The following is a 57671-nucleotide window of genomic DNA, read 5'->3' as shown; positions in this document are numbered from 1 at the left end:
ACGACCGTGCAGGAAAGTTATCAGCATGAAACCCAGTCACACTTGCTGGTTATGCACTGGCAGGATCAGGCGTTGCTCGCCGCCGTCACACCCTGACCACGTTTCAGGCCACCGGGAAACCGCCCCGATAGAAACACACCCGCTATAGCCGCATTTGGTGTCGCTGCATTATTGTACAGTTGCATTACCCTCACAAAATGATACTTTATAACATATCATTCATGCCGCAAGCATGGGTGACTGCCAATCCTTTCATCTTTGTTTGCAATGCAATTGAATTGCCATGCTGCTGATTTCAGCCAATACCAGGGTTTTAGCGGGAGCGCGCCTTCTGACCCATCAGAGGGCGCGCCGCCTGACTTGCAGTCTCCCACCCTGTCCTCCATCATGCCTGCAGCAGGTCGTGTGCCTCCGGGAAGAAATAACAAGTACCATCCGATTGTTTATCATGATATTTCATTAAATCGCCCAAACGTTTTTAGGCATGAGTACGGCAAAGGCCTGCCCTTGATATGCGAAGCTAACAGGCTGACCTGCGTTCAAAAGTAACTGTCGTTTTAGTCAGACAATCGCCTCAATCAGCCGGAGTGAACTGATGAAACCTGAAGTCATCCTCTACAAAAAGATCCCTGACGATTTACGCCAAAAACTGGAGCAACACGCTAGCGTTTCGGTTTTTGATGGCCTGCCTCCCATCGACCACCCGTTACTGGCGCGTGCTGAAGGGTTGATTGGCGCTGGGCACACCGTCAGCCGGGAATACCTGTCCCACCTGCCAAAACTACGGGCGGTGTCTACCGTGTCAGTGGGTTACGACAACATTGACGTTGCTGCGTTAAATGACAAAAAAGCGTTGCTGATGCATACGCCGACCGTCCTGACAGAAACGGTGGCAGATACCGTCATGACCTTGATGCTAATGACGGCTCGCCGGGCGTTGGAATCCGCCGAGCGCGTGAAAGCCGGGGAATGGACACGCAACATCGGTGAAGATTGGTACGGTATTGATGTTCACCATAAAACCATTGGTATTCTGGGCATGGGGCGTATCGGTCTGGCGGTAGCTCAGCGGGCGCACTTCGGTTTTAGCATGCCGGTGCTCTATAACGCCCGTCGCCGTCATGATGCGGCAGAAACCCGCTTCAACGCCCGTCACTGCGACCTCGACACCCTGCTGGCGGAATCTGATTTTCTGTGTATTACCCTGCCGCTGACGCCGGAAACCCACCATGTGATTGGCAAGGCACAACTGGCGAAAATGAAATCCAGCGCCATTCTGATCAACATTGGCCGCGGCCCGGTGGTGGATGAACAGGCGCTGATTGAGGCACTGACCGATGGCACCCTGCACGCCGCTGGTCTGGATGTGTTCGAGAAAGAACCGCTATCGGTAGACTCACCGCTGCTGAAGCTGCCTAATGTGGTGGCACTGCCGCACATCGGCTCCGCCACCCATGAAACCCGCTACAACATGGCGGCCTGCGCGGTAGATAACCTGATCGCCGCGCTCAGTGGCGACGTTAAAGAGAACTGCGTCAATCCGGACGTGCTGAAGTAGTTCAGCACGCCGATTGAGGAGCCCTCCTTCCCGACGTCGGGAAGGAGGATTTTCACACGAAGAGCGATGTGATTACTCCACCGCGATCGGTTTCTCCGTCAAGGTTGTGGTGCGGTCGCCCTGAATGGCTTTCACTTTCTGTTCGGTTTGTTGTACTGCCGCCGGGCTGCTCAACAAGCTGTAAGTCAGCTCGAAGGTGGTGCTTTGGCCGGGTTGCAGTTTCTTCACCCGCCCTTGCTGGCGTTCAATCGTGACCGGATACGCATAGCTGGTGCCGGGCTCGATACCGGTGACATAGCCTTGTTTCAGGGTGTCAGTGTTTTTCCACATCGTCAGCAACGGCAACTGATGGGTATCAAACGCGATGGACACCCCTTTATCACCTGCACGATTGACCAGTGCGGCCAGTGTTTTGCCCTCTTTATCCGCATAAGGCGTCATGTTGAACACCATTTCGTCGAAGCCTTTAGTCGGGCCTTTATACGTCTGCCAGCTTTTCAGACCGGCCTTGGCGTAGTCATTAAACGGCGAAATCTCTTTCACGGGTGCCAGGAAACGTGCCCCTTCTTCCAGAATCGGGGTACCGAAATTGCTGTGATAGATAATCTGGTAATCACGCGCGTAATCTGACTTATTGGTCAGCACGTCATGAATGGTAAACGACTCGCTCCCCGGCACGTAACGCAGTTCAGTCCAGGTTTCGAGGTTGGATTTCTTAAAGCTGTTTTCCTTGAGCAAGCCACGCACCGTGATGGTGTAAGGCGCTTTGTCGCTCACATCCACCAGCACTTTCGATGCGGGTGTATTACCGGCACGGCCGTGCAGGGTGTAAATCATGCCGTCACTGGTGACCGGATGTCCGGTCCACTCATAGCCGCAGCGCACCATCATCTCATTGAAACCTTCCAGCCAGCCCAGTCCATTGCGGCTTTCCAGGGTGATCGTATTCGGGTTGACCACTTCATCCACCGGAGAATCCCAGCCCAGCCGGATATTTTTGCCGGTGACATGCAGTAAATCCATGCCGCGGGTCGGACTCAGGGTAATTTGCAGCCCGTTGGGGCTGGTGATAGTCAGAATCTTGCTGCCTTCCTGACGTCCGCCATGCAGTACCTTTTGCTCGATGCTGAAGTGTTGATCCTTAATCTTCAGCGCATCGCTGCTGATCTGCCAGTTTCCCTTTTCCGTGCTGCTTTCAACGTCTGTCAGCACAAAGGTTTGGGCCGATGCCTGCCAGGAAACCAGTGCCAAAGCGATACTCATTGCCAGTACATTTTTCATTCCATACATCCTTTTAGCTGAATTGATTAAGCCCGTAGAGCTAAAAGACTACAAATCCAGCTGGCAGGAGAATGTGATTGCTATCACCAGATGATTAACTGCTCTTTTTTCACAACATATTTGCAAAATAAATCACACTTTAATTAAGAATACCTAATTAAATTGCATGAAAAACGAGATCATGATCAGCTAAAAGCTGACGCGTGTTCAGCATTTAGTGTCCAACCGGTGTGAGTAGGCTGAAGCAGAAAACAGATTCAGCAGATGAATGCACTGCCATAACAAAAATATATGGATAAAAACAGGGTGATGATATTTCCACCATGATTGCACCACCCCGAGGCACGCGCTAAGGTGTCGGTTTACCTGTGCTTCACCCTTTATTGACAAATTATGAACTTTTCCCGTTTCGGCAACAAATTTACCCGCCATGCTGGTATTACCCAACTGATGGATGACCTCAACGAGGGGTTACGCACCCCAGGTGCCATCATGCTCGGCGGCGGCAATCCGGCCCATATCCCGGCAATGGACGACTATTTTCAGCAATTGTGTCGCGATCTGTTGGATCAAGGAAAATTGACCGATGCGCTGTGCAACTACGATGGCCCGCAGGGCAAAGATGTGTTGCTGCATTCGCTCTCCAGCCTGCTGCGTGAACAGTTTGGCTGGGAGATTGGACCACAGAATATTGCACTGACTAATGGCAGCCAGAGCGCATTTTTCTACCTGTTCAATCTGTTTGCCGGTCGTACTGATGAGGGGCAACATCGCCGGGTGCTGTTTCCACTGGCACCGGAGTACATCGGTTACGCTGATTCCGGGCTGGATGAGGACATGTTTGTCTCTGTTCGCCCGCAGATTGAGCTGTTACCGGAAGGGCAGTTCAAATACCACGTTGACTTCGAGCAACTGCACATCACCGATGACATCGGCATGATTTGCGTTTCCCGGCCGACCAACCCCACCGGCAATGTGCTGACCGACGACGAAGTACAGCATCTGGATGCGCTGGCCCGTGAACACCAGATTCCGCTGGTGATCGACAACGCTTACGGTGTGCCGTTCCCCGGCATTATCTTTAGCGATGCCACGCCGCTGTGGAATCCGAACATTATTCTGTGTATGAGCCTGTCCAAGCTCGGCTTGCCCGGTTCCCGCTGCGGTATCGTTATCGGTTCTGAGCAGGTGATCGAAGCACTCGGCAACATGAACGGTATCGTCAGTCTGGCACCCGGCTCCATCGGCCCGGCACTGGCACACGAGATGATCCAGCGGGGCGACCTGCTGCGGCTGTCCAACGATGTGGTCAGGCCGTTCTACCGCCAGCGGGTGGAGCAGACCATCGCCATTATTCGTCGTTACCTGCCGCCAGAAGTGTGCCTGATCCACAAACCAGAAGGCGCGATTTTCCTGTGGCTGTGGTTCAAAGACTTGCCCATCACCACCGAGGTGCTGTACCAACGGCTGAAGCAACGCGGCGTACTGATGGTGCCGGGTCATTATTTCTTCCCCGGTCTGGAACAGGAATGGCCGCATGCTCACCAGTGCCTGCGCATGAACTACGTGCCAGAGCCGGAAAAAATCGAGCAAGGCGTCGCTATTCTGGCCGAAGAGGTGGAGCGGGCGCGGAGAGAAGACTGCGCTCGCTAAACACAACGGCCCTGCTCGCTACGAGCGGGCAATGGCCGCCGTCAAATATTGGCTGATGTCCCTCACCAGAATAACCATGAATCATGATTAACCTACAGGGCAGCTACCGCTGCCCTGTCACAAAGTGCATTTCAACACACGTCAGCGTCAGCACCTGACAGACTCAGACAGCTCACTGCACTCGCGCTGCCACACCGCCTCGCCTTGTTGCACGCTGCGCTATCTTTGCGCTTAAGGTCGGTAAGTCGAAGAAACGACTGTGAGGCAGGCGGAAAAACATGCGCAATGATAAGTATTTTTATTAATTGGGCACAATGAACGGAATAAGAGTTATTATTATTTTCACGCTTTTATTTATTATGATGAAAATGTGGAGAAATCTGCACTTTTCCCTATTTCACCTCCACAATGTTACAATTTGAAATACTCCTCTCAGAGGCAGCATAATCAAATACACAACTTTACGGATATCGCTATAGCCTTCTCTTTCTTCAAAATTTATATTTAATAAACCATGAATATCCTATAGCTAATATATTTTCCAACCGATTTATTTTCCTGAAAATAAAAATACATCCATACATTATTCAGAGATTTTTCATCATGAAATTCATTACCGTGTCACTGCTGGCATGTCTTGCCATCTGGGTATTAAGTTTACCGGATATTGCCACCTTACCCGCCTTTATCTATTGGCGAAATATGCTGGTTCAATTGACGGGTTTTATCGCCGTACTCTGTATCACTGGATTGCTTATCATGGCACTCCATCCGGCATTTCTGGAGAAATGGCTGGGGGGCATGGATAAACTGTATCTGTACCACAAATCGCTGGGCATCGGCGCAGGGGTTGCTACCCTGCAGCACTGGTTCTTTGCCAAATTGCCGAAAATAGCCGCCGCGCTGGAGTGGATAGCACCAGGACGCCGCCAGCCACACCCGATTGACCCCTTGCGTGGCATTATGAATGAACTGGGAGAAATATCCTTTTATTGCATGATACTTTTTATTGCTATCAGCCTGATAAAATGGATTTCCTATAAAAACTTCCGTGTCATTCACAAAGTGGGAGCGGTTATCGCGCTGCTGGGCATTCTTCATTCATTTTATATGATTAACAGCGATATGCGCTGGACGGCATTTGGCATCGCCTGCATGGTGTTATGTTTTATTTCTTCGTTAATTATTATTTATTCGCTGGCCGGACGTATTGGTAGAAAAAATCATTTTCCGGCAAAAATAACCGCCGTCAGCAAAATAAACGAGTCAACGCTAGAATTAACCCTCAGTACTCCGGCATCTTTTTCTCAACGCTATCAGGCTGGCAAATTTGTTTTTCTGACCACCGATCCGAAAGAAGGCAAACACCCGTTTACCGTCAGCCGGTACGATGCGGACAACCATACGCTGGCACTCACCATCAAAGCTCTGGGAGACTACACTACGTCACTGGTGAACCACCCAAATCTAGTGGGAACATCCGTGGTGATGGAAGGCCCTTATGGTGAATTCACCCTGCCGGAGCACCCCGATAAAAAAACCTACTGGGTCGCTGGGGGCATTGGCATTACACCGTTCCTGTCCTGGCTGCATCAGCTACGCACCAGCCATCAACAGCAGCGCAACACCACGCTCTTTTATTGCGTTAATCGTGAAAGCGACCTTATCCACCAAGATACGCTGGAAACACTGGCACGCGAGGCAGACATCGATCTGCGCATCCTGGTACGCGACCGTGATGGGTTACTCGACCCCGCGCCGATGAACAGCGACAACTGCGCCGGGGTCTGGTTCTGTGGGCCCATTGGCATGCGGCGCTACCTGCAACAACACCTTGATCAGACCGCGTTGCATTTCGAGCAGTTCAATTTCCGCTAACAGCCAGCTGATGCAACAGCCCGGCCCGCACAGGCAAAACGCGCGATTGAGCACATGGCGGATAGCGCGCTAACCTGCGAGCTCATACAAGCGGTATCACGCACGTAAAAAAAACCGCACCTTACTGAGTTGGGTATCCAACTTTTGGGGTGCAGTTCATAAAGGCGGCTCTCGTTACGCGTGATATCGGTCTGATATCTCTCGTTATTAGTTGTACAGCTCAGCGACGCCTTGCAACTGGTTATCGCTGCTGGTGGCAGAGATGATGCGGAACGATTTAGCACCGGCGGCATCCGCTTTTTCAGACAGCTTAGCCTGCAGGCCGTCCAGCGTATTCGCCGTGGCGCTGACAGAACCGACAGACTGACTGACAGACTGCTGTACTTCAGTCGCCGCGAAAGAGCCGAAAGAAACGGTAGCCAGTGCGATAACTACAGCAATATTTTTGATAGCGTTCATGGTTATATCCTTCACAGTGTATTCGGTTAGTGTTCTTTACTGGAGGCGTTATCGCCTTCGATGAAAGTGATAATAGACCTGTTATCAGCTCGTTAAAAACGGGTTTATTTGCAGATATCTTTCAAATTTTATGAAATAAAAAACGTCGTGTTCGCCCTTCACCTGCCCGCCTTGACTTACCCCAAAAGCAGATATTTATTGCCGGTTTTGTACTTTGTGGTTTTGCCATGCCTGTGGAAGTATCCCTTTTGTATGACAGCCTTTTTCCGGCCCTGACGTCACCTGCACAGTGGCTGGCATCACTCTGATAACTAAAAGGAAAAAACCATGTCTGGTTTCTTGAACGCTCAACAGAAGCGGGGAATGGGTCTGCTTGTTTCATTCGCACTACTGGGAAATGGCGTACAGGCGATGGCGGCCGACGTTGCGCCAAAAACTGGCGGCACCTTGATCTATCTGGAACAACAACCACACACCAATTTGTATCCGCCCGCAGGCGGTTTTTATCCTAATGGCGGTATCCTCAACCAAATCACCGATAAGCTGACGTATCAGAACCCGGAAACGTTGGACATCGAACCCTGGATTGCAGAATCCTGGACCATTAACGCCGACAGCACCGAATACACATTCCGGTTACGCCCTGGCGTCACTTTCTCTGACGGCACACCGCTGGATGCCAACGCCGTCGCTAAAAATTTCGACACCTATGGGCTGGGCAACAAAGAACTCAACCAGCCGATTTCCGAAGTCATCAACAACTACCAGCGCAGCGAAGTGATCGACCCGCTGACGGTGAAGTTCTACTTCAAAAAACCGTCGCCCGGTTTCCTGCAAGGCACCTCCGCTATCGGTTCAGGTCTGGTGTCGCTGAGTACGCTAGCCCGTAATTTCAACCAGCTAGGCGATGCGACCCACATCATCGGCTCCGGCCCATTTGTGGTCAGCAGCGAAAAACCGGGGCGCGAACTGAAACTGGTGGCCCGTAAGGATTACCACTGGGCACCGGTGAATTTTGCCCATCAGGGCCGCCCTTATCTGGATGGCATCACCTATCTGGTGACGCCGGAAGACAGTGTGCGCATTGGTGCACTGGTCTCCGGTCAGGCGGATTTTATCCGTCAGATCCAGGCCTATGACGAACAACGGGTGCAGAGTGAGGGGATTCGGATCTACGCCGCCCCGACCCGCGGGGTGAATAACAGTATCAACTTCCGCCCGGATAACCCGCTGGTGGCGGATATCCGCGTGCGTCAGGCACTGAGTGACGCCACCAACCCCAAAGAAATCATCCAGACGCTGTATTCCAATAATTACCCACAAGCCACCTCGGTACTGGCGAAAACCGCCGCCGGTTACATCAACCTGTCCGATAAGCTGACGTTCGACCCAGCCGCCGCCGCCCGTCTGCTGGACGACGCGGGCTGGAAAATCGGTGCGCAGGGCGTCCGACAGAAAGACGGCCAATCGCTGGTGTTGACCGCCTACGAATCGCCGCCACAGCCGCAGAACAAAGAGATGTTGCAGTTGGTGGCGCAGCAGTGGGCCAAAGTGGGCGTGAAATTGAACGTACTGGCAGGCGATGCGGGCACCAAAACCGTCGATAGTCTCGACCCGCTGAAAACCGGCGTATCGCCGGGCATGGTGGGCCGGGCGGACCCGGATGTGCTGAAAAGCCAGTATTACCCCACCTTGCGCAATGTGCTGCTGCAAAAAGGCGGAGCCAGCGACAAGGTACAAACCTTTGAAGACACCCACCTTAATACCCTGTTGGATGGCATCGCCTCCGCGACCGACCGCAACAAACGGCTGGAGCTGGTCGGCGAAGTACAGAACTACCTGATCGATAAGGCATACGTGATTCCGATTTTTGAAGAGCCGCAGGTGTTCGCCGGTCGCGCCAGCACGAAAGGCATAGGCTTTGAGGCGGTGGGACGCCCCAGTTTCTACAACACCTGGCTGGATAAGTAACCGGGCATCGGCGACGGAGGGCAAAACATGCGCATAGCCTATCTGGCGACACGCCTCGGACATGCACTGCTGGTGCTGTGGGCGGCATTTACCTTGTCGTTCATGCTGCTGCAGGCACTGCCGGGTGACGCGGTGCTGATCAAATTCATGAACCCGGAGCTGGGACTCAGCGCCAGCCAAATCGCGCAATTGCGACAGGCCTACGGTGCCGACGTGCCGTTGCTGACCCAGTATGCAGCGTCACTGTCACGCCTGCTGCACGGCGACTTCGGGCTGTCATTGCAGGCCGGGTTGCCCGTCAGCGAGTTACTGGCAACCAACCTGCCCCCCACCTTGCTGCTGGCGGTGCTGGGGTTCGGTGCGGCGTTGCTGCTGGCGATCACGCTGGCGTTTCTCTCGGCGCTGGCCCCATTCGCCTGGCTGCGCCAGCTCTTTCAGTCCGTACCGTCGCTGCTGATATCCATCCCCACGTTTTGGCTCGGCATCGTATTGATCCAGGTGTTTTCCTTCCGGCTGGGCTGGATTTCGGTGATCAATCCCGGCGAATGGGAAGGACTAGTTTTGCCAGTCCTGACACTCTCCGTACCGATTGCCGCCCCGATTGCTCAGGTATTGATGCGCAGCATCGATCAGGTACTGGCACAACCGTTCGTGGCGGTGGCGCGCGCCAAAGGCCTGAGTCGTCAGAGTGTGTTATGGCGTCATGTGGCGCGCAACGCCGTACTGCCTGCACTGACGCTGGCAGGTCTGCTACTGGGCGAATTAATCGCTGGTGCACTCATCACTGAAACCGTGTTTGGCCGCAGCGGACTGGGGCAGTTAACGCAGGAAGCGGTCAACACGCAGGACGCCAGCGTGTTGCAGGCCATCGTGCTGATTTCCGCCACCGCTTTTGTGGTCGTCAACCTGCTGGTCGACCTGCTCTACCCGTTGCTTGATCCGCGGCTGAAAACCGCATTGGAGGTGTGATATGGCGAGCATTCAACTGGAAAAAATCACCTTTCCGCTGCTGCGCAAAACACCGCGTCTGCGCCGTTATGCCGCGCAACCCGGTCTGGTGCTCGCCTGGCTGGTGCTAATGACAGTGTCGCTGTGGGCGCTGTTCCCCAGCCTGTTTACCCATGTGTCACCGATTGAGGGTGTGCCGGGCGCACAACGGCTGGCACCGGGTGGGACGTACCTGCTAGGCACCGACCAACTGGGGCGAGACCTCTACACCCGTATCGTCTATGGCTCGGCGCACTCACTCTCTGGCGCGGTGGTGGCCGTCTCGCTGGGTTTGGTACTCGGTAGCCTGCTGGGGCTGCTGGCAGGTGCGGTGGGTGGAAAGCTGGATACGGTGGTGATGCGCAGCGTCGATGTGCTACTGGCTATTCCCGGCTTGTTGCTGGCGCTGAGCGTCATCATCCTGCTGGGGTTTGGCAATCTGCATGCGGCTATCGCGGTGGGCGTGACGTCGGTGGCGAATTTTACCCGGCTGGTACGTGCGGAAGTGCTGCGCGTACGCCGCAGCGATTATGTTGAAGCGGCGTTTGGCAGCGGTGGCACCTTCTTGGGCGTGCTGTGGCGTCACATTCTGCCTAACTCCCTCACCAGCGTACTGGCATTCGCCGCGTTGCAATTCGGCAGCGCGATTCTGGCACTCGCCACGCTGAGTTTTCTCGGCTATGGCGCACCACCACCGACGCCGGAATGGGGATTGCTTATCGCCGAAGGCCGTAATTATCTGGCCACCGCCTGGTGGCTGACCACCTTCCCCGGCCTGCTGGTGGTCGCGGTGGTGCTGGCGACCAATCGCATCAGCCAGTCTATTCGGAGGCCAACGCGATGAGCCTGCCGCTGAGTTTACAACACAGCCCGGCCACACCGGTGCTGGAGCTGGAAGATGTCGCCATCGCCTACCGTGACGACGACGGTGAACGCACGGTGGTGGAAGGGGTGTCCTTCGTCATTCAGTCCGGCGAAGTGGTGGCGCTGGTAGGAGAGTCCGGTTCCGGCAAAACTACCACCGCACAGGCGGTGATCGGCCTGCTGGCGCACAACGGCCGCCTGACGCGTGGAGCCATTCGCCTTAACGGCACCGAGATTAGCCGATGGTCGCCATCACGACTGGACAGCATTCGTGGCCGGGTGGTCAGCCTGGTGCCGCAAGACCCCGGCAATTCGCTCAACCCGGTGAAAACCATCGGCGAGCAGGTGGAGGAGATTTTACGGCTACACCCAAAAAGCGATCGTCGTAGCCTGCGCCAGCAAACGCTGACACTGTTAACGCGCGTCGGGCTGAGCAGACCGGAGCTGCGCGCCAGCCAGTACCCGCACGAGCTCTCCGGTGGCATGAAACAGCGGGTGCTGATCGCTATCGCCATCGCCTTGAAACCGGCATTGATCATCGCCGACGAACCCACCAGCGCGCTGGATGTCACGGTGCAAAAACGCATTCTCGACCTGTTGGACGAACTGCGCCGGGAGAACAACACCGCCATTTTGTTCGTCACCCACGATCTCCGGGTGGCGGCCGAGCGCGCCGACCGCCTGCTGGTGTTCCAGAAAGGTTATATTCAGGAGCAGGGGCCAGCCCGACAGGTGCTGAGTGCGCCGCAAAGCCAGTACGCCCGCACCCTGCTGGCCAACATCCCCTCGCTGACTCACCGCCCATCACGTGTAGCGCTGAACCGGCCTGCCACCGGTCAGCCGATGGTACAGGTGGAACAGTTAGTACAGGAATTCCCACTGGCGGGCGACCATAAGCAGCGATTTAGGGCGGTGGATACGGTGTCGTTTAGCGTGGCTCCCGGCACCACACACGCCATTGTCGGCGAGTCCGGCTCCGGCAAGACCACTACCGCGCGCCTGATTCTTGGCTTCCAGCGCCCAACGGCCGGCCGCATTCTGATCGACGGCACCGACATGACGCCACTGCGCGGCGAAGCGCTACGTCAATTCCGCCAGACCATTCAGCTGGTTTATCAAAATCCGTTTAGCTCACTCGACCCGTCACAGCGCTTGTTCGATATCGTGGAAGAACCGCTGCGCAACTTTAACCGCCACTCCCGCACAGAACGGGCCAGCCGGGTTCATGAGATGTTCGAACGGGTGGCGCTGCCTGCCTCGCTACTGCAACGCCGTCCGGCAGAACTGTCCGGCGGCCAGCGTCAGCGGGTCGCCATCGCTCGCGCGCTGGTGCTGGAGCCGAAAGTGCTGGTGCTGGACGAAGCGGTCTCCGCGCTGGATGTCACCGTACAAGCGCAAATCCTGCGCCTGTTGGACGAGTTACAAGCCTCGCTGGGGCTGACCTACCTGTTTATTTCCCACGACCTCGCCGTGGTACGGCAGATAGCCGATACCGTTTCCGTGCTGTACCACGGCAAACAGGTGGAGTCCGGGCCGGTCGAGCGCATTTTTGCCCAACCGGCTGAACGTTATACCCAGGAACTGATCGAGGCGATTCCCGGTCAGCACCACCTCTCTTAAGGGACATAAACCAAGGATTTAATCATGACTCAAAAACGTCTGGGGTTTTTCACCCGCTTGCTGGATGACGTGCCCGCCGGGCAACGTTACCGCTTAGCCGCCGAACAAATCATCAACGCTGAGCAACTGGGCTTCGACAGTGCCTGGGTGGCCCAGCATCACTTTCACGCCGATGAAGGCGGCCTGCCGTCACCGTTGGTGTTTCTGGCGCAAGTCGCCGCGCAGACCCAACGTATTCGGCTTGGTACTGGGGTGATTACCCTGCCGATGGAACACCCGTTGCGGGTGGCAGAAGATACCGCCGTACTTGACCTGCTCAGCAACGGTCGGCTGGAAGTCGGTATCGGCTCCGGCGGCACGCCGTCATCGTTCGCCGCGTTCGGCCATAACAGCGAACAGCGCGGCGAGATTCTGGGCCGCTATCTGGCACAGGTACGCGCCGCCTGGGCGGGCGAACCGCTGAGCGCTGACGGCAATCAGCTTTATCCGGCCGCTGCGCACCTCAATCGCCGCGTATGGCAGGCCACGTTTTCCGTGGAAGGCGCTATCCGTGCCGGTCGCGCGGGCGATGGGCTGATGCTGTCCCGTACCCAGCCGCGCCCGGAGGCTTTCCCGGATGCCACGCTGGCCGACCTGCAAAACCCGATGATCGACGCCTATCTGGAGGCGCTGCCGTCCGGCGTCACACCGCGCATCATGGGTTCGCGCAGTGTGTTCGTCGCCGATGACTGGGCGCTGGCGCTGCAACTGGCGCAAACCGGGCTGCAACGTTCCGCTGCCCGGCTGGCGCAGTTGGGCCGTCCGGCACGTAACGGCTCGGTAGAGGAACTGATCGCCTCATTCGACAGCCACGTTGGCACACCGGAAGACGTCATCGCCTCACTACAGGCGGACAGCTCGCTGGCGCGGACCACTGATCTGGCGTTTCAGGTACATTCTATCGACCCGCCACACGCCCATATTCTGCGCTCGCTGGAGTTGATTGCCACCCGGGTTGCCCCCGCACTGGGCTGGTCGCCGGTAAAAGACAAACACACCCGCCCGGTCGGGCAGGAGGTCGCATGACACAGTCAACATTCGATATACAGTCAACATTCGATATAGTGGATACGCTTTCGGAAATTGCCCCGGATTCGCCGCTGGCGCAGGCCAGAGCGACGCGTGATGCTGCCACCCGGCATACGCAAGGTAGCTACGACGCGCTGTTCAGCCAGACGACAAGCGACACGTTACCGCTGGCATTGCGCTTTTTTATCGCCGAAAAGGTCAGCGGCTGGCATCAGAACGCCCGTTTACAGCACTTTTATGCCCAACGGCTGGCAGATTTTCCGCCCCCGGCGCCCGGCGCAGCGCTGGACCTGGCGCTGGAACATGCCGAACGTCTGGCATTACAGCCCATCTCCGCACAACCGGAATCCTTGCAGGCACTGCAACAAGCGGGTTGGGCAGTAGACGATATCGTCACCCTGTCGCAACTGGTCGCGTTTGTCAGTTTTCAAAGCCGCTTGCTGTACGGCTATCGACTACTGGCCGGTCACGCCGAAGAACGGGCACCCGTTGTTCCCGCCGCTGTCGCTGGTCTCTGGCATACCCAGGCACTGACCAACAGCGGCAAAACCGCTCCGAATGCGTTTACACAGGGTGAACTCGGCTGGGAACCGTGGCTCCCGGCCAAACCGCTGGCGGAATTTACCCCAGATGAACAAGCGATTCTGGCGCGTTTCGGTCATACCGATTCCGACTACTTCCGCTTGCTGGGCCGCAACCTGCCGGTGCTGGAGCAACGCACCCTCACCGACAAGGGCATCTTCTATACGTCCGGCGGACTGCCGCGTCAGGACCGGGAACTGGCTGCCGCCGCCGTCAGCAAGGTAAACGGCTGTATTTATTGCGCCTCGGTACACGCCCGCAAGGCCAGCCAACTGTCGAAGCAGCATGACGCCGTACAGCGCCTGCTTGACGTACCACCGGGGGAAGATCTTGCCGCCGGACAGCACCCACGCTGGCAGGCGATTATCACCTTCACCGCCCGGCTCTCCACCACGCCATCGCAGGCCAACGCACAGGATCTGGCGCGCCTGCGTGAACAAGGGCTGGACACACTGGAGATTCTCGACCTGATTCAGTCCACCGCGTTTTTTGCCTGGGCCAACCGGTTGATGCTGACGCTGGGCGAGCCGTTCTGGCCGGGAAACCGGGGCTGACAACATCAGCCGTACCGTCCACAGCAATACCGTCCACAAGAATACCGTTCACCATGCCTGGCCTTGTTTGCTCCGAATTATTCCTAAGAGCAAACAAGGCGCATTGCGTGCGTTTTTCGCTTTCGGCTCATCCTTCCCGCACAAATGGCGTCATTCCCCACACATCAGATCATCAATACTCCGTACTCACCACATAATCAGGAGAGGTCACGATGTCTGTCTTTCAGTTAAGAACCTACACATTGAAAACGGCGGCAGCGGCCAGCCAGTACGCTGAAATCTGGTATCGCCACATTGAGAGCCTGAAACTGTTTCACATCGAAACGCACGGTGTTTTTCGCCCGCAGGAGAATGACCGCCAGGTGGTGGCGCTGGTGAGTTATGCCGACGGCGTGGACATTCAGGCAACGACACTCGCTTACATGTCCAGCGATGCATTTCATGCCGATATGGCGGGATTTGAGATGGCGATGATCGAAAATGTAGAGGAAACGCAACTCGTTGCTTTACCCGCCTCACCGCTGCAATAACGCTACCCCCATTCTGGGGAATACCTGCCGTCAGGCAACCTGTGGGTTACCTGACGGCGTGACCACCAGACGGAAGGTGGCAGGTGGATAACGCGGGTTACAGCGTCTGCCCCAGTGCCTGACGCAGGTAGGCACCAGCACCCAGTAGCCCCGGCTGCGGGTGCGTTATCATAAACACCGGAATATCGGCCAGATAATCGCGAAAACGCCCTTTGTCTTCAAAAGCGCCGCGAAAACCGGAGTTACGGAAGAACTCAAGAAAACGTGGCACAATGCCGCCTGCAATATAGACGCCGCCAAACGTGCCGAGATTCAGCGCCAGATTGCCGCCAAAACGCCCCATCAGCACGCAAAATAACGACAACGCCCGCAAACAGTCGACATCGCTGTGCGCCAGCGCGCGTTCAGACACGATCTGCGGTGTCAGCGCTTCCGGCACCCGATCATCCGCTTTAACGATCGCGCGGTAAATATTCATCAGGCCCGGCCCGGACAGCACACGCTCCGCGGAAACATGCCCCAACTCCTGACGCAGCACCTGCAACAGGATGTCCTCTTCTTCGCTATTTGGCGCGAAATCGACGTGGCCGCCTTCACCCGGCAGGCTCAGCCATTTCCCGTCAACCGGTAACAGATGCGCCACACCCAGCCCGGTCCCGGCACCGTATACCGCCACCGGCTTACCTGCCACGGGCGCTTCGCCCCCCAGCTGAATCACATCTTCTGGCGTCAGCACCGGCACCGCCATGCTGACGGCGGTGAAATCGTTGATCACGGCCAGGCGATCAAACCCCAGGTTCTGCTGCATCGCCGAAATGGAAAACGCCCAATGGTGATTGGTCATCGACACCCAGTCGCCGGTCACCGGGCAGGCGATAGCGATACAGGCCGCTTTGATGGTGAGATCCGCGTGTTCGGTCAAAAACAAACGAATCGCCGCTTCCAGACTGTCGTGTTCCTGAACCGCATATTGTTTGCTGTGCGACAGATGCCCATTTGCCAGTTCACACAAGGCGAGACGGGCGTTGGTGCCACCGACATCGCCTACCAGCGCATACTGATGCATAAATTACGTTCTCCCATTGAAATGTCACCATGCGTGCCTGGGCACACAAAGAAAGCTGTACGCCGCTACGCGAATAGCAAGGCTACGCGAATAGCCAGCACACCGAATCTCGCTCATCTTCACTGGTCATCCATGTCATCGGGGAAACGTAACGCGATAAATCAGGCCGTTTCCCCCCGTTTCAGCCGCAGCATAAAATCCCGAAAAGCAGGGATCAGGTCACGAAACAGCGGCTCTTTGCGGTGGACCATCATCACTTCGCCAAATAGCTTTAGACCTGTGCAAAACGCGGCGACGTCCGAGTCCGGTAAGATCCCTTTTGACCGAACTTTCTCAATAATTTCCAGAATATCGTCATGATTGGTGGCGTCAAACGTCAGTGAACGATTTTGCGGCTTATCGTCGCGATTATCGGTGAGATTTTCCAGCGTGATACGATAGTGATAAGGCATGGTTTTATCCTTGCGGCGACATGATGTGATGAAATGGGCGGCGGTCTCCGCCACATGGTTGATAATGTCAACCATATAACCGAATAGTTGATAAGGTCAACAAATTAATGCATGACACTCTTGATACCCAGACGTTTGAGTTGCTGGGCGAAGTGATCCACGGTGTTAAACAGCGGCTACAGGAGAGCGACGCACTCACGCAAACGGGACTCGCCCCGTTTCAGGCGCGTACATTAGGATTGATTGCCCGCCACCCAGGTCAAAGCCAGCATTTTCTGGTGCAGTACATGGGTAGGGATAAGGCGCAGATTGCCCGCCTGCTGAAAGAGCTGGAAACGCTGGGGTTGATCACCCGAGAGCCTTCCCCCACCGATCGCCGGGCACAGGTGGTATTACTCACGAAAAAAGGTGAAGACACCCATCGTCTTTTTGCGCAGGCGCGCACCGAGCTGCTGCAACGTGCCTTTGTCGACGTAACAGCGGAAGAACGCCGCCAGTTCGCGCGGGTATTGCAGAAGATGAAGGCGAATCTGGTCGCGCCGGACTAATACCGAAACCCGATCGCGCCCCGGAACTCAGGGTATCGGAACGTTACGCACCCGGCTGGTAGATATCCTTGCGAACAAACGTCCAGGCATAGTCCTGACGATTGATAGGCTCGTATCCGATTTTCTGGTACAGCCACGGCGCGGTGGACGTCAGCAGCAACTGACGACGCAAGCGTTGCAACCGCGGGTGCCGGATGGTGCACTCCACCAGAAAACGCCCTAACCCAGCGCCCTGATGTGCAGGTAAGACAAAGACATCACACAGATAACCGAACGTGGCGAAGTCCGTCACCATGCGGGCAAAACCAATCTGACGCGCCTGGTGGTACAACCCAAAACACAAGCTGTTGGCGACAGACAGCGCGACCGTTTCCCGGTCGATACCCGCGGCCCAACTGGAGGTGGTGAGATAACCATGAATGATGTCCAGGTCAAGCCGCCGCGGATCCGTCGAAACCTGATAGCTCTCTTGTTCCCATTGTGCTGACACTGCTTATTCCTTCTGGCTGTGATGAGAATTCATCATCTCACCAGAGCGTCTTGCTGCACAACGCCGACCATAGCGGTCGCAACCACTGGGCGACAACGCCCTGAATAGCGTGAAACTGCCTGAAGCCTGATACCGTCTCTGATATTGGCGCAATGAAATGAATAGGGTAAACCGTTCCTTGATAAGGTTCAGCGCTGTCGGTGCACCGTGCATTTTTATGGCCACTCAACCAGCACATGCCCGATGACAAGACAGGCTGCCTGTCCGTACGTCACATCCATCATCAATCTGTTTTTTTCATTATTGTATAACAATCTACCATTAATACTGACTAACATGGGTAAAGCGGGTTAACAGGCTACGCCTGACACAGTGTCTGAACCAACGTCCAGACGGCGGTTGCGGCGGTAGACAGCGAGCGATTGCGGCGACGTACCAATTGCAGCCGTCGGTTCTCCATCGGCCATAACTGGCGCACGGCCAGGCCTGCGCATTCAAGGGAAGACAACGCCAGTTGTGGGATAACCGACACCCCAATCCCCGACTGTAAAATACGAAAAATGGTGGTGACATGCCCAAGCTCCTGAATGACATGTGGCGTAACACCATGACGAATCAATGCGTTATCGATTAAAGGGCGGCTACCTGAAGCATAATCCAGCAACACCAGCTCCTGATTTTGCAAATCACGCCATGTCACTCGGTTTAGCCGTGCAATCGGGTGGCTCTCGGGCAACACCAGACAGAACGGTTCCTCCATAAACGTTTCGGTATACAGATCAGTGGGTACGGAAGATTCGATAACCACACCGAAATCCACCTCGCCATCCACCACCATCTGCATCGCCTGCTGCTGTACCCGATCATGGATAATCAGATTGACCTGCGGATAATTCTCAGCAATCTGCGCGATACAGTCAGGCATAATCCCTGCCGAAATCGTCGGACTGGTGGCGACGTGAACTAACCCTCGTCGTCGCTCCGCCCGGCTTTGAGTGTTACACAGTGTCGTTTCCAGTTCCCCCAGCACCCGACGGAGTGCCTCAGACAACTCAGCCCCTTCTTGCGTTAACAATACCTCTCGGGTCGTACGTTCAAATAACCGGATCCCCAACTCATTTTCCAGGTCACCAATACTGTGACTCATCGCAGATTGCGTCAGGGAAATCATGTTGCCTGCACGGCTAAAGCCATGATGCTCGGCAACGGCTAAAAAAATGCGTAACTGTCTTAACGATATATTTGAAATATTCATGATTTTAAGTCATCGATAGATTAAAAAAAACATTTCCACAGCCGACGGCTTGTGGTTATTAATAAATACCAGAAAAAGAACGAAGCGCAATTTTATTATGACGACGACAAACTCGTTATCAAAATGGCCACAAATACCGGTACAACACTATTAAAGAGGCTGTATTCAATGCAAAAAAAGACGATTAGTTATTAACTGGTAACGACAATGTTTCACCTTGCTTTATCGTCGATAACATTGAATGGCGCAGGTGACCTATTCATGATGAGTGGTATAAGCATTTCCTTAATCACTCTTGATATTAAAACCGTCACCATCAGCATCCAGAAAAATACGGTGATTTAACACACTATCCGGTTTCATGTAGCCAGGGGAAATAATTAAAAACTGAATCAATTAGCCGGGTAAACAATAACTCATCCGACACACAGGTTGTCATCGCGTAAAGTCATATCGTAGGAATAAGTAAAAAATGGAGGAAAGCAAGACAATCAACACACCTGCAAATAAAAGAAATCATAAATAGATAAACCAAGTAAACACGTTGTGAATAAGTGGCCATGGTGATGGCCACATTATTCCCTTCCTGTTTCGCCCTAACGCTTACTTTCAGATTCTCTAAATCAGGAGAGTGTATTATGAGTGAATTAATAACTATGCAAAAGCGAACGGATAAGGACATACTCGGTTTCAACCGATGGTGGCTTTTTGTATTAGCCTTTCTGGCGATGTCGGTTATTAGCCCTTATGAATATGCCTGGTCGGTTATTGCACCGCACTTTGCAAAAACATATGGCTGGGAGCCAACAAAAATATCGCTTATGTTCAGTATGTTCGTTATTTTCCAGGCCTTCGGTACCCTGCCAGGCGGCATCTTTCGGGACAAGTTTGGGCCGAAAATGGTGTCCGTCGTGGCGGGGATTTTTTCAGGCATCGGCCTGCTGGTATGCGCATTCGGGCAGACGCTGTCGTATAACATCGTGCTCACCGTCTGGTGTATCGGCTGTTTCTTCTGCGGATTTGTCTACAACGCGGCAATCACCACCTGTAACAAGTGGTTCCCCGACTACAGGAACATCACCATCGGCCTTATCTCCGCGGCGTTCTCCTGGGGAGCATTGCCTTTTATTTTCCCTATTCGAAACATTCCGGAAGATGCCCCAGACAGTGTCTTTTTCAATGTTATTTTTATTATGGCGGCGGTTATCTCCGGTGTGATTATTATTACCGGGTTGCTCATGAAAGACCCGCCGAAAGGCTGGAGTCATGTCACCTCCTCATCAGCAAAAAAACATCCCGTAGCAAAACGCCCTTGTGAAAAACAATACAGTATGGGAGAAGCAATGCATACCTGGCAGTTCTGGGTGTTAATTGCTTCTTTCGTTTTAGTCTCTGCATCCGGTTTAACGTTTATTTCAAACAGCATTAAATTTGCGTCTGCGTTTCATTTCAGCCTGACGGCCGGTACCGTCATCACCGTCGGAATGGCAATGACAAGCGGTCTTAGCCGGGTGGTTGGCGGCTGGATTGCAGATAAAATCGGCATCGATAAAACCATGACTATCTTTTATATCCTGTGCGGGCTTTTTTCGCTTATCGCGCTGTTTCTGGCGCAAGCAGGCAGTGCGACAGGATTTATCAGCAGCTGCATTATATCGATATTCTTCTGGGGTGCATTATATTCACTGTTTGCGTCAATCGTGGGGTATTACTACGGTGAAGTCGCTTCCGGCTCCAACTACGGCATGCTGTATGCCTCTGCTAAAGGGATAGGCGGAATTTATGGCGGCGTACTCTCCGCCTATTTAATTACTACCTATGGCCACCCCTTCACCATTATTGCGTCCTCCATTATGGCGTTACTTTCCGGGCTCATTCTTATTCCGCTTTGGAAACATCCTCCCGTCTGGAAAGAAACGGATGGAATGCTCATCACCACGCACTAACAACGCAAACCTATTACAGAAATTCATGATATTGGAAATGAAAAGCGAGGTCTTATGTCTGCTATTACCGAAATCGATACTGCTAATGCGGCAGCATCAGAAAAAACAACATTGATTGATGGATTTCACCTCTTTCTGGAGGCACTCAAACTCAACAATATCGATACCCTGTTCGGCTTACCCGGTATCCCGATTACCGATCTGCTGCGTATGGCCCAGGCAGAAGGGCTGCGAGTGATTTCGTTCCGTCATGAACAGCACGCCGGTAACGCGGCGGCGGCGGCAGGTTTTCTTACCGGTAAACCCGGCATTTGTATGACGGTGTCCGCACCGGGCTTTCTGAACGGCCTGACCGCGCTGGCTAACGCGACGACCAACTGTTTCCCGATGATCCTGATCAGTGGCTCCAGCGAGCGTGAAATCGTCGACTTACAACAAGGCGATTACGAAGAAATGGATCAACTGGCTATCGCTAAACCCCTGTGTAAAGCCGCCTTCCGAGTGTTACGGGCTGAAGACATCGGCGTCGGTATCGCCCGCGCCATCCGTGCCGCCGTCTCCGGACGCCCCGGCGGGGTTTATCTGGATTTGCCTGCCAAATTGTTCTCGCAAACCATGCCGCGAGATACCGGACGCCGGTCACTCATCAAGGTTGTCGACCCAGCGCCTCGCCAGCTCCCGGCCCCGGATTCGGTTGCCCGTGCGCTTACGTTGCTCAAAAACGCCAAAAAACCGCTCATTTTGCTGGGCAAAGGCGCGGCCTATGCGCGAGCTGACGCCGAGATTCGCACCCTGGTCGAAAAAACCGGTATTCCCTACCTGCCGATGTCGATGGCCAAAGGTTTACTGCCGGATACGCATGAACTATCGGCCGCCGCCACACGCTCCTATGTCTTGAAGGAAGCGGATGTGGTGGTGCTGATCGGCGCACGCCTAAACTGGTTGCTCTCACACGGTAAAGGCAAAACCTGGGGGCAGGAAAACGGGCCGAAGCACTTTATTCAGATTGATATCGCGCCGACTGAAATCGACAGCAATGTCGCCATCGATGCGCCGCTTATCGGTGATATCGGCTCTTGCGTCACTGCGTTGCTAAACGGCATCGGCAATGACTGGGCTAAGCCGTCGAATGACTGGACCGGCGTTATCGCCGAACGCAGGGCCAAAAACATCAACAAGATGGCCGACATGCTGGCCGCCCGTCCATCACCGATGAATTTCCATAGTGCATTAAGCGTGGTGAAAGCGGTCGTGAAGGATAACCCGGAAGCGATTGTCGTCAGCGAAGGGGCCAACACACTGGATTTTGGCCGCAGCATCGTCGACATGTACCTGCCGCGCAAACGTCTGGATGTCGGCACCTGGGGGGTGATGGGCATCGGCATGGGCTTTGCTGTCGCCGGCGCGGTGGTCACGGGTAAACCCGTTATCGCCATTGAAGGCGATTCCGCCTTCGGTTTTAGCGGCATGGAAGTGGAAACGATCTGCCGTTACCACCTGCCCGTCTGCATTGTCGTGTTCAACAACAACGGCATCTACAAAGGGACCGACACCAACGCCTCTGGTGGCGATGACATGGCACCCACCGTGTTCGTCAAAGACGCGCGCTACGAAATGATGATGCAGGCGTTTGGCGGCGTCGGCGCGCATGTCACCACCACGGATGAATTGCATCGCGCCATGAACGAGGCCATTGCCTCCGGTAAGCCAACACTTATCAACGCGGTTATCGACGAGACGGTCGGCACCGAAAGTGGCCGCATCACCAACCTGAACCCAGCCAAAGCCATCAAAAAATAATCGCTTTGGTCATTCGTACATAAACTGGAGATAGTGCTATGAATAACAACAAAGATCTGCCGTTGGCTGGCGTCAAAATCATCGACTTCACCCACGTACAGGCAGGCCCGGCCTGCACACAAATGCTGGCGTGGTTCGGTGCCGATGTCATCAAAATCGAACGTCCGGGTTCAGGCGATATCACCCGTAACCAATTACGCGACATCCCGGATGCAGACGCGCTGTATTTCACCATGCTCAACAGCAACAAGCGCTCACTGACCCTGGATACCAAAAAGCCCGAGGGCAAGGAAGTGCTGACCCGGCTTATCAAAGAATCCGACGTGATGGTGGAAAACTTCGGCCCCGGCGCGCTGGACCGCATGGGGTTTACCTGGGAGCACATTCAGGAACTGAACCCTCGCATGATCCTGGCGTCTGTCAAAGGCTTCAGCGAAGGCCACCACTACGAGCACCTGCGAGCCTATGAAAACGTGGCGCAATGCGCCGGTGGGGCCGCATCCACCACTGGCTGGTGGAAGGGGGACAATGCTGTACCGACCATTTCAGCCGCGGCGCTGGGCGACAGCAATACCGGTATGCATTTGGCCATCGGTATTCTGACCGCGTATATCGGCCGCCAAAAAACCGGCAAGGGGCAGAAAGTAGCCTGCGCCATGCAGGACGCCGTGCTCAACCTCTGCCGCGTCAAAATGCGCGACCAGTTGCGTCTGGATAAGGTCGGCTATCTGGAAGAGTACCCGCAATATCCGCATGAACCGTTCTCCGATGTGGTACCGCGTGGCGGTAACGCCGGTGGCGGCGGCCAGCCCGGTTGGATCCTCAAGTGCAAAGGCTGGGAGACCGACCCTAACGCCTACATCTACTTCACGGTACAAGACCTGGTCTGGACGCCAATTTGCGATGCGATAGAACGCCCGGAATGGCGCGACAACCCGGCCTATACCACGCCCAAAGCCCGCCAGCCGCACATCATGGATATTTTCGGTGCCATCGAGAGTTTCATTCTGAGAACCGACAAAAACAAATTCGACGCGGTGGAATACTTCGGTAAGTTCGGCATCCCCTGTGCGCCGGTGATGTCGATGAAAGAGCTGCTGCACGACGAGTCGCTGCGTAAGAGCGGTTCTATCGTCGAAGTACCGCACAAAGTACGTGGCAGCTACTGGACCGTCGGCTGCCCTATCAAGTTCTCGTTGCTCAAACCGGAGATTACCGCCTCACCGCTGCTCGGCGAACACACCGACGATGTACTGGTGGAACTGGGCTACTCGCCAGAGCAGATTGCGCTGATTCATGCAGCCAAAGCGGTGTGAGCACGATGGCACTCACACCCATGACGCTCACATTACAGCAGCCCACACTACAGCAGTTCCTGACTGTGTTGGGAGATGCCGTGGTTATTTGCGATGCCGACGGTCTTATCACCGCCTGGAACCCTGCAGCCGAACGTCTGTTCGGCTACACCCAGAGCGAGGCACTAGGTGCCTCGCTCGACATCATCATTCCTGAACGCCAACGCCAGCGGCACTGGTCCGGCTATCACCAGACCATGCAAAGCGGCCTCACCCGGTACGGCACCTCGCTGCTTCGCGTACCGGCCCTGACACGCGATGGCAAGACCATTTCCATCGCCTTCACCGTAGCCCTGTTACCCGCGCAAGGCGGGCAGCCTGTCTCCATCGTCGCCATCATCCGCGACGATACGGCACGCTTTAATGAAGAACGCGCCTGGCGCCAACGCCTGGCTGAGGCAGAACAACGGGCTACGCCACCGTCCTCATCAGACGGCTAATGACACGCCCTGACCGTCACCACAGAGGTTCAGGGCACACCGCCCCAAAGAACAGTGACAGAGGTGAAGAAAACCAAGGAGAATTTTCATGAGCAAAGCACTCGACGGGATCAAAATTATCGATTTTACCCATGTGCAATCTGGCCCAAGCTGTACCCAATTGCTGGCCTGGATGGGCGCAGACGTTATCAAGATAGAGCGTGTCGGCGAGGGTGATGCAACACGCAAGCAATTACGCGACATTCCCGGCGTCGACAGTTTGTATTTCACCATGCTAAATCACAATAAACGCGCCGTGACACTCAACACCAAAACACCCGAAGGCCTGCAAATCGTCGATAGCCTGATCCAACGCTGTGACGTACTGGTGGAGAATTTTGCACCCGGCGCGCTGGATCGCATGGGTCTGACCTGGGAGCACATCCATGCCGTCAATCCGCGGCTGATTCTCGCCTCGGTCAAAGGCTTCGGCCCTGGCCGTTACGAGGACTGCAAATCCTACGAGAATGTGGCGCAATGTGTTGGCGGTGCCGCATCAACCACCGGTTTCGATAATGGTCTGCCGATTGTGACCGGCGCACAGATAGGCGACTCAGGTTCCGGTTTGCACCTGGCATTGGGGATTGTCAGCGCGCTTTTCCAGCGTCACACCACCGGTCGCGGGCAAAAAGTCTCGGTATCGATGCAAGACGCGGTGCTCAATCTGTGCCGGGTCAAACTGCGTGACCAGCAAAGGCTGGAGCGCACCGGCGTGCTGGAAGAGTACCCGCAATTCCCGGATGGTCACTTTGGTGAAGCCGTACCACGCGCCGGTAACGCGTCAGGCGGCGGCCAGCCGGGGTCGATCCTCAAATGCAAGGGGTGGGAAACCGACCCTAACGCCTACCTGTATTTCATCGCCCAGGCGGCGGTCTGGCCGGCGATATGTAACCTGATCGGTGAGCCCGGCTGGATAGCGGACACGCGTTTCAATACTCCCGCAGCCCGCCTGCCACGACTCAACGCCATCTTCCAGCGCATCGAACAGTGGACGATGACCCGAAACAAATTTGAGGTGATGGAAATCCTCAACCACTATGACATTCCGTGCGGCCCGGTGCTTTCAATGCAGGAGATAGCCAGAGATGACGCCCTGCGTGCCAGCGGAACCATCGTCGATGTTGATCACCCAACGCGTGGCAGGTACACCACCGTCGGCATGCCGATAAAAATGTCCGACAGCCCGGTGGATATTACCCGCTCGCCGTTACACGGCGAGCATACCGACGAGGTGCTGAGCGAGCTGGGGTATGACCGCGAGGCGTTAGCCGCCCTGCGCGACAGGCAGGTCATTTGATAGCGCCTCTTAGGGATACCGTCGGTGACACGACATGGCGTCTGTCACCGGCCCTGCTCCCATTACGCATCGCGTTGTTTCGCCACATCACCGCCGTTGGCAAGCCGAGTACGCTGACCATAGCGGTAGACCCAAACTTGCACCACCAGCAACATGGTCAGCGGCAAACCGTGGAACAGCACAATTACCGCCGCAGGCGTCCACCAGACATAGAATGGTGCCACCAGCAGCATGCCGATACCGAACCCGGTCATCTGCATCAACGTCAGCAGGCTGAATATAGGTAACCGCAGGGATTCCGGCTCGCTTTGCGCACGGGAAATCAGGCTAACTTCCGCCACGCCGTCGCCAATACCCGCCCACACCACAAACACCAACAGCCACGCCAGCCCGGTTTGCTGAAAGGTCAGAATAAAACCGGTGGACATCAACGCTACCCCGATAAAAAAGGCCCGTTCCATTGTCCGCTGCTGCCCTTGCCGGAGCAAAACGCCGCTCCCCCGCGCCCCTGCGAATTTACCCACCGCCCACAATGCCAGCATCAGGCCCATGGTCTTACTGGCACTGTCGGGCGAGATCAACGCGGACAAGACCGGAAAGCCCACGTTATGCGCCGCACTGCCAAGCGTATCCGCCATACTGACGATCAGCATGCCTGCCAGCATCGGTGCGCCACGCAACCCTTCACGCAGTTGCCGCCATTCGCTGAACCGATCGCGCTGGCTCGCCCGGGGCTGTGGTTTTTCAACCATGCGCAACGGCAGAATCAACAGCGCGGCGGCCAGATAAGTGGCGACATTCAGCATAAAGACCACCGGGTAGCCGAAACCGGCGACCAACAGGCCCGACACCAGACTGCCTAATACCGCGCCACTGGCTGCCACCGAGGTCAGCCAGGCATTGGTGGTCAGCCGCAGGCTGGGTTCCACCCAGTAGGGCAACTGGCTGTTCAGCCCAATCGCAAACATGGCATTCCCCACCCCGACCCCGAGCGCGATCACCGGTAATAACGGCAATTGCCACGCGGGCGGCAACACCAGCAATAGCGAAAGCAACGCCGCTCGCAGCAGGTCAAACCCCACCAGCGACGAACGCCCCTGAAAACGCCGGAAAAACGGCGTACCCACAAGACTTGCCAATAATCCACCGGCCACCCGACAAGCCAGAAAAATGCTGACGTTTACCACACTGTTGCTCAGCAGATACACGTAGGTGGACAACGCCACCATGTTCAGAAAGGCACCAAAGTCGGAAATAAAACGCGCCGCGATGATCAACCCGGCGTTACGCCGGGATTGCCCGATGTCACTCTCATGATGCTCAGCCATGACGGATTACCCTTTGTTTTCCCTGTGATGTTCCCTGTTGTACTGTCTGTTTTATTGCCTGCTGTATTACCTGCTGTATCGTCCGCTAGCCTTCCTGCATCGGCCGAAACGTCACCAGCAACAAATCCCGGTAAGCGGACGTCGCCTCTGCGACCGGGCAAACCGGTCCGGCACGGTGATATAACTTTTTATCATCCACAATCAGGGTCTCCAGGAACTGGCTCATTGCCGTTGCCAGCAATGGCGGATCATGGTCCTCGGCGGAGGTGAAAATTTCGGACACCACCGGCTGCGTCCCTTCACTCTGGATAAAGTGCATACAGATCCACGCCATCCCATCCTGATGGATGCCGGACGTGGTCGGGCTGCTGTTGCCTTTTTCCGCCCTGACCCGGAACTGATGGATGTCGATAGCATACGACCGTTCGGCGGCCATCCACGGGCGTATCATCGCCATATCCGTCACCACGATGCGTTGTAGTAACGGATGGCGGATAAACCCGTCTTCGGCATACTGCAGGCGGTTTGGCCCCGGTTTGTAATCAATGTTGTAAGTCACCGTAGAGCAATAATCCGCATCGGCGTTTAGTTGCAGCGAGCGGTCAGGATGGCAGAAAAACCGCAGGATTCGTCGTTCGCGGCGGGTATAACTTTTAAAATTTTCATCCTCGACCAAATTATCCCAGTAGGCTTTGAAGCTCTGTTCTTCCTCCAGATCTACGGCAATCCACTCCTGGCTGGCGTGAAGATGACAATACCCCTGCCGCTTGAGTTGCTCGGTAATGCCATCTGCATTAAACCTGTTTGTATTCATGGTGGGTTTCCTGATTTAGCGCACAGCGTCGATGGCAGAGGACACGCCGCTGTCGATGTCACTCGGTGTTGGGCCTATCATCGGACGAAGATGATGTTGCAGCGTCTCGTACAACGCCTGCGCATCCTGTGCTGATGCAACCCGAGCCCACCCTTTGAACAGGTAATGTTCTTCGATATCCGCATCCACGTAATGCCCCACCGGATAATGGCCAAACGCCAGCACCGCCGGGTGACGCTCCACCCACGACAGGCCGTGAAAACCGTTGAAATAGCCGCTGGTGGGAGGATAAATCGCAAACATGGAATAGTGCTGTGCGTTGCTGGAAACCCGCTCACAGGCCATCTGTAGCGATGTCTCTATCCCGTTATCCGCCAGTAATAAAGACAGATACAGATCGTACGGGTCCAGCCCGGCGATATCCTGAAACGCCGCGTTCACGTACAGCCCACCCAGACGCGGGTTGACCTCGATAACCACCGGCCCTGACGCCGTCATCCGGAATTCGACGTGCGCCACCGCGTAGGTCAGCCCCAACGCCTGCAAACAGGCAATGGCATAGTCCCGAATCAGCTGTTGCTGACGTTCAGAGAAAGCCACCGGCGGTGTAATCAGTAGATTTTCCAGCACGGTCGTGCCCTGCGTGGTCAGTAACAGTTTTTCGTTGATCAGCACCGGGAAAACCGCCTGCGATGTCGCCACGCACTCCACACTCCCTTCAATGCCGTCAATATAGGATTCCAGCAGCACGGAACGGCCTGGCACATAGTGGTGTGAATGTCCGTCAAGGTCGGTAAAACGGCACGATTCACCGTAAAAACTGGCTACCGAGGCCCGATCATACTGTTCGATAAACTGGTGGTAGTACGCCTGCAACTGCGGCCAGTCGACGCATTTACGAATAAACGCAGAAGCCGCCCCGTAGGGCGGTTTCGCAATCAGCGGGTAGCCCACCCGCTCGGCTTCACGCTGTAATTCCGCTTCATCGTGGCACAGCGCGTACGCCACCGACCGGACACCAGCCCGCTCCAGCGCCTGTCGCATCAGGAACTTGTTATTACACTGCTCCACCGCTTGTGCCGTGCTGTAAACCAGGCCATGACGCTGGCACAGCTCCGCCACCAGACACCCCATCTGCCCAAGCGGCGAGGCGTGCCCGGCATGGCACAAGACTGCCCGCACCTGATAACGCTCCGCCAGTTGTTGCAGCAGCGCATCCAGCGAAGCCACCGACAGCGTCGGCAGCCAGAACACGTCATCGCTGTCTGCTTCCAGCCGCTGTCGCTGCCGGTGGCCGGTCCATGCCGCCGTCAGGCACAACAGCCCCCGACGGCGCGCTGCCGCAAAGTGCGGCTCACGGTAGGTATAGACCGGCACCGCGGTATCATTCACATCCACAAATAAGATGGCTTCGGGTTTCATACCTTTTTCTCCTTGTGTCGCCACGTGTGCCGTTTAACTGTCCTGCCAGCGACAAACATCGCCCTGCCAGTTGGTGAAACGGTAAAAGCGCTCGCCATCGATGTCTTCAAACTGCGGCATGTCTTGCGCACTGTTCAGCAATGGGACGGTGAACTTCCCTTTCGCATGGGGCAGCACATATTCCGGCAAGGCAATATTGGATACCCGACGTTTCAACCGGTTCATGATGGCAATCGCGTCGCGGATCGATGCTTTATATTCCGAGGCACCCGGAGAAAAAGGCATGAAATGATATAAATAATAGGGCTTCACCCCCATACGATATAATTCAATAAACAACTGCCTGAGCGTGTCTTCGTTGTCATTGACGCCACGCAGTAGCGGCATATTGGAAAACACAATCGGTACAACCTGCTGAATACGTTTTACCGCATCACGAAAGGCATCGCTTAATTCCAGCGGATGGCACACATGTACCCCAAAGGCATTGACGCGATGACGACGCAGAATATCCAGTAACGTGTCGGTAATACGATAAGGATTAAAGGTCAACGAGCGGGAATGAATACGGATTAACAGAGAATCACGGATATTACGGATTGCCCCCAGGCATTCATCCAGTTTCGCGTCCGTCAGCATCATCGGATCGCCGCCACTGAGAATGACCTCTTCTACGCCTGGCGTATCGCGGATATAATTCAGTGAATCCTGAAAGGCTTTTCTTCCGGCATTTTCTTTTTCCGAATCGACCTTTAACGTCCGCAGTGCTTCAAAGCAGAACTGGCAGTAGGAATTACAGGTGTTGACCATCCGCAGAATGACCCGATTGTCATATTTATGCTGACAAATCGGCGTTTTCATTTCATGCGACAGCTCCCAGTTTTCTGATTCACCGTCATAACCGGTCGCGCCATCATCGAGCCAAAACGGCACTACCTGGCGCCACAGCGGATTGTCGATAATATTCTTATACCCGGCTTCTTTTATCAGGTTGGCATAATACGGCGTGATCTGCATCTTACGGCTGGCAAGATTATGGGTAATACGCTGCGCGATCTCATCACTCCAGCCGCCACACGCTGCCCGTAATGCGGGTTCATCACGAATGGCATTTTTCTGCTGCCAACGCCAGTCTGTCCACCCGGAACGCCCTTCTGCCGGGAATAACGCCAGTTCGGTTACCGATATATCCATATTGCCTCCGTGTTTACCGTATTTATAGAGATACAACACCACATCAGGCTGCGAACCATTATTTCCATCACAGAGAAGACTAACCTGGGAATAACTGCATCATGTCAGCCAGCAATAAACATTCGACTAACATGAAAAGATAAACGCCTCTTCTCATAAAAAGAAATAACGATATCAGACAGATGATACATCACCTTGATATTCCTTTTCCCTGTTGTACTCGTCACCGAAGAAAACACCTGAGGTAACAGGCAGTAAAAAATAAAACACCTCTTTGCAGAGGATAATTCTCAACAGATGTGTCACGAAAATCATCATCCGGAATTAATTCAGTTTGAAATAATTTATTCTTTTGGAAAATCTATTTTTGAAAAAACTAATGCCATGACGGGTGATAAACACCATCATCGCGACCTTTTCTCTGAAATAATCCTATTGTTATTATTCTTATAACAAAATGCGTTTTTTGCAAACCGTTAATTAACATTTTAATATCATTTTTCCCTATCACCACGGTTTTCACCGCTGGCATGGCGGCGAGGACGACAACACCATCAGGCTAAAATAGTCATACCGCTTTTCTCCCCATCCCGCGTATTCTGATGAAAACAGCATCATGAGAACCTGATAAAACCTGAGGAGAAACGCGTGGCGATAACCCTTCCTGAAGCCCTGATTCCGGTGGATCCCCGTTTTGGCTGCGGCCCATCACTGATCCAGCTTGATGACCTGACGCGCCTGAAAGATAAAGGGCCACATTTGCTGGGCACCAGCCATCGCAAAGAACCGGTGCGCGCACTGTGCCGCGAGATTCAGCAAGGCCTGCGGGATTACCTGTCGGTACCGGATGACTACAGCATCGTGCTGGGTAACGGTGGGGCCACCGCACTATTCGATATGGTGGGCCTCGGGCTGGTCAGAAAACGCATCGTCCACCACACCTGCGGTGAATTCTCGGAGAAGTGGTTTAAAGCCTCGCGCCGCATCCCGTGGATTCAGGCGGACAACGTCGCGGTGGCATACGGTCAGGCGAATTCCACCTTCGTGACACAAGACGCTGATGTGGTGGCCTGTACGCTGAATGAAACCTCCACCGGGGTGATGAACACCGTGTTACCCGAAGTAGGGGAAGACTGTCTGCTGGCGATAGACGCCACCAGTGGTGCCGGGCAAATCGCCTGTGATCTCTCCCGTGTGGATGTCTTTTTCTTCTCGCCGCAAAAAGTATTCGCCAGTGAAGGCGGGCTATTCGTGGCAATTCTGTCGCCGAAAGCCAAAGCGCGGATCGCCGAGGTAGCCGCTGACCCCAGCCGTTATATCCCGGCGTTCGCCGACTGGCGGCTGGCGCTGAGCAACAGCGAGCAGCAGCAGACTTACAACACGCCGGCGGTGGTGACCTTGTTCCTGTTCGCTGAACAGGTGAAGCGCATGAACACGCTGGGCTTTGCCGAAGTAGAGCGTCAGGCGGCGGAGAAAGCCGAACTGCTGTACCAGTGGGCCGCCGAACGGGATTATCTGTCCGCCTATGTGGCCGACCCGGCAGCCCGCTCCACCACCGTTGCGACCATCGACCTGGCCGATACGATTTCAGCAGACAAGCTGACCCGTTATCTGGACGAGCAAGGGCTGGCGCACGGTATCGAAGGTTATCGGGCGCTGGGGCGCAACCAGTTACGCATCGCGTTGTTCCACAACATCGCCTTTGACGACCTGAAAACACTGACCGCGCTGATCGATTTTCTGGTCGCCAGCGGCGAATTCGCCGCCTGATATCATACCGTCGCTTTAACCGGCAACGCGGTTTTATGAATCAGCCGCCGCAACGAAAATGAGGACTGCACATCACGCAGTCCTTCGATTTTGATCAGTTTCTTTTGCAGGAATTTCTCAAAATCTGACAGGCTGGCAGCCACTACCCGCAGCATAAAATCGTGGCTGCCGGACATCAAATGACACTCCATCACCTCGTCAAAGGTGGCGATTTGCTGCTCAAACTTGCGAAAGGTCGCTTCCGCCTTGGGCTCCAGCGTCAATGAAATGTACGCATTCACCGGAAACCCGGCTTTTTCCTGATCCAGCAGCGTGACATACCGGTCGATCATCCCGGCGTCTTCCAGCTGTTTGAGTCGCCGGGTACAGGGTGTAGCCGACAAACATACCCGTTCAGCTAACTCCGTGGTTTTTAGCCGAGCATCCTGCTGTAGCTCATTCAATATCTGCGCATCGATACGGTCGATCTTCATGAGTGATAATCTCTCTTCCTGCCGTGCTTATGAGTGATAATCCCTAATCTAATCGATAAATGACTTTTCTTTTAGTTAAAAGTCACTCCACGATCAATGTTAATTTGAGCGCTAATACTGAATTTTCAGTCATTAAATACGAAGATATATGCATTTCTTATGGCTAAATTGGACGACATGATGTTAATGAGGGTGATACCGTGCTGAAAGACTCTGTTGCGCTACCCAAGACAGCGGATACCGGACAGGCACCGGTGCTGGCTCATACCCTGAAAGACGATGTGTACGGCCTGATTCTGGGGGTGATGTTTATTGCGATCGGGCTGAATCTGCTGAAACTGTCAGGCATGATCACCGGCGGGATTGCCGGTATTACCCTACTGATTTCCTACCTGGTTCCGCTGTCGATCGGCACGCTGTTTATCCTGACCAACATCCCGTTCATGATTTTCTGCTACTTCAGTATGGGGCGCGCGTTCACGCTAAAGACGTTGGCGGTCAACATTGCCCTGAGCCTCGCCACCCAGGCGGTACCCAACCTGCTGACCATCAACTATGTGCATCCGCTGTTTTCCGCACTGGTGGGCGGTACCTTCCTCGGTATGGGGATTCTGTCACTGGCTCGCCACAACGCCTCGGTCGGCGGTACTGGCGTGGTCACGCTCTGGCTTTATAAACGCTTCAATATCAATGCCGGTAAAAGCCAGATGCTACTGGATCTGCTGGTGTTCGCGATATCCTCGTTCACCATGCCTATTCCTTTGCTGCTGTGGTCCGCGCTCAGCGCACTGGCAATGAACGCTATGCTGATGAACTGGCATAAACCGGGGCGTTATCAGGGTGGGTAAACACAACATCCCCGACTTCACCCCTCGTTTGATGTTGCCCGTGGCCACATTAATAAACACAGCCTGCTCCCCCGCGTATTTCACGGCTGGCGCAAAACTATTATGCATCACGGCGTAACATACCTACGGTATCAATTTATAAACCCGGATCAGTACGGCGGCTCGCTGGGGCTTAAGGCTGGTCAGCGTGCCGATATACACATTTTTATTAATCCAGTCATACTTTCCCTCTGGGGCAATCAGCTCAATCTGTGAAAAAGCGTTTTCGCCTGGTTTTCTGGTTAATGGCGTCAACACACGATTGGTAATACTAATCACCACACCGTCATCGGTTTTCAATTCATAGGTGGCATGCAGGAGTTTATAACCATCCTGCCGTATTTGCTGGCGATCGGCCCCGCCCGGCAACAAGGTTCCCTGAATATTATTACCCGTAAAGGTACCAGAGAGAATAGCAACTATCGCTCGCTCCCCCAACGGGCCTTTTCCCAAATTGACGGGAGGAGCAATATCCGCGGTAATTTCCATCACCAGTTCAGTTTTTGGTGGTGCTTCTTTTGCTACGTTGACCTTTTCGTCAGCCATTACCGAAGAACTGAAAAGACCAATCATTGAAAACACCGTAAACAGCTTGCTGATGGCTTTCATTTTTACCTCACGTAATCAATACATTATTTATATTAATGGTATATAAAATCGGATAAAAACATCCCTGTAATACTTCAAACTGCAGATGCGCTAATTTTATTATTTAGCCCATCCAAAACCTCATCCCTTCGGGCCACAGCAAACCGCTTTCAATTCTGCTCATCACAGAACTGAGGGATATCTGGTTTTTTTTGGAATAGTGTCAATCAACACGAGTGTATTACACTACAACTCGAATTGTTTGGGATATAGGTCTATTTTCAGTCATCAAATAGCCGTATTAACCACAACAAATAATATAAAAATAGCTATTACTGTTATTGTGATTTGTTATTAATTACAAATAAATCTGGCTGATCACATCTATTTACACTCACCCTATACTCATAGAGGCATCTTTGTGAAAAAGTAAAACCAGATATTTCATATGAAAATAAAAAGGGACAACCATGTTATTCAAAAAAATCGTACTGGCAGGCGCAATCATAATGGGGATGACCACTACGACAATCTATGCTGCAACCCCCGATTTACCTGGTTACACCGACGGTGCTCTGGTTATTCAGGTAAAGAAGACCAGCGAACAAATTGATGCCATGAGCGGTATTATTTATTCTCAGGTAAAAAGCACGCGTGCGATACGGCAACTACAGATGTCGTTATTAATTCCTCGCACACAGGATCGTAAACCAGCGATTGTGTATTTCCCCGGTGGGGGCTTTACGTCAGCCGACTATGAAAAATTCTCCGAAATGCGTATGGCGCTGGCAGAAGCCGGTTTTGTCGTCGCCGCGGCGGAGTACCGCGTCGTGCCCGACACCTTTCCAGCCCCCGTGCAGGATGGCAAATCCGCCGTGCGTTTTCTGAGGGAACATGCGGCCGAGTATGGTATTGATCCGAACCGCATCGGCGTGCTGGGCGATTCAGCTGGCGGATATCTGGCCCAGATGCTGGGTACGACCAATGGTGACAAACAGTTTGAACAGGGACAGTTCCTGAATCAATCTTCCGACGTTCAGGCGGTCGTCACCTTGTACGGTCTCTCCAATCTGCTGAATATCGGCGAAGGTTTCCCAGAAAATGTCCAGAAAGTTCATCAATCGCCTGCCGTCACCGAAGCGCTATTAGTTAACGGCACCGCCTTCCGTGACTGGCCGGGCGCAACTATCAGCAGCGATCCGAAAAAAGCGCTGAACGCCAGCCCAATGGGGCATATCAAAGGCAAAAAACCGCCCTTCCTGATTATGCATGGCAGCAAGGACACCCTGGTATCACCGCTGCAAAGTGCCCAGTTATTCAAGGCGCTGAAAGCTGAGGGTAACCGCGTCGACTATGTGCTGGTCGAAGGAGCCAACCATGGCGATATCACCTGGTTCCAAAAACCGATTATTGAACGCGTCGTCAACTGGTTTAAACAGACGCTGGGCGAACCCACAAAATCCGCCGCCAGCAGCACTAAAGCCAGTGCCAACGCGAATCTGTAACACCGGCGCGTCTTATTGAGGAATAAAACAGAACCGGCATCGGCGAATGCCGATCGCTAAGCCTGTTGGATGGGGAAATGCTGGGGTATTACTGACTTGACTGAATCAGGGTGAGGAATAATGTCCTCACCCTGTGGTCACCGTGATGTGGGTACATCACGGCTTCGGTGACCCTGACCCAAAATCATGCTCCATTCAGAAACAGAATTCCGGTATTTCATGCCACCCAGTTTCAAGTTTTTGTTAGCACACGCCTATTTTTTAGGTAATCCTTGATAGGTGTTTTGAATCCACATATCGAATTTTATGCCTTTTTCGTACTGCATGACATCAAACATTTCTGGATCAATTAACAAAAATTTATTTTTGAATTTTTCAAGTTGAAAATCATCCGTTCCAAGTTCGTGTTTTATTCTTTTAAATTTCTTTGTGAAATAACTTGGTTTATAGCCGATATCTTTTTTCCCTAGAGATATTGGTTTGCCATTTTTTGTTAACCCTAAAGACTGAGCAACTCTAAATGCTTCTTCTTTAATTTTAAAAACCTTATCGTGGAATGCCAATCTAATAACAACATCATTTCTTTCTTGACAGTCATATGTTTTGATTTCATTTAAAGCGTCTAGTCGTTGTTTTCACGAAGTTTTACAATTCGCTTTTTTCACCAATTCTTTTATTTTTTTCTTGTGACATCAATGAACTCCTTGACAATTTAAAATTGTGTCTGCGCTTGTTATATTCAACTATTTTAACTTCTCGTCCAAATAGTGAAGCACACTACTTACTATATTAATTACGAACTTTGCTTCAGCTTCACCTATAAGAGTATCGTTTGCGTGAGCAACACTTGCTCTATTTCTAATCGGATTCAACGCATCTAAAATAGAAGTTAGTGAACGCAACATTTTATTCATGTCTTCTGACCGCTCACCAAGCTCTCTAATTTCTCGAACATTTTCCCGAATGCATTTATATAGTTCCGTAATACCTGCATCTGCCCGATAATCTATGTTTTTTTGATCAAGCTGATGTTTCAAATACCCATGCAGCGCCGTATGCACCCGATCAATTGCACTTACAGGACCATTATTAATTATAAGAGCTTGAGCATCTTCCAGTGCCTTATCAACAATTTCACTAGGGGATAGATTTCTTTGTTTAAAGCTAGGTACGTAAGTGTTGTCGAAGTATTCCTTATAGATATCCGGTTTATTGGACTTGATCCATCTTTCGACTTTTGAGTTCCCTAGTAACTTCTCAATATTTTTATCACCCGAATCATAGATGTGCTCTACAACATCGAAAACACAGCCTTCATAATCCTCATCCCCCCACTGCAAGCTCCTTAAGAGCCGAGGATGATTTTGAATAAAATATTCATTTTTAGTTGCATACCCAATAGATTTCCAATCACCTATATCGAATGTTTTAGATATAGCTTCAGAAATTACTGGGATCAGTTTTCTTCTTTGTTCCATAAATAATCTCATAAGAAATGTAGCACCCCAGCGAGCAACGCAAGTGCCTTGAGAGGTTTGTTAGCAACCGCCCTGAATTACAATAATGCATCAAGATATATTTCTTGAATTGGAAAATGGCTTTCAGGTTTGACGATAATCAAAACCTCAGGGTCTAAGACTATGCCTTCATGTTGAGCTCTAGTTACGTGCTGTTGTATCCGGCCTAGGTCAGAATTGATGCAATGAAAGATAACCAAGCTGTATCTATAATTGCTTCTTAATTCCGACAATTTATTAATATCAGACACAAATTCAGCGTAACTCAGATCAGGAGTAGCTTTAACTTCCATCGCAGCAATTTGATGATCAGTCGTATTCGGATCATGAAGTATGAAGTCGGGAGAGCGGCGATTTTCTAATGGGAAAACTCCATGTTTTTTTGCCTCTTCATCGGTAATTACAACTTTTACAAATTCAGAATGAAGATACACATTCTGAATGGGGCCGTGTATACGTTCATGCACATACATTGCAACTCTTAAAAAATGATAGAGTTCATAACAATAAACTCGCTCAACGAACCCAAAATAGCCAGGACCAACTCGCCCAATCGCATACCTAAGCCACTCTAGAAAAATTTCAGAAGTAATCATTATTCACCTAACGCCACTCACTGCGGCAAATTTGAAGCGCAGCGGAAAATCTATCCGACTGTAGCGCTTTGTTATGCATCGATCTGATTCGGTAATAATGGACACTGTGTATCATTACTAAATTTTGGTCAACATATTGGTTGCTACTTTTGTTCTCAGTCACACCTGTAACTCGGAAAAGGGCATAAACGTTTTAGAAAAGGCAATGTATCGATGAGTCAATAAATAAAGGCCAGAGAACGATGCCCTGGCCTTTCGGTTTTCTACAGTAGATGGGTTTCGGCATTAACGCATGGTCACAAACTCTTCCGCCGCCGTTGGGTGAATCGCCACGGTGTTGTCGAAGTCTTTTTTGGTCGCGCCCATCTTCACCGCCACCGCGAAGCCTTGCAGGATTTCATCCATCCCGAAGCCGATGCCGTGCACGCCGACGATTTTCTCTTCCGGCCCCACGCACACCAGTTTCATCCGGCATGGCTGGCGATGCTGCGTCACCGCAGTGTACATGGCGGTAAAAGCCGATTTGTAGACTTTCACCTGTTCGTCGCCGTACTGCTCGCGTGCCTGCGGCTCGGTCAACCCGACGGTGCCGATAGGCGGGTGGCTGAATACCACGGTCGGGATATTGCTGTAATCCAGATGCTCGTCCGGCTTGTTGTTAAACAAGCGCTCAGACAAACGACGCCCTGCCGCCACCGCCACTGGCGTCAGCTCAACAGCGCCAGTATTGTCGCCCACCGCGTAAATGCCCGGCACGTTGGTGTTCTGGAATTTATCCACCACGATGTAGCCTTTGCTGTTGAGTGTGACACCTGCCGCTTCCAGGTTTACCTTATCGTTCGCCGGTTCGCGGCCGATCGCCCAAATCAGGCAATCCACGGTTTGCTCGTACCCGCTTTCCAGTTGCAGCGTCAGGCTACCGTCGGCATTTTTCACCACCGCTTTGGGGATGGACTCCGTGTGCAGCGCCGGGCCTTCGGTGTTCATCACTTCGACCAGTGTTTCCACTATCAGCGGGTCGAACTGGCGCAGCGGCGCGTGTTTGCGCACAAACAAGTGCACGTCAGAGCCGAGCGCGTTCAGCACGCCCGCGATCTCCACCGCGATGTACCCAGCTCCCACTACCGCCACCCGCTGCGGCAGTGCGTTTAACTCAAAGAAACCATCGGAATCAATGCCGTATTCCGTCCCGGGAATGTTCGGGCGCGTCGGGCGACCGCCGGTGGCGATCAGAATATGATCAGCGGTGATACGCTCGCCGTTCACTTCCACCGTTTTCGCATCTACAAAACGGGCAAACCCCTGAATCACCTCGACCTGATTTTTCCCCAACACATTGTTGTAGGACTGGTGGATACGGTCGATGTAGGCACTGCGATTTTTCAGCAACGTATCCCAGTTGAACCGATTGACGGTGACATCAAAGCCATAGTCCGGCCCGTAGTGGTGAATGGCTTCGGCAATCTGCGCCGCATGCCACATGACTTTCTTCGGCACGCACCCGACGTTGACGCAGGTGCCGCCCAGATGTTTGGCTTCAATCAGCGCACATTTCTTGCCGTACATAGCCGCACGGTTGATGGAGGCAATACCGCCGCTGCCGCCACCAATGGCGAGATAGTCATAATGTCTGGTCATCAGGGCTCCACACGCTTGCTTTCGATAAAAGTAAATAGACCGTATCCCGCCGCCACATCGGTTCTGGCACCCAGGGCGCGATACCACTCGCAATGTCATGCTGACGCCAACAAGGTCACGCCAGCAAAAGAAGTAACACCAGAGGAAAGTGTAACGCCAGCAATCGGTATCCGGCAAAGACAGAAAGCGGGATTGTATGAAGAAATGCACAACGGTTCGCAACGGTTTTGGAAATCGGTGCAATAGGTAAAACCGGCTTTCACCGGTTTTACACCTCAATCACCCTTCCATCACCGTATTAAACAACAACTGGTTCAGCGTCTGGTCCATGCCCGCCAGCGTCGCATCCAGCACAGGCCGCTCACGCCCCAACTGATGTTCGATAAATGCATGGACAGCGGGCAATCGGGCACCGTATTGCGCCTCACCGCACTGACGTTTGATGCGCAGCAGATGCGCGATTTCCGCCAGTAAAGCCTGATCGGTCACCGTTCCAGCCAGTAATGTCTCAAAGCGCATCGGCGGAGCGCCTTTACCCGCTTCTATCCATAACGCCGCCAGTATCGGTCTGAGGACATAAAAGTACTTCTTCAGCCGAACCGATTCCCCCTGCAAATAGCCGCGGAAGTTCTTTCGCGCCATGGATAGATAGTGGTAACAGGCACGACCCGGCGAAAAATGATCCGGTGCCAGCGCGCGCATCTGTTTCATGGTGTTCTCATCCTGATGGTACACCACCGGCGAATCCAGCCATTCCATCAGCGTCGGGTTGGCCCGCTTCAGTAAGCCCAATGCCTTACGCAACTCCCACCCGCTGACATCCAGCTCATCATCTATCGGTAATTCAATCACATCCCGGGCTTGCTCAACCCGTAAATACCATTCTGGGGGATGGACATAGATAAAACGCACATCATAATCGCTATCCGGCGAAGCAAATCCCCATCCCCGACTGCCTGACTCACAGGCATAGAGCACACGCACGCCAAACCGGCGTTCTACATCCGCCAGCACACCACGGACACGCTCGCGCATGACAGCACTCACGTCAGATTCATGTTCCATATTTTTCCCTCGTTATGCTTATTATCCTTTTACACACACCACCTGCCGCAGCGTGTGAACAATCTCGACCAGCGATGCTTGCGCCGCCATCACGGCATCAATGTCTTTGTACGCCATGGGAATTTCATCAATCACGTCATGGTCTTTACGGCATTCGACGTGGGCCGTCGCCCGCACGTGGTCGTCAACCGTAAACTGCTTTTTTGCCGCCGTTCGACTCATGGTGCGCCCGGCACCATGGCTACAGGAACAAAAGCTCTCCTGATTACCCAAACCACGCACAATGAAACTCTTCGCTCCCATCGAGCCGGGAATAATCCCCATCTGCCCGCGATGGGCCGATACTGCGCCCTTACGCGTGACCAGCACCGGCTCGCCAAAATGCGTTTCCTGTTGTACATAGTTGTGGTGGCAATCCACCGCTTCCTGCCGGGCGGTAAACGGCCTGGGGATCGCCTGTGCCAATGCCTGCAGCACCTGTTCCATCATCACCTCGCGGTTATGGCGCGCATAACCCTGTGCCCAGCCAACCGCATACTGGTAGTCATCGAAATGACGGCTACCTTCGGCGAAATACGCCAAATTACAGTCCGGCAAATTCGCAATATGCTGTCGCATATCTTGCTGCGCCAGCGTGATGAACAGATTGCCGATAGCATTGCCAACACCTCGGGAACCGCTGTGCAGCATCACCCACACCCGATCCATCTCATCGAGACACAATTCGATAAAGTGGTTACCGGTTCCGAGCGTGCCCAAGTGGTGGTAATTGTTGGTTTTCAGCAACGACGGATAGTGTTCGGTAATACGTTTGAATCCGGCATCCAGTTGCCGCCAATGGGCATCCACACGTGGTGGTGGCTCATGCCATGCGCCTTTATCCCGCCCCCCACGATTCACGCTACGTCCATGAGGAACAGCCTGCTCAATGGCGTTGCGAATACCCAACAGCGTGTCCGGTAAATCAGCGGCAATCAGCGAGGTTCGCACCGCCATCATGCCGCAGCCGATATCTACGCCGACGGCGGCCGGAATAATGGCCCCACGGGTTGGAATCACACTGCCGATCGTAGACCCTTTGCCAAGATGGACATCCGGCATCACCGCCAGATGGCTGAAAATAAACGGCATCTTCGCCGTATTCCGTAACTGTTCGCGGGCTTCAGGCTCGACCGGAACACCGTACGTCCACATTTTTACCGGCACGCCTTGCGGCATATCCAGTACCTGATAATCGTTATGCCTCATGTAAAACGTCCTTTGATTTATTATTTAATCCCATGCGTTATCTTTCACTCACCGTTGACGCCACCCTGGTTACCAGGCGGCGTTATAGCCTTCGGTGTCCATCACGGCCAGCGAGACCAGGTCTATCCCGTAGCACATCAATTGCTGCTCGAGTTGTTCACTGACCTGTTCTCCAACGGTGTGTTTGCTGGTCAGCAATTCAGCAAACCGATGCATTCCCACCACATCGCGCAGCACAACCTGTAAAGCCCGACACAGATGCGCTTTGGGTTTCGCCAGACGTGCAAATGCAGCCAGCACATCGCTGTAGCGCCAGTTCGCCAGTAGCGTCAGACGCACGCTGATCCGATCGGCGGTCAGTACTTCGATATCCTCAACATCCAGCGCCTGTAACCGTGTGTCCACCACATCCACACTCACGCTTCGATTAAAGCGCCAGTAACCATGATTACCGGGTGGCAGTAGTGCCGAGGGTTGCCCGTTGATATGCAAAATCCCGACATGCCATGTCGGAATAGCGGCGACCAGCACGCCGTTACTGCCAGTGACCGCCTGCTCACGTAACTCTGGTTGCAGTAATATCGGCAGCAATCGCGCTGGTACCTGAGCCTGATGGGCAGAAACGCGCTCAATCACCTGCTGTTCATCTCGCCGCCAGTACAAACGCCGGGTACCTGGTAGCAAAATTTCCCGCAGTTGCCCACGGTCATAACGCAAGCCAATCTCATCATCCGCCATATCCGCTGACAGGCAGTAACGCGCTACCCATTCCGGATGAAACTGACGTAGATGTTCGGCAAGCGTCGCGTCAAGCACAGAGCCATCCCGTTCGACGATGGCCACTGACAACCTTCGGGCCCAACCAAACAGGAGATGAGAACCGGTTTCCAATACCTGCCGCACGTTGCCGTTTCGGCTGAGCAAACCCAGTTGCCCTTTTCTTATTGTTATTTTCTTAAACACTTTCTTTTTAATCCCTTTAATAAAACGCCCGGGAATAACATCACCGGCTCCCCCAACCGTAAGCGGGTATGCTTCCCTTCCTGTGTGTAGTGCTTATATTTTTGCTAAAACCGTGCCAGTCCTTCCCTATTCACAAAAATAAATTCAACTTAATGATTTTCAATGAATTTATTTACGCATCACTTACTCTGTTAATCATTAAACCGATAAAGTAATATTTTTTTAGATAAGTATTTATAAAAAAGGATAAAGCATGAAGCGAAGAGTCATGATTGGCGTGCTGGGTACGGCGCTGGATAAACGAGGGAAACGACAAAACCGCTGGAATAGATGGAGACCGACCATCGCCGCCTGCCAGCAACCGGATTTACCCATTGATCGACTGGAATTGCTCTATCAGCCGCGTAGTCTCGGGCTGGCGCAACAGGTTCGGGAAGATATCGGCCAGATATCCCCCATCACCACCGTGAGCCTGCATGAGGTTGAACTCGCCGACCCCTGGGACTTCGAAGAGGTATACACCACGTTTCTCGACTTTGCGGCCCATTATCCCTTTGATACAGAACACGAAGAGTATCTGGTGCACATCACTACCGGCACGCACGTGGTGCAGATTTGCTGGTTTCTGCTAACGGAAGCACGCTACCTGCCAGCCCGGCTGCTGCAAACCGGCCCGTCTGACCATAACGACGAAGCGCCTTCCCCTATCGGGCAGTACACGGTTATCGACCTCGATCTCAGCCGTTACACCGCCATTACCAGCCGCTTCCTGCGGGAACAACAAGCATCGGTTTCATTTCTGAAAGCAGGTATCGCCACCCGTAACGCGACATTTAATCGCATCATCGATCAGATTGAGCGGGTCGCCCTGCGCTCTTCAGCCCCAATTTTGTTAACCGGCCCCACCGGCGCTGGCAAATCCTTTCTGGCCAACCGTATTTATCAGCTCAAGGCATCACGCCATCAGGTCAACGGAAAGTTTGTCGCCGTCAATTGCGCCACACTGCGCGGCGATAATGCGATGTCCACGTTGTTTGGTCATGTTCGCGGCGCGTTTACCGGAGCGCAGCAATCACGCGCGGGGCTGCTGCGGGAAGCCGATGGCGGCGTTTTGTTTCTCGATGAGATCGGTGAGTTAGGCCAGGATGAACAGGCGATGTTGTTGAAAGCCATCGAAGAAAAGCGCTTCCTGCCGTTTGGTTCCGATAAAGAGGTCAGCAGCGATTTTCAGTTGATTGCCGGCACTCACCGGGATATGCCGCACTGGGTGGAGGAAGGGCATTTTCGTGAAGATCTGTACGCCCGCATCAATATGTGGACTTTTCCGCTGCCAGGCCTGGCGCAACGGTGTGAAGATATCGAACCTAACCTGGACTTTGAATTACACCGCTTCGCCCAACAACAACAAGTCCAGGTACGGTTTGATAAAGAAGCACGCCAGCGTTTTCTGGCCTTTGCCTGTTCGGAGCACGCCAGCTGGCGGGGCAACTTTCGCGAGCTTGGCGCCAGCGTACATCGTATGGCCACGCTCGCCGAACAGGGGCGCATTAATACCACGCTGGTAGATGAAGAAATTCAACGTCTTAAACAGCAGTGGCGAGGCCCTGCTGCCACGACAACCTTGCCTGCCCACCTCGGTGAGCTGGATATCTTCGAGCAATGCCAGCTTGAGCGCGTGTTAGAGGTCTGTCGGCAAGCCCACAGCCTGTCAGAAGCCGGGCGTACACTGTTTGCGATTTCACGCCGCCAGAAAAAACAGCCCAATGACGCCGACAGGCTACGCAAGTACCTGGCCCGCTTTGGACTGAGCTGGGATGATGTGAAAAACGCCGACTCGATATAAAGGAATTTGCATGAAACTGATTTTTCTCGGCACCAACGCAGGCGTGCCGACCAAAGAGCGCAACGTCACCAGTATCGCGCTCGACTTGCACGGCATTCGCCCGGCATTCTGGCTGTTTGACTGCGGTGAAGGCACCCAGCACCAGATTCTGCACACCCCAATCAAACCCGGCAAGCTGGAGAAAATTTTTATCACCCATCTGCACGGCGACCATCTGTTCGGGTTGCCCGGTTTGCTGTGTTCCCGCTCCATGGCGGGTATCGACACACCGCTGACGCTCTACGGCCCGGCTGGGTTGAAAACCTTCATCGAAACCGCGCTGACGCTGAGCGGTTCCTGGCTGACGTATCCGCTGGAGGTGGTGGAAGTGGGTCCCGGTACGGTATTCGAAGACGCGCAGTTACGGGTGACGGCGCATGAACTGTCTCACACGCTGTATTGCCTCGGCTACCGCATTGAGGAACGCCCCAAACCGGGGGCGCTGGATGTGGAAAAACTGGCGGCACAGGGCATCAAACCCGGTGCTTATTTCCAGCAGTTAAAACGCGGGGAAACGGTCACTCTTGATGACGGGCAGGTACTGAACGGCTGGGATTACCTCGGCCCCAGTCTGCCGGGTAAATCGCTGGCGATTTTCGGCGATACCCGCCCAACGCCGGAAGCACTCAAGCTGGCTGCGGGGGTCGATGTCATGGTGCACGAAGCCACAGTGGAAGGATCAATGGCGGAGCGCGCTAACGAACGCGGTCACTCCACCACCCTGCAAACCGCCGCCACGGCGCGAGACGCGGGCGCGAAGCGGTTGATCATCACCCATTTCAGCGCCCGCTATGGTCAGGCTGATCTGGAACGGTTACGTCAGGAATGCCAGACGCTGTTTGCGGCGACAGACGTCGCCACTGACCTGGCCACTTTTGAGGTATAACCCGGTATAACAATGGGTTGTGAGGGGTAAGCCTGGCGCTTACTCCGGCACCACCCACTCAACCAGCGTGTGGCCGGTACCGGCAGGCACCAACGCCTGATGCAACCACGGCAGCACGCTTTTCATCTGGGACTCCAGTTTCCACGGCGGATTAATGACAATCATGCCGGAGGCAGTCATACCGTGGCGATCGCTATCCGGCAACACGGCCAGCTCGATTTGCAGGATACGGCGAATACCGGTGTCTTCCAGATCTTTGAGCAAACGTTTGATGTGCTGACGCAACACCACTGGATACCACAGCGCATACACGCCGGTGGCAAAGCGGCGATAGCCTTCCTGAATCCCTTTCACCACCGCCTGATAATCGGTTTTCAGTTCGTAAGGCGGGTCGATCAGAATCAACCCACGACGCGACAGCGGCGGTAACTGGGCTTTCAGTTGTTGGTAGCCATCTTCACGCACCACCCGCGCCCGGTCGTCACGCAGAAACTCCTGACGCAGCAATGGAAAGTCGGTCGGATGCAGCTCTGTAAGATGAATTTTGTCGTACTCGCGCAGCAACTGGCGGGCAATCAGCGGCGAACCGGGGTAGTAACGCAGTTTGTCGCCGGAATTATAGGAACGGACCACCTGCATGTACGGCTCCAGTTCCACCGGAATATCATCCCGCTGCCAGATACGGCCAATGCCGTCGAGGTATTCACCGGTGCGCTCGGCATGTTCGCTCTGTAACTGATAACGGCCCGCGCCGGAATGCGTATCCAGATACAGGAACGGTTTGTCCTTCTCTTTCAGCGCATTAATGATCAGGCTCTGGACAGTGTGCTTCAGCACATCGGCATGATTGCCGGCATGAAAACTGTGGCGATAACTCAGCATAACGTATGGATTTCCGGTCAATGAGGGCGCGTTTGCCGCTAATCGCCATAGTATAAACGGTTAGCGCCACAAAATACCCCCACAATCACCGCTATCCACCTCGGGGGAGTTGAATAACTCACCTTTTTCAACCCGCCCTTTTCGTTATATAATAATTTATATATCGTATATTCTGGATACGACGCTTATGAAAAACCACTTTGGCGACGGCATTTTGGCGGGGCTACACGCCAGTACACCGCAATCGATGAACGATATCCGCCACCATTGCGATGATTATCGCCGTGGCTACGTCTGCGGTTACGCACACCAGCGTGCGTCACTGCGAGGCCGACAACAAGCCGCGTTTGAAGCCGGGCAACTGTGCCGCCGTTACGGATTGATACGCGATATCGTGGCGGAGTTTTTTACCGATGTCAGCAACCCGTCGCTGATAGCCTGGTTTTACGCCGGTTACGATCACCCCGCCTGAGCATCGTCATCACCGCTAACCGTCGCTTTTTACCGTCGGCCTTGGCCTGTTGTGCGCCCTGCCATTGATTTTCCCCTCATTACCCCTCATGTTAAGTCATCATCAATAGATTTCAGGACTGTGCCATGACCAATCCATTACTTTCCTCCTTTATCCTGCCGCCGTTCTCCCAGATCCAGATTGAACACATCCTCCCCGCCGTACAAGCCGCACTGAACGATTGTCGCCAGACGGTCGAGCGCGTGGTGGCGCAGCCGGGGCCGTTCACCTGGGATAACCTGTGTCAGCCGCTGGCGGAAAGTGATGACAGACTGGGGCGCATTTTCTCCCCGGTCAGCCACCTGAATTCGGTGAAAAACAGCCCGGAATTGCGTAGCGCCTATGAACAATGCCTGCCGCTGCTGTCTGAATACGGCACCTGGGTGGGCCAGCATGCCGGGTTGTACCGTGCCTACCGTGAGCTGCGTGACGGCGAACATTACGCCAGCCTGAGCATCGCACAGAAAAAAGCGGTGGATAACGCCCTGCGTGACTTTGAATTGTCCGGGATTGCCCTGCCGCCGGAACAGCAAAAACGCTACGGCGACATCGCTTCCCGCTTGTCCGAACTGGGGTCGCAGTTCAGCAACAACGTGCTGGACGCCACCATGGGCTGGACCAAGCTGATAACCGATGTCAGCGAGCTGGAAGGTCTGCCGGAAAGTGCGCTGGCCGCGGCCAAAGCGCTGGCACAAGCGAAAGAACAACAGGGCTGGCTGCTGACGCTGGATATTCCAAGCTACCTGCCGGTCATGACCTACTGCGCCAATCAGGCGCTGCGCGAAGAGATGTACCGCGCCTATGTGACCCGTGCGTCAGAACAAGGCCCGAACGCCGGTAAGTGGGATAACAGCGAGGTGATGGCCGAAACGCTGGCGCTGCGTCATGAACTGGCGCAACTGCTGGGCTTCGCCAGCTTTGCCGACAAATCGCTGGCCACCAAAATGGCAGAAAACCCACAACAGGTGCTGGATTTCCTGACCGATTTGGCTAAACGCGCCCGCCCGCAAGGGGAACAGGAGCTGGCACAGCTGCGCGCGTTCGCTAAAGCACAGTGTGGCGTTGATGAGCTGAACCCGTGGGACATCAGCTATTATGCCGAACAGCAAAAACAACACCTGTATTCCATCAGCGACGAACAGCTACGCCCGTACTTCCCTGAACCGCGCGTATTGGAAGGGTTGTTCGAAGTCGTAAAACGTATTTATGGCATCACCGCCAAAGAGCGTCAGGACGTTGACGTCTGGCACCCGGAAGTGCGCTTCTTCGACCTGTTTGCCGAAGACGGTGAATTGCTGGGGAGCTTCTACCTCGATCTGTACGCCCGCGAACACAAACGTGGCGGTGCCTGGATGGACGATTGCGTCGGCCGTCTGCGCAAAGCCAACGGCGAGCTGCAAAAGCCGGTGGCGTACCTGACCTGTAACTTTAACCGTCCGATCGACGGCAAACCCGCGCTGTTTACCCACGACGAAGTCACCACGCTGTTCCATGAATTCGGGCACGGGCTGCACCATATGCTGACCCGTATCGACACCGCTGGCGTCTCCGGCATCAACGGTGTGCCGTGGGATGCCGTCGAACTGCCGAGCCAGTTTATGGAAAACTGGTGCTGGGAGCCGGATGCGCTGGCTTTTATCTCCGGTCATTACGAGACCGGCGAACCGCTGCCGCAGGACATGCTGGACAAAATGCTGGCAGCGAAAAACTATCAGGCAGCGCTGTTCATCCTGCGTCAGTTGGAGTTCGGCCTGTTCGACTTCCGTCTGCACGCCGGTTACAACCCGGCCACCGGTGCTCGCGTGCTGGAAACCCTGGCAGAGGTGAAATCACAGGTTTCCGTGGTGAAAAGCCCGGAATGGAATCGCTTCCCGCACTCATTCAGCCACATCTTCGCTGGTGGCTACGCCGCCGGGTATTACAGCTACCTGTGGGCCGATGTGCTGGCGGCAGACGCGTTCTCCCGTTTTGAAGAAGAAGGCATCTTCAACCGCGACACCGGCCTGTCATTCCTGGAAAACATCCTGTCTCGCGGCGGCTCCGAAGCGCCGATGGAACTGTTCAAACGCTTCCGTGGCCGTGAGCCGCAACTGGATGCGATGCTGAAACACTACGGCATTCAGGGATGAAAATTGCGTTACTGACCGAAGCCGGTGCCGACTCTGAGGCACTGGCTACTCTGGCACAACGCTGGGGTTTGGAAAACGACACCGACGCCATGCTGGCGTTGGTGCTCACCCCCGAGCGACTGGAACTGCGCAAATGCGATGAACCGAAGCTCGGTGCCATCTGTGTGGATTTCGTTTCTGGCGCGATGGCGCATCGCCGCCGCTTCGGCGGTGGGCGTGGTGAAGCCGTCGCCAAAGCCGTCGGCATCAAAAAAGACTATTTACCCGATGTGGTGGACGCGACCGCGGGCCTGGGGCGTGATGCCTTTGTGCTGGCGGCGCTCGGTTGCCGGGTGCGCATGGTGGAACGCCACCCGGTGGTGGCGGCGTTGCTCGATGATGGCCTGCAACGCGGTTATCAGGACCCGGAGATCGGTGGCTGGCTGCAACAGCGCCTGACGCTGCTACACGCTTCCAGCATTGACGCGTTGTCTGCTATTACCCCACCCCCAGACGTGGTCTATCTTGACCCGATGTTTCCCCACCGCCAGAAAAGCGCGCTGGTGAAAAAGGAGATGCGGGTGTTTCAGTCGCTGGTGGGTGCTGACGATGACGCCGATGCCTTGCTGGAACCGGCCCGCCGTCTTGCAAAAAAACGGGTCGTGGTCAAACGCCCGGATTACGCACCACCACTTGCTGGCGTGCCCGCTCAGTCGGCGCTGGAAACCAAAAGCCACCGGTTCGATTTTTACCTGCCCATCACCCAGTAAATCTTGCGTACTGACTGCGGAGGCGAGCAGCAGCAGTCAGATACTTTTTTTGTCTTTTTTCTGTCTTTTTTGCTGCCCTTTTCCATCCCCGCCCGGCGCCCTCGGCTATTATTGCCGGTCTAAAGATAGACGACTAACTATTCTGGCGATATGTTAACCTTATTGCTGAATCCGCCTTGCGCATCCGCGCAGCCAATCGATAAAAATAATCATGACAATAAAAAAGCTACCACTACTGGCACAAGTCTCCGCCGCTCACTGGGTCAGTCATTTCCACATGATGGTGTTACCGGCGCTGATGCCGCTGATTTCCGCACAGCGTGGCATCAGTTACGTGGAAATTGGGGTGGCGCTCGGCGTATTCAACGTTGTTTCCGCACTGGTGCAAACGCCGATTGGCTTTGCGGTTGACCGTATCGGCCCGCGTCGCACGCTGATAGCCGGGCTGACGCTCGGCAGTCTGTGTTTCCTGTCGCTCGGCTTCTTTACAAGCTACAGCTGGATGCTCATCGCCATGGCGCTGGCTGGGCTTGCCAACGCGGTCTATCACCCATCGGATTACGCCCTGCTCTCACGCGGTATTGCCGAAAACCGCATGGGCCGCGCCTTCTCGGTGCATACTTTTTCCGGTTTTCTCGGCACGGCCGTCGCGCCAGCCATTTTGCTGACCGTCGCCGCCCTCACCCGTATCGAGTTCGCGCTGGTCTTATCCGGCCTGCTCGGGCTGCTGACCGTACCGATGTTGCTCGGCGAGCAAGAGGCATTGCCCGCCGCCACCGCGCACGACAAAAAGACCTCTGCGCCAAAAGTCGCGGTATTTACCCTGCCTATTTTGTCGCTGCTGGTGCTGTTTATGCTGCTCAACCTGAGCACTAACTCGATTCAAAACTTCTCGGTAACCGCACTGGTGAACGGTTACGGCATGCCGCTGACCGAAGCCAATCTGGCGCTGACAGCGTTTTTGTTTACCAGCGCGTTCGGCGTACTGGCGGGTGGCTCTCTGGCGGATAAAACCCGGCATCACGGGCTGGTCGCCACCGGTTCGCTGGTGGTCACGGCGGTGCTGGTCGCCATCGTTGCGGTATCTACCCTGCCGTCGCTGGCGACCACGCTGATTCTGGGTGTGGCAGGCTTCCTCTCCGGCATGATCGCCCCATCGCGGGATATGCTGGTTCGCGCGGCATCACCGGCCGGTGCTGAAGGCCGGGTCTTCGGCGTGGTCACCACCGGCTTTAATATCGGCGGTGCCGGTGGTCCGGTGGTCTTCGGCTGGTTTTTAGATCAAGGCCATCCGTCCGCCATTTTCTGGTCAGCCGTTATCTTTATGGTGATTACCGCCGTGATGGCGATGGCGCAGGAGTGGTACAGCACAAGGCGACGGGCACTGGCTGCATAAAGTATATCCGGCGCTAACGAAACCCCAGCCTGGCTAGGGGTTTTCTATAGACAAAAAGCAGAAACCCGCGTCAAACGCGGGTTTCTGTGAGCCTTACGCCAGAAGAATAGCTATCTATCAAATATCAATATTCGCTGCTTTCAGGGCGTTTTCTTCGATAAAGGCACGGCGCGGTTCAACGGCGTCACCCATCAGGGTGGTAAACAGCTCGTCGGCGGCGATGGCGTCTTTTACCGTCACACGCAGCATACGGCGGCTTTCCGGGTCCATGGTGGTTTCCCACAACTGTTCCGGGTTCATCTCACCCAGACCTTTATAACGCTGGATAGCCAGGCCACGGCGCGACTCTTTCACCAGCCAGTCCAACGCCTGCTCGAAGCTGGCGACCGGCTGTTTACGCTCACCACGCTCAACAAACGCATCTTCTTCGATGAGACCACGCAGTTTCTCACCCAGTCCATTGATTTTGCGATACTCATTGCCCTGAACAAACGCCAGGTCCAGCGCGTAATCAGAATCCACGCCGTGGGTGCGCACACGCAACACCGGTTCGTGGCGTTCGTTGGCATGACGCAGAAGGAAGCTGTAGGTGCTGCCGTGCTGCTCTTTTTCATTAAGGAACTGGATCAGCGCTTCCATCCATGACTGAGCGTCGGCCTGCGAACTCAACATGGCTTCCGTCAGCGACGGTTGATAAATCAACGCGTTAAGCAGCGCACGAGGGTAACGACGCTCCATACGACCGATCAGCTTCTGCACGCTGTAGTGCTCCGCCACCAGTTTTTCCAGCGGCTCACCCGCCAGTGCCGGAGCATGGGCGTTGGTGTGCAACGCAGCACCGTCCAGCGCCAGCATAATCTGGTACTGGTCCATCGCGTCGTCGTCTTTGATGTACTGTTCCTGCTTGCCTTTCTTCACCTTGTACAGCGGTGGCTGGGCGATAAACACATGACCACGCTCGACGATTTCCGGCATCTGACGATAGAAGAAGGTCAGCAGCAGCGTACGAATATGAGAACCATCGACGTCCGCATCGGTCATGATGATGATGTTGTGGTAGCGCAGTTTGTCCGGGTTGTACTCGTCGCGACCAATGCCGCAACCCAGTGCGGTGATAAGCGTTGCCACTTCCTGCGAAGACAGCATCTTATCGAAACGCGCTTTTTCCACGTTCAGAATCTTACCTTTCAACGGCAGAATGGCCTGATTCTTACGGTTACGACCCTGCTTGGCGGAACCGCCTGCGGAGTCACCCTCCACCAGGTACAGTTCAGACAACGCCGGGTCACGCTCCTGACAGTCCGCCAGTTTGCCCGGCAGACCAGCCAGATCCAGCGCACCTTTACGACGGGTCATCTCACGGGCTTTACGTGCGGCTTCACGAGCGCGGGCGGCGTCGATGATTTTGCCGACCACGATTTTAGCGTCGCTGGGGTTTTCCATCAGGTAGTCCACCAGACGGTCGTTCATCAGCGATTCCACCGCGGATTTCACCTCGGAAGACACCAGCTTATCTTTGGTCTGGGAAGAGAATTTCGGATCCGGCACCTTCACCGATACCACCGCAATCAGCCCTTCGCGCGCGTCATCGCCGGTGGCGCTGACTTTGGCTTTCTTGCTGTAGCCTTCCTTGTCCATGTAGTTATTCAGCGTACGGGTCATGGCAGCACGGAAGCCCGCCAGATGGGTACCGCCGTCACGCTGCGGAATGTTGTTGGTAAAGCAGTAGATATTTTCCTGGAAACCGTCGTTCCACTGCATCGCGATTTCCACGCCGATATTGTCTTTTTCAGCGCTGAAATAGAACACCTGCGGGTGAATCGGCGTCTTGTTACGGTTCAGGTACTCCACAAACGCCTTGATGCCGCCTTCGTAGTGGAAATGGTCGGCTTTATTCGCTTCGCGCTCATCGCGCAGGCGGATAGACACGCCAGAGTTGAGGAACGACAATTCACGCAGGCGCTTAGCCAGAATGTCGTATTCAAACTCGACCACGTTGGTGAAGGTTTCCAGACTCGGCCAGAAACGCACCGTGGTGCCAGTGGTGTCTGCATCACCGGTTACGCTCAGCGGTGCCTGCGGTTCGCCATGACGGTATTCCTGACGATGAATTTTGCCTTCGCGGCGGATAACCAGCTCCAGCTTCTCGGACAGGGCGTTCACCACCGACACCCCTACTCCGTGCAAACCGCCGGATACTTTATAGGAGTTATCGTCGAACTTACCACCCGCATGCAGCACGGTCATGATGACTTCAGCAGCGGACACACCCTCTTCTTCGTGGATGCCCGTCGGAATACCACGGCCGTCATCCTGCACCGATACCGAGTTATCTGAATGAATAGTAACGACAATATCTTTACAATAGCCTGCGAGCGCTTCGTCGATAGCGTTGTCCACCACCTCGAATACCATGTGATGCAGACCGGTTCCGTCATCCGTATCACCGATATACATCCCCGGGCGTTTACGGACCGCATCCAGCCCTTTTAATACCTTGATACTTGAGGAGTCATAAGAATTCGACATCAACGTTTCTCGCTCATTTAGTCCTGTGATTGAACGGTTATTTTACCCTGTTCCACGCGGAACATCTTGCCATTTTCGCCCACCATGTCGCTAATCTGCTCAGCGGTGATGGCGCTGACGAACACCTGCGCCTGCGTCGCCTTCAACCGTTCAGCCAACAGGCGACGACGGGTGCTGTCCAGCTCCGAGGCGAAGTCGTCGATCAGGTACAGGCACTTCAGCCCGTTTTGCCGGGTCAGGAACTCGCCTTGCGCCAGCCGAAGCGCGCACATCAGCAGCTTGAGCTGACCGCGGGATAGCATATCCTCCACCGCCACGCCGCCAGCGCGGATACGAAAATCGGCCTTGTGCGGCCCCAGCGCGGTGTAGCCCAACTGCCTGTCACGATCGAAATGGCGCTCCAGCAGTTCAGCGTAGTCGCTCTCTTTATCCCAGCCACGTTGGAAAGAAAAACTTAAGGAAAACTCGGGCAGAAACTGGGCGCAGGTGGACGCGATATCTGCGGCGATAGCAGCGCTATACTCAGCACGCCATTGGCTGATGCCCTCGGCCAGCGGCACCAGCTCGCGATCCCAGGCGCGCAGTTGCCCGTAGTGACTGACCTGGCGTAACGCCGCATTACGCTGACGCAATAGCCTTTTCAGATTACTCCAGGCGCTGAAAAAACCGGGTTCGTTGTGAAAACAGCCCCAGTCCAGAAACGCGCGGCGGTATTTAGGGCCGCCGTTAAGCAGGGTGAAACCTTCCGGGGTGATAAGTTGGATAGGCAGCAGTTGCGCCAGCTCAGCCACTTTGTGGCCGTCGCTGCCGTCGATACGCACCGTGCTATCGCCGTCGCGGTTTTTGCTCAACCCGACAGCGCGCTCACGCTCCTGCCCTTCAATGCGGCCATGCAAAATGAATTCCGCCTGCTCATGACGAATCACCCTCGCGGCCTGAATGCTGCGAAACGCCCGGCCATGCCCCAGTGTGTAAATGGCTTCCAGTACGCTGGTCTTGCCGCTGCCGTTAGCACCCACCAGAAAATTAAAGCCGGGAATCAGTGCCAGATCGGCCGATTCGATATTGCGGAAATCGCGAATAAGAAGACGGGTCAGCGCCATATCACAACCATTTTGCCAGATTTGTTGCCCATACCAGACCGTGTCGCGCCCTTACCGATAACAAAACCCACCACACCGCCGATAACAACACGCCGCACCCAATGGCGCGGCGTGTGGCGGTAGGCAGACGCACAGATAATTTACAGACGCATCGGCATGACCACGTAAGCCGCCGCCTGGCTGGCTGCATCCTCAAGCTGGACGCTGGATATCGAATCGGTCAGCAACATACGCACCTCTTCGCACTTCAGCGCATTGAGCACATCCAGCACGTAACTGACGTTAAAGCCGATTTCCATCTCCGTACCACCGTATTCCACGTCCAGAATTTCTTCCGCCTCTTCCTGTTCCGGGTTATTGGCGGTAATACGCAACTGATTCTGGTTGAGGTACAAGCGTACACCACGGAATTTCTCGTTCGACAGAATGGCCGCTCGGGAAAACGCCTGACGCAGTAGATCGCAACTGGCTTCCAGCGTTTTGTCCGGGTTTTTCGGCAACACACGACGATAATCCGGGAAGCGACCATCCACCAGCTTGGAGGTAAAGATAAAATCGCCGACATGAGCGCGAATGTTATTGCTGCCAATCTGTAACTGTAACGGCGTGTCGCCGCCATCCAGCAGGCGCACCAGTTCCATCACGCCTTTACGCGGCACGATGACCGAATGCGATGGCAGGGACTGACCAACCGGCATGGCGCAGACGGCCAAACGGTGACCGTCGGTGGCAACAGTACGCAACTCCTCGCCACCAGTTTCAAACAACATTCCGTTGAGGTAGTAACGGACATCCTGATGCGCCATCGAGAACTGGGTGGCTTCAATCAGGCGTTTTAGCGTCGCCTGCGGCAAGGTAAATTCCACCTCGCTCTGCCAGTCGTCCAGGTTGGGGAAATCCGCCGCTGGCAGTGTGGACAGGGAGAAACGGCTACGCCCGGAACGCACCAACATCCGATCGCCTTCCAGCGTGACGGAAATCTCCGCCCCATCCGGCAGGCCACGGCAAATATCGAATAACTTGCGCGCCGGTACGGTGGTAGCGCCCGGTTCATGGGGCTGCGTCAGCGCCAGATGCGCCACCATCTCCATTTCCAGATCGGTACCGGTCAACGATAACCGGCCTTCGCTGACCTGCAACAACAGGTTGCCCAAAATCGGCAACGTCGGTCGCCCGCCCAGCGGGCTGCTGACCTGTTGCAACGGTTTTAACAGATGCTCACGCTCAACGATAAATTTCATGATGTTATGACGATAAGGTTCGGATTAAATTGGAAAAATCTTCTTTGATGTCGTGACTTTCTTCGCGCAGCTGCTCTATTTTGCGGCAGGCATGCAACACAGTAGTATGGTCACGGCCACCGAACGCGTCGCCGATCTCCGGCAGGCTATGGTTGGTCAGTTCCTTGGCCAGCGCCATCGCCATCTGACGCGGGCGGGCCACCGAACGTGAACGCCGTTTAGACAACAGGTCGGCCACTTTAATCTTATAGTACTCCGCCACCGTCTTCTGAATATTGTCGATGGTGACCAGTTTTTCCTGCAACGCCAGCAGGTCGCGCAGCGCCTCGCGCACAAAATCGATGGTGATCGAGCGGCCGGTAAAATTGGCGTTGGCGATGACACGATTCAGTGCACCTTCCAGCTCACGCACATTAGAACGCAGGCGTTTGGCGATAAAAAACGCCACTTCACCGGGCAGACGGATATCATTCTCGTCCGCTTTCTTCATCAGGATCGCCACACGGGTTTCCAGTTCCGGCGGTTCAATAGCCACGGTCAACCCCCAGCCGAAGCGGGACTTGAGGCGATCTTCCACACCGTTGATCTCTTTGGGATAACGATCCGACGTCAGAATGATCTGTTGATTGCCTTCCAGCAACGCATTAAATGTGTGGAAAAACTCTTCCTGCGAGCGCTCTTTATTGGCAAAAAACTGAATGTCATCGATCAGCAGCGCGTCCACAGAGCGGTAGTAGCGTTTGAATTCTTCAATCGCGTTGTTCTGCAGTGCCTTCACCATATCCTGCACAAAACGCTCGGAATGCATGTACACCACCTTGGCATTTGGCTTACGCGCCATGATGCCATTACCTACCGCGTGCAGTAGATGGGTTTTACCCAGACCAGTACCGCCATACAGAAACAATGGGTTATACGCGCCACCCGGATTATCCGCCACCTGGCGCGCCGCCGCGCGGGCCAACTGGTTGGATTTACCTTCCACGAAATTATCGAAGGTATGCTTGGGGTTCACGTTGGAACGATAGGTGTGTTCAGCCGGTGCCGACGGGGTTTCCCAACTCGGGCGCACCGGTGAAGCTGCACGCGTCTGAGGAACCGCTACGGTAGCATGATGGTTGCCGACGGGGACGGCAACTGGCGTTGCCGGCTTACTGCCGACTTCAAAACGTAGCAACGGCGCATCCATGCCGCAGAAATCATTCAACAGTCCATTGATATTATTGATGTATTTATCGCGCACCCAATCCAGCACAAAGCGATTCGGGGCGTAAAGCGCCAGAGTGTTGTCACTCAGTTCCGCCTGCAACGGGCGTATCCACATACTGAATTCTGTGGCAGGTAACTCATCCTGCAAACGGGCAAGACACTGCTGCCAAAGCGAAAGTGACACGGCGGACTCCACTCGAACAAGGTCAATCAAGAAAAGGAACAGACGTTAGTTATGTAACTCATGATTTTTCAGGCACCCGGCTGCGCATGGACACGACTACGCCGGGGTGCGCCGCGCATAAGGCGGCTTTACCGTGACGATCCCGATCCAGAGATCGCTAGCGGGACGGCGGATCATAACCTAAACCACGAAAGAGATCTCCCCTTTCTACACAGTTTCGATCCTTTTTATCCACAGGCTCTTCTTATAGTCTGTGTCAAATTCCGCTT

The 57671-nt window shown here is 54.3% G+C and carries 50 protein-coding genes (1 of these 50 running past the window's edge); 26 read left to right on the top strand and 24 right to left on the bottom strand.

The window, feature by feature from the left end; translation table 11 throughout:
• Positions 1-96, top strand: partial view of an N-acetyltransferase gene (locus DZE2538_RS00305; protein WP_012882792.1) — the end only. The gene continues 360 nt to the left of window position 1, outside the view; the window shows 96 of its 456 coding nt (coding positions 361-456); its start codon lies beyond the left edge, outside the window; its stop codon occupies positions 94-96.
• Positions 97-595: 499 nt separating this feature from the next.
• On the top strand, positions 596-1558 hold the full coding sequence (ghrB, locus tag DZE2538_RS00300) for a glyoxylate/hydroxypyruvate reductase GhrB (RefSeq protein ID WP_019844196.1): 963 nt from the start codon (positions 596-598) through the stop codon (positions 1556-1558).
• A gap of 72 nt (positions 1559-1630) precedes the next feature.
• Here ghrB and DZE2538_RS00295 read toward each other — a convergent pair whose 3' ends face one another.
• Entirely contained in the window at positions 1631-2839 is a 1209-nt protein-coding gene (locus DZE2538_RS00295; RefSeq protein WP_019844197.1) for an aldose 1-epimerase family protein, read from the bottom strand.
• Positions 2840-3232: 393 nt separating this feature from the next.
• Here DZE2538_RS00295 and DZE2538_RS00290 point away from each other — a divergent pair, with 393 nt between their 5' ends.
• Together DZE2538_RS00290 and DZE2538_RS00285 are read left to right on the top strand one after the other, a co-directional pair.
• Positions 3233-4492 carry a valine--pyruvate transaminase gene (locus DZE2538_RS00290; protein ID WP_019844198.1) on the top strand — a complete coding sequence of 420 codons (1260 nt, stop codon included), beginning with the start codon at positions 3233-3235 and terminating at the stop codon, positions 4490-4492.
• Positions 4493-5095: 603 nt separating this feature from the next.
• Positions 5096-6370, top strand: a complete 1275-nt coding sequence (locus tag DZE2538_RS00285) for a ferredoxin reductase family protein (protein WP_038915295.1) — start codon at positions 5096-5098, stop codon at positions 6368-6370.
• A gap of 207 nt (positions 6371-6577) precedes the next feature.
• On the opposite strand, the gene DZE2538_RS00280 is transcribed toward DZE2538_RS00285, so the two are convergent.
• Positions 6578-6829, bottom strand: coding sequence for a YdgH/BhsA/McbA family protein (locus DZE2538_RS00280; protein WP_023638574.1), 252 nt, complete (start codon positions 6827-6829; stop codon positions 6578-6580).
• A 411-nt stretch (positions 6830-7240) separates the two neighbouring features.
• Between DZE2538_RS00280 and DZE2538_RS00275 the strand changes: the two genes are divergently transcribed.
• The 7 genes from DZE2538_RS00275 to DZE2538_RS00245 all read left to right on the top strand — a co-directional run bounded on the left by DZE2538_RS00275 (position 7241) and on the right by DZE2538_RS00245 (position 15005).
• Positions 7241-8800 (top strand): TIGR04028 family ABC transporter substrate-binding protein, encoded by a 1560-nt coding sequence (locus DZE2538_RS00275; protein ID WP_236617027.1) that lies wholly within the window; start codon positions 7241-7243, stop codon positions 8798-8800.
• Positions 8801-8827: 27 nt separating this feature from the next.
• On the top strand, positions 8828-9769 hold the full coding sequence (locus tag DZE2538_RS00270) for an ABC transporter permease (protein ID WP_023638572.1): 942 nt from the start codon (positions 8828-8830) through the stop codon (positions 9767-9769).
• A gap of 1 nt (position 9770) precedes the next feature.
• Entirely contained in the window at positions 9771-10631 is an 861-nt protein-coding gene (locus tag DZE2538_RS00265; RefSeq protein ID WP_038915293.1) for an ABC transporter permease, read from the top strand.
• Entirely contained in the window at positions 10628-12271 is a 1644-nt protein-coding gene (locus tag DZE2538_RS00260) for a dipeptide ABC transporter ATP-binding protein (protein WP_038915292.1), read from the top strand. Before DZE2538_RS00265 ends, DZE2538_RS00260 begins: the two co-directional genes overlap by 4 nt.
• 24 nt (positions 12272-12295) lie before the next feature.
• Positions 12296-13336, top strand: coding sequence for a putative FMN-dependent luciferase-like monooxygenase (locus DZE2538_RS00255; protein ID WP_038915289.1), 1041 nt, complete (start codon positions 12296-12298; stop codon positions 13334-13336).
• Entirely contained in the window at positions 13333-14475 is a 1143-nt protein-coding gene (locus DZE2538_RS00250) for an alkylhydroperoxidase domain protein (RefSeq protein ID WP_038915288.1), read from the top strand. Before DZE2538_RS00255 ends, DZE2538_RS00250 begins: the two co-directional genes overlap by 4 nt.
• A 212-nt stretch (positions 14476-14687) precedes the next feature.
• Entirely contained in the window at positions 14688-15005 is a 318-nt protein-coding gene (locus DZE2538_RS00245) for an NIPSNAP family protein (protein ID WP_023638569.1), read from the top strand.
• Between the two features lie 97 nt (positions 15006-15102).
• Here DZE2538_RS00245 and glk read toward each other — a convergent pair whose 3' ends face one another.
• Together glk and DZE2538_RS00235 are read right to left on the bottom strand one after the other, a co-directional pair.
• The gene (glk, locus tag DZE2538_RS00240; RefSeq protein ID WP_038912783.1) at positions 15103-16071 is read right to left on the bottom strand and encodes a glucokinase; all 969 of its coding nucleotides are present in this window, start codon (positions 16069-16071) and stop codon (positions 15103-15105) included.
• A gap of 161 nt (positions 16072-16232) precedes the next feature.
• Positions 16233-16523 (bottom strand): DUF3861 domain-containing protein, encoded by a 291-nt coding sequence (locus DZE2538_RS00235; protein WP_023638567.1) that lies wholly within the window; start codon positions 16521-16523, stop codon positions 16233-16235.
• Positions 16524-16630: 107 nt separating this feature from the next.
• On the opposite strand from DZE2538_RS00235, the gene DZE2538_RS00230 reads away from it, so the two are divergent.
• On the top strand, positions 16631-17071 hold the full coding sequence (locus DZE2538_RS00230; RefSeq protein ID WP_038915287.1) for a MarR family winged helix-turn-helix transcriptional regulator: 441 nt from the start codon (positions 16631-16633) through the stop codon (positions 17069-17071).
• A gap of 43 nt (positions 17072-17114) precedes the next feature.
• On the opposite strand, the gene DZE2538_RS00225 is transcribed toward DZE2538_RS00230, so the two are convergent.
• Together DZE2538_RS00225 and DZE2538_RS00220 are read right to left on the bottom strand one after the other, a co-directional pair.
• A complete protein-coding gene (locus tag DZE2538_RS00225) occupies positions 17115-17561 on the bottom strand; it encodes a GNAT family N-acetyltransferase (protein WP_012882777.1) in 447 nt (148 codons plus the stop codon).
• A gap of 358 nt (positions 17562-17919) precedes the next feature.
• Complete coding sequence (locus tag DZE2538_RS00220; RefSeq protein ID WP_019844214.1) at positions 17920-18816, bottom strand: LysR family transcriptional regulator; 897 nt, start codon at positions 18814-18816, stop codon at positions 17920-17922.
• 638 nt (positions 18817-19454) lie between these two features.
• Between DZE2538_RS00220 and DZE2538_RS00215 the strand changes: the two genes are divergently transcribed.
• The 5 genes from DZE2538_RS00215 to frc (DZE2538_RS00195) all read left to right on the top strand — a co-directional run bounded on the left by DZE2538_RS00215 (position 19455) and on the right by frc (DZE2538_RS00195) (position 25693).
• Positions 19455-20762, top strand: coding sequence for an MFS transporter (locus tag DZE2538_RS00215; protein WP_023638565.1), 1308 nt, complete (start codon positions 19455-19457; stop codon positions 20760-20762).
• Between the two features lie 54 nt (positions 20763-20816).
• Entirely contained in the window at positions 20817-22562 is a 1746-nt protein-coding gene (gene oxc / locus DZE2538_RS00210; RefSeq protein ID WP_038915285.1) for an oxalyl-CoA decarboxylase, read from the top strand.
• A gap of 38 nt (positions 22563-22600) precedes the next feature.
• Positions 22601-23878, top strand: coding sequence for a formyl-CoA transferase (gene frc, locus DZE2538_RS00205; RefSeq protein ID WP_038915284.1), 1278 nt, complete (start codon positions 22601-22603; stop codon positions 23876-23878).
• Positions 23879-23883: 5 nt separating this feature from the next.
• On the top strand, positions 23884-24357 hold the full coding sequence (locus DZE2538_RS00200; RefSeq protein WP_236616982.1) for a PAS domain-containing protein: 474 nt from the start codon (positions 23884-23886) through the stop codon (positions 24355-24357).
• Positions 24358-24445: 88 nt separating this feature from the next.
• A complete protein-coding gene (frc, locus tag DZE2538_RS00195; protein ID WP_038915282.1) occupies positions 24446-25693 on the top strand; it encodes a formyl-CoA transferase in 1248 nt (415 codons plus the stop codon).
• Positions 25694-25755: 62 nt separating this feature from the next.
• Here the strand turns inward: frc (DZE2538_RS00195) and DZE2538_RS00190 are convergent, their stop codons facing one another.
• The 4 genes from DZE2538_RS00190 to DZE2538_RS00175 form a co-directional block, all read right to left on the bottom strand.
• A complete protein-coding gene (locus DZE2538_RS00190; protein WP_038915280.1) occupies positions 25756-27021 on the bottom strand; it encodes an MFS transporter in 1266 nt (421 codons plus the stop codon).
• A gap of 85 nt (positions 27022-27106) precedes the next feature.
• Positions 27107-27835 carry a 2OG-Fe dioxygenase family protein gene (locus DZE2538_RS00185; RefSeq protein WP_038915278.1) on the bottom strand — a complete coding sequence of 243 codons (729 nt, stop codon included), beginning with the start codon at positions 27833-27835 and terminating at the stop codon, positions 27107-27109.
• A gap of 15 nt (positions 27836-27850) precedes the next feature.
• Positions 27851-29257, bottom strand: coding sequence for an ATP-grasp domain-containing protein (locus DZE2538_RS00180; protein WP_038915277.1), 1407 nt, complete (start codon positions 29255-29257; stop codon positions 27851-27853).
• 33 nt (positions 29258-29290) lie between these two features.
• Positions 29291-30451 (bottom strand): KamA family radical SAM protein, encoded by a 1161-nt coding sequence (locus tag DZE2538_RS00175; protein WP_050568641.1) that lies wholly within the window; start codon positions 30449-30451, stop codon positions 29291-29293.
• Positions 30452-31099: 648 nt separating this feature from the next.
• Here DZE2538_RS00175 and DZE2538_RS00170 point away from each other — a divergent pair.
• Positions 31100-32221 carry an aminotransferase class V-fold PLP-dependent enzyme gene (locus tag DZE2538_RS00170; protein WP_038915276.1) on the top strand — a complete coding sequence of 374 codons (1122 nt, stop codon included), beginning with the start codon at positions 31100-31102 and terminating at the stop codon, positions 32219-32221.
• A 2-nt stretch (positions 32222-32223) separates the two neighbouring features.
• Here DZE2538_RS00170 and DZE2538_RS00165 read toward each other — a convergent pair whose 3' ends face one another.
• Complete coding sequence (locus DZE2538_RS00165; RefSeq protein ID WP_012882771.1) at positions 32224-32694, bottom strand: Lrp/AsnC family transcriptional regulator; 471 nt, start codon at positions 32692-32694, stop codon at positions 32224-32226.
• A gap of 200 nt (positions 32695-32894) precedes the next feature.
• Here DZE2538_RS00165 and DZE2538_RS00160 point away from each other — a divergent pair, with 200 nt between their 5' ends.
• Positions 32895-33542 carry a YitT family protein gene (locus tag DZE2538_RS00160; RefSeq protein WP_038915275.1) on the top strand — a complete coding sequence of 216 codons (648 nt, stop codon included), beginning with the start codon at positions 32895-32897 and terminating at the stop codon, positions 33540-33542.
• A 123-nt stretch (positions 33543-33665) separates the two neighbouring features.
• On the opposite strand, the gene DZE2538_RS00155 is transcribed toward DZE2538_RS00160, so the two are convergent.
• The gene (locus DZE2538_RS00155) at positions 33666-34190 is read right to left on the bottom strand and encodes a DUF3237 domain-containing protein (RefSeq protein ID WP_050568640.1); all 525 of its coding nucleotides are present in this window, start codon (positions 34188-34190) and stop codon (positions 33666-33668) included.
• A gap of 449 nt (positions 34191-34639) precedes the next feature.
• On the opposite strand from DZE2538_RS00155, the gene DZE2538_RS00150 reads away from it, so the two are divergent.
• Positions 34640-35674, top strand: a complete 1035-nt coding sequence (locus DZE2538_RS00150; protein WP_038915274.1) for an alpha/beta hydrolase — start codon at positions 34640-34642, stop codon at positions 35672-35674.
• Positions 35675-35928: 254 nt separating this feature from the next.
• Here the strand turns inward: DZE2538_RS00150 and DZE2538_RS00145 are convergent, their stop codons facing one another.
• The 7 genes from DZE2538_RS00145 to DZE2538_RS00115 all read right to left on the bottom strand — a co-directional run bounded on the left by DZE2538_RS00145 (position 35929) and on the right by DZE2538_RS00115 (position 42701).
• The gene (locus DZE2538_RS00145) at positions 35929-36237 is read right to left on the bottom strand and encodes a hypothetical protein (RefSeq protein ID WP_050568639.1); all 309 of its coding nucleotides are present in this window, start codon (positions 36235-36237) and stop codon (positions 35929-35931) included.
• Positions 36238-36417: 180 nt separating this feature from the next.
• On the bottom strand, positions 36418-37152 hold the full coding sequence (locus DZE2538_RS20005; RefSeq protein ID WP_161624048.1) for an abortive infection family protein: 735 nt from the start codon (positions 37150-37152) through the stop codon (positions 36418-36420).
• A gap of 77 nt (positions 37153-37229) precedes the next feature.
• Positions 37230-37787: a hypothetical protein gene (locus tag DZE2538_RS00135; RefSeq protein WP_038915273.1), complete on the bottom strand. Its 558-nt coding sequence runs from the start codon at positions 37785-37787 to the stop codon at positions 37230-37232.
• A 285-nt stretch (positions 37788-38072) separates the two neighbouring features.
• A complete protein-coding gene (gene gorA, locus DZE2538_RS00130; protein ID WP_038915272.1) occupies positions 38073-39425 on the bottom strand; it encodes a glutathione-disulfide reductase in 1353 nt (450 codons plus the stop codon).
• Positions 39426-39704: 279 nt separating this feature from the next.
• Positions 39705-40490: a nucleotidyltransferase domain-containing protein gene (locus DZE2538_RS00125; protein WP_038915271.1), complete on the bottom strand. Its 786-nt coding sequence runs from the start codon at positions 40488-40490 to the stop codon at positions 39705-39707.
• Positions 40491-40511: 21 nt separating this feature from the next.
• The gene (locus DZE2538_RS00120) at positions 40512-41738 is read right to left on the bottom strand and encodes an RtcB family protein (protein WP_038915270.1); all 1227 of its coding nucleotides are present in this window, start codon (positions 41736-41738) and stop codon (positions 40512-40514) included.
• Between the two features lie 69 nt (positions 41739-41807).
• Complete coding sequence (locus DZE2538_RS00115; RefSeq protein WP_038915269.1) at positions 41808-42701, bottom strand: SPFH domain-containing protein; 894 nt, start codon at positions 42699-42701, stop codon at positions 41808-41810.
• A gap of 253 nt (positions 42702-42954) precedes the next feature.
• Between DZE2538_RS00115 and rtcR the strand changes: the two genes are divergently transcribed.
• Positions 42955-44544, top strand: coding sequence for an RNA repair transcriptional activator RtcR (gene rtcR / locus DZE2538_RS00110; protein ID WP_038915268.1), 1590 nt, complete (start codon positions 42955-42957; stop codon positions 44542-44544).
• Between the two features lie 10 nt (positions 44545-44554).
• Positions 44555-45469 (top strand): ribonuclease Z, encoded by a 915-nt coding sequence (rnz, locus tag DZE2538_RS00105; protein ID WP_038915267.1) that lies wholly within the window; start codon positions 44555-44557, stop codon positions 45467-45469.
• A gap of 39 nt (positions 45470-45508) precedes the next feature.
• On the opposite strand, the gene DZE2538_RS00100 is transcribed toward rnz, so the two are convergent.
• A complete protein-coding gene (locus DZE2538_RS00100; RefSeq protein WP_038915266.1) occupies positions 45509-46351 on the bottom strand; it encodes a 23S rRNA (adenine(2030)-N(6))-methyltransferase RlmJ in 843 nt (280 codons plus the stop codon).
• 187 nt (positions 46352-46538) lie between these two features.
• Between DZE2538_RS00100 and DZE2538_RS00095 the strand changes: the two genes are divergently transcribed.
• From DZE2538_RS00095 to DZE2538_RS00080, 4 genes are all read left to right on the top strand, one after another.
• Complete coding sequence (locus DZE2538_RS00095) at positions 46539-46823, top strand: DUF2623 family protein (protein WP_019844234.1); 285 nt, start codon at positions 46539-46541, stop codon at positions 46821-46823.
• Positions 46824-46948: 125 nt separating this feature from the next.
• Positions 46949-48991: an oligopeptidase A gene (prlC, locus tag DZE2538_RS00090; protein ID WP_023638547.1), complete on the top strand. Its 2043-nt coding sequence runs from the start codon at positions 46949-46951 to the stop codon at positions 48989-48991.
• On the top strand, positions 48988-49740 hold the full coding sequence (gene rsmJ / locus DZE2538_RS00085; protein WP_023638546.1) for a 16S rRNA (guanine(1516)-N(2))-methyltransferase RsmJ: 753 nt from the start codon (positions 48988-48990) through the stop codon (positions 49738-49740). The genes prlC and rsmJ overlap by 4 nt, the downstream gene beginning before the upstream one ends.
• 211 nt (positions 49741-49951) lie before the next feature.
• Positions 49952-51136, top strand: a complete 1185-nt coding sequence (locus DZE2538_RS00080) for an MFS transporter (RefSeq protein WP_038915265.1) — start codon at positions 49952-49954, stop codon at positions 51134-51136.
• Between the two features lie 117 nt (positions 51137-51253).
• Here DZE2538_RS00080 and gyrB read toward each other — a convergent pair whose 3' ends face one another.
• From gyrB to dnaA, 4 genes are all read right to left on the bottom strand, one after another.
• The gene (gyrB, locus tag DZE2538_RS00075) at positions 51254-53665 is read right to left on the bottom strand and encodes a DNA topoisomerase (ATP-hydrolyzing) subunit B (protein WP_019844239.1); all 2412 of its coding nucleotides are present in this window, start codon (positions 53663-53665) and stop codon (positions 51254-51256) included.
• 17 nt (positions 53666-53682) lie between these two features.
• On the bottom strand, positions 53683-54768 hold the full coding sequence (recF, locus tag DZE2538_RS00070) for a DNA replication/repair protein RecF (RefSeq protein WP_038915264.1): 1086 nt from the start codon (positions 54766-54768) through the stop codon (positions 53683-53685).
• Positions 54769-54908: 140 nt separating this feature from the next.
• A complete protein-coding gene (gene dnaN / locus DZE2538_RS00065) occupies positions 54909-56009 on the bottom strand; it encodes a DNA polymerase III subunit beta (protein ID WP_038912760.1) in 1101 nt (366 codons plus the stop codon).
• 4 nt (positions 56010-56013) lie between these two features.
• Entirely contained in the window at positions 56014-57414 is a 1401-nt protein-coding gene (gene dnaA, locus DZE2538_RS00060) for a chromosomal replication initiator protein DnaA (protein ID WP_071603544.1), read from the bottom strand.
• Between the last annotated feature and the right edge of the window lie 257 nt (positions 57415-57671).

The organism is Dickeya zeae NCPPB 2538, from assembly GCF_000406165.1.
GTDB lineage: Bacteria > Pseudomonadota > Gammaproteobacteria > Enterobacterales > Enterobacteriaceae > Dickeya > Dickeya zeae.
This window is presented reverse-complemented; position numbering and strand designations above follow the sequence as displayed.

Bases quoted from the DNA above. Each gene is read 5' to 3' on its own strand.
- gyrB (WP_019844239.1), bottom strand. From the start codon at position 53,665: ATGTCGAATTCTTATGACTCCTCAAGTATCAAGGTATTAAAAGGGCTG.
- DZE2538_RS00285 (WP_038915295.1), top strand. From the start codon at position 5,096: ATGAAATTCATTACCGTGTCACTGCTGGCATGTCTTGCCATCTGGGTA.
- DZE2538_RS00080 (WP_038915265.1), top strand. From the start codon at position 49,952: ATGACAATAAAAAAGCTACCACTACTGGCACAAGTCTCCGCCGCTCAC.
- DZE2538_RS00265 (WP_038915293.1), top strand. From the start codon at position 9,771: ATGGCGAGCATTCAACTGGAAAAAATCACCTTTCCGCTGCTGCGCAAA.
- DZE2538_RS00185 (WP_038915278.1), bottom strand. From the start codon at position 27,835: ATGAATACAAACAGGTTTAATGCAGATGGCATTACCGAGCAACTCAAG.
- DZE2538_RS00215 (WP_023638565.1), top strand. From the start codon at position 19,455: ATGAGTGAATTAATAACTATGCAAAAGCGAACGGATAAGGACATACTC.
- rtcR (WP_038915268.1), top strand. From the start codon at position 42,955: ATGAAGCGAAGAGTCATGATTGGCGTGCTGGGTACGGCGCTGGATAAA.
- ghrB (WP_019844196.1), top strand. From the start codon at position 596: ATGAAACCTGAAGTCATCCTCTACAAAAAGATCCCTGACGATTTACGC.
- recF (WP_038915264.1), bottom strand. From the start codon at position 54,768: ATGGCGCTGACCCGTCTTCTTATTCGCGATTTCCGCAATATCGAATCG.
- DZE2538_RS00275 (WP_236617027.1), top strand. From the start codon at position 7,241: ATGGCGGCCGACGTTGCGCCAAAAACTGGCGGCACCTTGATCTATCTG.
- DZE2538_RS00220 (WP_019844214.1), bottom strand. From the start codon at position 18,816: ATGAATATTTCAAATATATCGTTAAGACAGTTACGCATTTTTTTAGCC.
- glk (WP_038912783.1), bottom strand. From the start codon at position 16,071: ATGCATCAGTATGCGCTGGTAGGCGATGTCGGTGGCACCAACGCCCGT.
- DZE2538_RS00165 (WP_012882771.1), bottom strand. From the start codon at position 32,694: ATGAAGATCGACCGTATCGATGCGCAGATATTGAATGAGCTACAGCAG.
- DZE2538_RS00245 (WP_023638569.1), top strand. From the start codon at position 14,688: ATGTCTGTCTTTCAGTTAAGAACCTACACATTGAAAACGGCGGCAGCG.
- DZE2538_RS00175 (WP_050568641.1), bottom strand. From the start codon at position 30,451: ATGGATATATCGGTAACCGAACTGGCGTTATTCCCGGCAGAAGGGCGT.
- DZE2538_RS00190 (WP_038915280.1), bottom strand. From the start codon at position 27,021: ATGGCTGAGCATCATGAGAGTGACATCGGGCAATCCCGGCGTAACGCC.
- prlC (WP_023638547.1), top strand. From the start codon at position 46,949: ATGACCAATCCATTACTTTCCTCCTTTATCCTGCCGCCGTTCTCCCAG.
- DZE2538_RS00260 (WP_038915292.1), top strand. From the start codon at position 10,628: ATGAGCCTGCCGCTGAGTTTACAACACAGCCCGGCCACACCGGTGCTG.
- DZE2538_RS00200 (WP_236616982.1), top strand. From the start codon at position 23,884: ATGGCACTCACACCCATGACGCTCACATTACAGCAGCCCACACTACAG.
- DZE2538_RS00120 (WP_038915270.1), bottom strand. From the start codon at position 41,738: ATGAGGCATAACGATTATCAGGTACTGGATATGCCGCAAGGCGTGCCG.
- DZE2538_RS00270 (WP_023638572.1), top strand. From the start codon at position 8,828: ATGCGCATAGCCTATCTGGCGACACGCCTCGGACATGCACTGCTGGTG.
- DZE2538_RS00125 (WP_038915271.1), bottom strand. From the start codon at position 40,490: ATGGAACATGAATCTGACGTGAGTGCTGTCATGCGCGAGCGTGTCCGT.
- DZE2538_RS00135 (WP_038915273.1), bottom strand. From the start codon at position 37,787: ATGATTACTTCTGAAATTTTTCTAGAGTGGCTTAGGTATGCGATTGGG.
- frc (WP_038915282.1), top strand. From the start codon at position 24,446: ATGAGCAAAGCACTCGACGGGATCAAAATTATCGATTTTACCCATGTG.
- DZE2538_RS00100 (WP_038915266.1), bottom strand. From the start codon at position 46,351: ATGCTGAGTTATCGCCACAGTTTTCATGCCGGCAATCATGCCGATGTG.
- DZE2538_RS00155 (WP_050568640.1), bottom strand. From the start codon at position 34,190: ATGAAAGCCATCAGCAAGCTGTTTACGGTGTTTTCAATGATTGGTCTT.
- dnaN (WP_038912760.1), bottom strand. From the start codon at position 56,009: ATGAAATTTATCGTTGAGCGTGAGCATCTGTTAAAACCGTTGCAACAG.
- rsmJ (WP_023638546.1), top strand. From the start codon at position 48,988: ATGAAAATTGCGTTACTGACCGAAGCCGGTGCCGACTCTGAGGCACTG.
- DZE2538_RS00250 (WP_038915288.1), top strand. From the start codon at position 13,333: ATGACACAGTCAACATTCGATATACAGTCAACATTCGATATAGTGGAT.
- DZE2538_RS00235 (WP_023638567.1), bottom strand. From the start codon at position 16,523: ATGCCTTATCACTATCGTATCACGCTGGAAAATCTCACCGATAATCGC.
- gorA (WP_038915272.1), bottom strand. From the start codon at position 39,425: ATGACCAGACATTATGACTATCTCGCCATTGGTGGCGGCAGCGGCGGT.
- frc (WP_038915284.1), top strand. From the start codon at position 22,601: ATGAATAACAACAAAGATCTGCCGTTGGCTGGCGTCAAAATCATCGAC.
- DZE2538_RS00290 (WP_019844198.1), top strand. From the start codon at position 3,233: ATGAACTTTTCCCGTTTCGGCAACAAATTTACCCGCCATGCTGGTATT.
- DZE2538_RS00230 (WP_038915287.1), top strand. From the start codon at position 16,631: ATGCATGACACTCTTGATACCCAGACGTTTGAGTTGCTGGGCGAAGTG.
- DZE2538_RS00150 (WP_038915274.1), top strand. From the start codon at position 34,640: ATGTTATTCAAAAAAATCGTACTGGCAGGCGCAATCATAATGGGGATG.
- DZE2538_RS00295 (WP_019844197.1), bottom strand. From the start codon at position 2,839: ATGAAAAATGTACTGGCAATGAGTATCGCTTTGGCACTGGTTTCCTGG.
- rnz (WP_038915267.1), top strand. From the start codon at position 44,555: ATGAAACTGATTTTTCTCGGCACCAACGCAGGCGTGCCGACCAAAGAG.
- DZE2538_RS00095 (WP_019844234.1), top strand. From the start codon at position 46,539: ATGAAAAACCACTTTGGCGACGGCATTTTGGCGGGGCTACACGCCAGT.
- DZE2538_RS00180 (WP_038915277.1), bottom strand. From the start codon at position 29,257: ATGAAACCCGAAGCCATCTTATTTGTGGATGTGAATGATACCGCGGTG.
- oxc (WP_038915285.1), top strand. From the start codon at position 20,817: ATGTCTGCTATTACCGAAATCGATACTGCTAATGCGGCAGCATCAGAA.
- DZE2538_RS00280 (WP_023638574.1), bottom strand. From the start codon at position 6,829: ATGAACGCTATCAAAAATATTGCTGTAGTTATCGCACTGGCTACCGTT.
- DZE2538_RS00255 (WP_038915289.1), top strand. From the start codon at position 12,296: ATGACTCAAAAACGTCTGGGGTTTTTCACCCGCTTGCTGGATGACGTG.
- DZE2538_RS20005 (WP_161624048.1), bottom strand. From the start codon at position 37,152: ATGGAACAAAGAAGAAAACTGATCCCAGTAATTTCTGAAGCTATATCT.